Origin of the sequence: Bartonella birtlesii IBS 325 (genome assembly GCF_000273375.1) — a bacterium.
In the GTDB taxonomy this organism is placed as follows: domain Bacteria; phylum Pseudomonadota; class Alphaproteobacteria; order Rhizobiales; family Rhizobiaceae; genus Bartonella; species Bartonella birtlesii.
This window is the reverse complement of record NZ_CM001557.1, coordinates 569,993-627,663: the sequence shown is the minus strand read 5'-3', so window position 1 is coordinate 627,663 and position 57,671 is coordinate 569,993. Positions and strand designations below refer to the sequence as shown.

Sequence of the window (57,671 nt, the reverse complement as noted above, 5' to 3'; positions counted from 1 at the left end):
TATGTTGTCACAGAAGCAGGTTTTGGAGCAGATCTTGGAGCAGAGAAATTTTTTGATATTAAATGTCGACAAACAGGTATTGTACCAAGCGCGACGGTGATTGTCGCAACAATTCGCGCATTAAAAATGAATGGTGGTGTGGACAAAAAGAATCTAACAGAGGAAAATATCACTGCTTTAAAAGAAGGAGCAGCCAACCTTTTACGACATATAAAAAACATGGAGCACTACGGTATCCCTTGTATTGTCGCACTTAATCATTTTGATACCGATAGCGATGCTGAAATCAGCATGTTACAAAAAATAGTTGCAACAACTGGGCACAAAGCCGTTGTTTGCAAACATTGGAAACAAGGTGGAAAAGGTGCTATAGAACTTGCACAAGAACTTGTTACCCTAATTGAAGAAAAAGATTGCCATTTTAAAGTTCTGTATCAAGATTCACTGCCACTTGTTCAAAAAATTAATGCTATTATAAAAAATCTCTATGGTGGTCGTGGAGCTATAATCGCTGATCCTATTCTCAAACAGCTTGAATGTTGGGAAAAGGAAGGTTATGGCACATACCCTATTTGTATGGCAAAAACACCTTATTCCTTTTCTGCTGATCCCACTCTATACGGTGCTCCTGTTGATTTTGAAATTCCTGTACGTGAAGTTCGTCTCTTGGCAGGTGCAGGTTTTATTGTTGTCATTTGCGGAGATATCATGACTATGCCTGGCTTACCCCATTACCCTATCGCTGAAAAAATTCATCTTGACGAAAATGATCATATACAAGGGCTCTCATAAGCTTATATCTGTAAACTCAATCATTCATTAACGAATAGCAGCTCATAGCAAAAAGATAAGAATTTTAAAAAGCGATGTAGACAAACACCTTCTTTATGTGATATGCATTCTGTAGTATATGTTGCTTTTAGATGCTATTTAAAAGCAATTAGGTTTTTTCCTATTACTTATAACACCAAAAAAAAGCAGGATAGATAGTGCAAGTACTCGTTCGTGATAATAATGTTGATCAAGCGCTACGCGCATTGAAAAAGAAGATGCAACGTGAAGGTATTTTCCGTGAAATGAAAATGCGTGGTTATTATGAAAAACCATCGGAAAAGCGTGCTCGTGAAAAGGCTGAAGCTGTTCGTCGTACACGTAAGCTTGCTCGTAAACGTGCACAAAGAGAAGGTTTTGTGAGTAACGGTCGGGCTTCTGCAGTAAGATAATGTATTTTTTCTGCTATCTTAGAAAATCAAATTAGTAGTTACAATGGATATAGTATTTAGCCGGGTTGTTTGATGTGGCGAAGGTAGTTTTTTGTCATTTTTGGCTTTGTTTATTTTTTTCGTGCCCTTTTAAATTGTAGCAGTGATTTTTTCTCTATGCATCTACCCTGTAGGAGTTTTCTTAGTTTTTAGGTAACACATTGATTTATAACGGTAATACTTGTTCCGTATACTGAATGAGACCTCCAAATATTGTCAAAATTCTTTCATTTCACTCCCCCTTATCTTAAATCAATTAAAATCATCTCCTTGCATATCATAAATGCAACTGACGTATAAATATAAAAACTGTAAGAAAAGAATACAATGTCTCTTATAAAAGTTCTCAAGTGCCAAGGGCTTTTGCAGTATTGAGGGCTGGTAAATAATAAGAGTGTTCACTTGCTTCTTCATAAGTATAAAAATGGTAGAACACAATGATCTTAAGCATTCAGTCTCTTTCAAATTCCCCTCACCAAATCAAATTACGAAATATAAGCTAGCTATCATAATATACAATTGTGTTCATAAAGAATATAATACCAAACATACAATCTTTTTTCTCAATATTCATTAATGAAACAATAAATTGCATAACTTTTGGTATTTCATAACAATCTGGAATTAATAGACACTCATATAGCTCCTATGTTTATTTACCGCAATATTGTATGATCAATAAATCAGGGAGTGCTACTTTATAACCAAACTGAAAAGTTAAAAATATAAATCCCCAAAATCACCTTGTGTTTGTGAAATTATAAATTAATTCCTCCTATATTGGCTTACCCTCAATATTGCGTGCTCTTGCATTTGAATGATTCACTAATATATGTTTCATCCATTCTAAAGTTGTTTTTCGAGTTATATGCAAATCTCTTTATTGATCTGTCATTGAATATTTTTTTAATGATAATACCAATATAGCTGTGTCAGTGTTTGAAAAATAAAGCAAATATTAAGAATGTTTGAATTTTTATCTTAACTTATTCTATGAATTCTGTAATAATTTCCGTATTGTTCAGATCTCTTTAACTAGCAATATGCATAGCTTCCTTAATCAGTTCTCAATTTTTCCAGATCTTAGATTTCCAAAACGAAAAGATAAAAGGTTTAAGTGTGCGATATTATCATTGGTTCCGATTTTTAGTACTTACATCATATATCTCCACAGCGGGAGTCTTTGTACTCGGTTTCCCTAATTTTCTGCAAGCACAAACACTCAATACAAATTCTGGGCAAAATTTAGGACCAAGTGGTTTACCACTTCCACGATTTGCTTCCATTAAACCTACCCGTGTGAATGTGCGCATCGGACCGGGAAGCAATTATTCTATCATCTTTACCTATAAAAAACAGGGGCTACCTATTGAAATCATCCAAGAATATGATCAATGGCGTAAAATTCGTGATGCCGAAGGTGATGAAGGGTGGGTATACCAATCACTTCTATCGGGAAAACGAACCGCTATAACGATCCCATGGCAAAAAGATAAAACAAAAAGACTGATGCTACGCAAAAATCCTGCAGAAAATGCAAAACTTGTAGCAGAAGTAGAACCTAATGTTATTGGAAACATTCGCCAATGCAATGGACATTGGTGCGAATTAAACATCAATAATATCCGGGGCTGGCTTCATCAAGCTCAGTTATGGGGAATCTATCCTGATGAAAAAATAGAAAAATAAAAAGTTTGTAAATCTTTAAATTAAGCAAGTTTAATTTTTATTTCTTATTATTTCCTCCCATTCACTGTCTTCTCGCTCTAAAAGCAAAGAAATTCCTACCAGTACTAATCCATATACAATCGGGTTTCTCAGCATGAATTCTACGTGACTTGATCACCTATATGGTTCAATTTATAAAGTTCTATAGACAAACTCTATCCTGAATATTCGCCGCACTATTTCGAGAAAATTACACCCCTCATGCAAAATAGGACACCACAGAGTGTCGTTGTATTGACAATTCATATGCTTTTAAAAGAGGCATGTCCCAATGCTTATAACCCCATTTCACAACAATACCCATAAATGGTATAATAATACAATCATTATGCGCACCATCTTTATGCTTATAAGATGTAAGGTAATATTATCATACAATGCCAATCCTCAATATTGTTACACCCCTTGACATCTGAAAATGTTCATAAGAAGTATTTTATTATTTTCTTAAATGCTATCTCCACCCCAGCTTTGCTTATCGCGTGCAAGAATGTGATTTTAATTGTTTCAAGTTTAAAAATGATAATTTATTATAGCAAATCAATGTGCTATAATAAAAAATACTACATGTATAAAGCTTTGCCTGCCTCACATCACAATCCTAACCGATAGTATTTTACGAAGTAACTCTATTATCAGATCAGCGCTTCGGTTTTAATCGAACTATCAAATCAACATGCGAGATTTCCATACCTTCTGGTGGTTTAGGCAAATTTCCAATGATGGGAGATTCTTCTAAGTTACAAGGAATATCAAGAATGCGATTTTCACCCTCTATATAAAAATGATAATGGTCAGACGTATTGGTATCAAACCAAGTTTTCGAACCTTCTACGGCAATAATCCGTAATAATCCCGCTTCTGTAAATTGATGAAGCGTATTATAAACCGTTGCTAAAGACACAGGTACACCAGCCTTTACCGCTTCTTCATAAAGCTCCTCGGCAGCAATATGACGGTTACCTTGAGAAAAAATCATATTAGCAAGCTCTAACCGCTGACGTGTTGGTCGCAGACCATTCTGGCGTAAATGTTTCTCTAACACAGAAGTAGAATAATAACCTATAATCTGTCCACAATCTTTTGCGTCCTGTTGCTCTTCATTCAAACAAAAACTGTCTGCGCTCACTGACATATTAAAAACCACAATATATTTATATTTCTGTTCAAATTAGGTTACAATACAAGAAATAGGAACGATATGATATAATTTTATTCCATTTTTAAATCACTACTTATGTAGAATACATAAAAAACGGCTTTTGTCATTAAAAATGACATAAAATCATTTCCCTCTCCTTCAAATTTGCTCTAAAAGTAGGTTGAGGAAAAGCGCAGAAGTTTAAATATACATAAATAAATGGAGTAACAATGGCTGAACAAAAGTCTCGCTACACTTATGAAGAGCTTCTAAGCTGCTCTCGCAGCGAAATGTTTGGTAAAGGTAATGCACAATTACCAGCACCACCAATGTTGATGATTCATCGAATCACTCAAATCAGTGAAACTGGTGGTGAATATGATAAAGGAATGGTTCGAGCTGAATTTGACATTACTCCAGACCTATGGTTCTTTGATTGTCACTTTATTGGAGATCCAGTTATGCCAGGATGTCTTGGTTTAGATGGTATGTGGCAATTAACAGGTTTTTTTCTCGGTTGGTTAGGTGAAGCAGGAAAAGGGAGAGCTATTTCAACAGGTGAAGTAAAATTATCCGGTATGGTAACTCCGCAAACCAAACTTCTTGAATATGGAATAGATTTTAAACGTATTCGGCGTGGAAATTTAGTCCTAGGTATAGCTGATGGGTGGGTAAAAGCAGATGGAGAAGCTATCTATAAAGCAAGTGATTTACGTGTTGCTTTATTTAAAGAAGACTAAAGTCCTTTCCACGAAAGGGAACATTTTGTTATTCTGTATGGAACAAGGAGGTATGGATGCGTCGAGTTGTTGTAACTGGAATGGGAATTGTCTCCGCAATTGGAAATAATCCAGAGGCTGTTTTAACCAGTTTGTATGAAGCAAAATCCGGAATTTCTTATGCACCCCAATATGCTGAATTAGGTTTTCGTAGCAGGGTTTATGGTAAACCTGATGTTAATATAGAAGAATTGGTTGATCGACGTGCCTTGCGTTTTCATGGACGTGGAACTGCTTGGAATCATATCGCTATGGATCAAGCAATCGCTGATGCAGGTTTAGAACCTAATGAAATATCAAATGAACGCACAGGCATTATTATGGGCTCTGGAGGGGCTTCAACGCAATCAATTGTTGAAGCTGCTGATATTACGCGTCAAAAAGGTCCAAAACGTGTTGGTCCTTTTGTTGTACCTAAAGCAATGAGTTCTACAGCATCTGCGACGCTTGCGACTTTTTTTAAAATTAAAGGCGTGAACTATTCAATTTCCTCGGCTTGCGCTACCTCTAATCATTGTATTGGCAATGCTTATGAATTAATACAATATGGCAGGCAGGATCGTGTTTTTGCTGGTGGTTGCGAAGATCTGGATTGGACGTTATCCGTACTCTTTGATGCTATGGGTGCTATGTCCAGCAAATATAATGACACTCCAAAAAAGGCTTCACGTGCCTATGATGCCAATCGTGATGGATTTGTTATTGCTGGTGGAGCAGGTGTTTTAGTTCTTGAAGAACTCGAGCTTGCTAAAGCACGCGGTGCAAAAATCTATGGGGAAATTGTTGGATATGGTGCTACATCCGATGGGTATGATATGGTTGCTCCATCTGGTGAGGGCGCAGAACGTTGCATGCGCATGGCACTTGCAACTGTAAATAATAAAATTGACTATATTAACCCCCATGCAACAGCAACACCTGTTGGTGATCCCCCTGAAATAGAAGCTATCCGTCGTATCTTTGGAGCAGGTGATCAATGTCCACAAATTTCTGCTACAAAATCTCTGACGGGGCATTCTTTGGGTGCAGCGGGTGTTCACGAGGCAATCTATACACTGTTAATGATGAATCATGATTTTATTTGCGAAAGCGCTCATATTGAAGAACTTGATCCGGCCTTTGCCGATATGCCCATTGTTCGTGAACGTCAGGATCATCAACAACTTAATACTGTATTGTCAAATACATTTGGTTTTGGCGGTACCAATGCAACGCTCATTTTTCAACGCTATGCATAAACAGGAGTTCTTAGCTGGTTGAAAAAAGCACGGTCTTACGGAGAATAATATGAAGGGTTTGATGGAGGGCAAACGTGGCCTTATTATGGGGGTTGCGAATGACCATTCGATTGCATGGGGCATTGCATGCCAGTTAGCACAAGCAGGAGCTGAATTGGCATTTACCTACCAAGGCGATGCTTTCGGAAAGCGGGTCAAACCTCTAGCAGAACAGCTCGGTTGTAAATTGTTGCTCGAATGTGATGTTGAAAAAATTGAAAATGTTGATCGTGTTTTTGAATATCTTGAAAAAGAATGGGAAACTATTGATTTTGTTGTGCATGCCATTGGTTTTTCAGATAAAAATCAATTAAAAGGGCGCTACGTTGATGTTACAACACGTGAAAATTTTAAACGCACAATGGTTATTTCGGCTTACTCTTTTACTGAAATTGCTCAGCGGGCTGGTAGGCTTATGCCTAATGGAGGTGCGCTTTTAACACTCACCTACGGAGCGTCACAACAAGTTGTTCCTAATTACAATATCATGGGTATCGCTAAAGCTGCTTTAGAAGCTATGGTACGTTATTTAGCAGCAGATTTTGGTCCCCAAAATATTCGCGTCAATGCAATTTCAGCTGGACCTGTGAGAACTTTAGCGGGTAATGGCATTGCAGCTGCACGTGCAATTTTTTCATATCAACGCCGTAATGCCCCATTGCGCCGCACTGTAAATATTCATGAAATTGGTAAATCTGCTCTTTACCTCCTCTCTGATTTATCATCAGGTGTTACTGGTGAAATTCATTATGTTGATTCAGGCTATAATATTATGTCTATGCCAACACTTGATGAGTTAAGACAAAGCGAGGAAACACGAGGAGAATAGCTCCTTGCACTTTTAAAAGTGCAAAAATAATTTATTTTAAAAAATATGGCTTAGACAGCGGCCAAGTTTTTCATATTTAAGTTATATTGCGTAAAAAATGGGCCTCTCTTACTTTCTAATTTTGCTAGATTTTTATGCTTTATCTCATGGTTTGCATCATATACTGCAAAGTATTCTATTATATGATCACTATATCTTTTTAAACAATTTAAAAGCATACCGTATCATGTATCTCATCTTTGAGTGCTCGACCTAATAATGTATCAGCTGCTTCAACTACACTCTTATTGCAAAATAAGACTTGATAGATTTGTTCTGTAATTGGCATTTCTACCTTGATACGCCGTGCTAATCTATATACTTCTTCGGTATTTAAATAACCTTCAACAACTTGACCAACCTGTTTTTCTGCCTCTTTTATATTCATTCCTTGACCAAGCAGCATACCAAAACGGCGATTGCGCGACTGATTATCAGTACATGTCAAAACCAAATCACCTAAACCTGTCATGCCCATAAATGTGGAACGCTCAGCACCCATAGCAACACCCAAACGACTGATTTCCGCTAATCCTCGTGTGATAAGTGCTATTCGAGCATTTGACCCAAAACCCATACCGTCTGATATTCCTGCACCAATAGCAATAACATTCTTGACTGCTCCGCCTAATTGAATACCTATCATATCAGAATTTTTATAAACTCTAAAACTTTTATCACAATGAAAAAGTTTCTGTAGCTCTTCACTAAATTCAGTATCAGAAGCCGCTACCGTAATTGCTGTAGGCAAGCCATTAGCAAGCTCCTTGGCAAAAGTTGGTCCAGAAAGAACAGCTAAAGGGATTTCATCACCTAAAATTTCACGAACAACTTCTTGTAGTAAGCGTCCTGTACCATGCTCCAAACCTTTCGTTGCCCAAATAATACGTGAATGTTGATCTAAATAAGGTTGGATATTGTATAATACTTGATGAAATACATGGCTTGGAACAGCAATTAATATATCATGGCTTGCTGTTATTGCAGTTTTAAGCGAAGCCTCAGGCACTAGATTTTCAGGAAATAGAATATCGGGTAAAAATTTCTGATTGCAACGATATTTTTGTAATGCTTTAATGTGTTGAGGATTATGCCCCCAAAGTAAAACGTGATAGCCGTTACGGGCAAGAGCGATAGCTAATGCCGTGCCAAAAGAACCGGCACCAATAATTGTCGTTGAAACGGTTTTCATTAAATTTTTTAATTATTCTCTAAATTTTTTAATCTCTTATGGCTTTATTCTAACATAACAGGAAACCTTGTCAAAATTCTTATGTTCCCTTATTTTGAATTGTATAAAAATCATTTCTTATACAGTTTACAAATAGCTACTTATCTCAAGCCTCAATGAAGATTTAACTCAACTTATCTATGAACTTTTTGCTTAAAATAAAAAGCACACCTAAAATGATTCCCTTTGAATGATTATTTCCTATCCCCCTATTTATCAACTACCTTACATCCCGTAAACTTGTTTGTAATAAACACTCATAAAAAAAAGCCAATGCACTTGGCATTGGCTCTATAGATATCTTTATTCTTGGTAATTTTACTGTATAGGTGCCTGCTCTACGGAGCCCTGTGCACCTGGTACTTGTCCCACCGGCATTTCTACCCCTGGTGCTTGCTCTACAGAGCCCTGTACACCTGGTACCTGTCCTACCGGCATTTCTACCCCTGGTGCCTGCTCTACAGAGCCCTGTGCACCTGGTACTTGTCCCACCGGCATTTCTACCCCTGGTGCCTGCTCTACAGAGCCCTGTACACCTGGTACCTGTCCTACCGGCATTTCTACTCCTGGTGTCTGTTCTACGGAAGATTGTGTATTTGGTTCTTGTTCTTTGGATAGCTGAGAGTCTAATAAATGCCCTACCGGCTTTTGTGTATCTGATAATTTTTCTGTCGATACAGCGCTATCTCCACTATCTCCTTGTATCCTTTCCGGCTCAATAATACGCCCTGAACCACCCATCATATTATAATTCAAATGGGCGATAGCCCACCAAGTACCTCCAATAATAATCACAGCACAAATAACTGCAAACCATAGAGCGCTTAAATTCCATTTAGCATCTGGACCAGAATTCAAGTGTAAAAAGAAAACAATCTGCACAATAATCTGAATAATTGCCATCCCAATAAGATATGCAACCTTTGTGCTAATTGCCCAGCTCTCCATCATTCCATACATCACAGGAATAAAAGAACCTAAAGTGAAGAATACAGCTAGAATAAAGCCAATTAAATAGGAACCAGTACTGGGACTATGTGTTTCATTATGCATGCTCATTACAACGCTCCTAACAAATAAACCATGGTGAAAACACCAACCCACACAATGTCAAGTAAATGCCAGAAAATTGAAAGACATGTTAGACGTGTTTTATTATCCCGATCTAAACCGCTCCGACGTAGATGAAAAAACATCACCACCATCCAGAGAAGTCCAACACTCACATGAAGACCATGGGTACCAACCAACGCGAAAAATGCTGACCAATAAGCAGATAAAACTTCTTTTCCAAAAAGTTGTAAACCTGTTGCAGGATCAATACCAGCATAAGCACGAGGATCGTAATAAAACACCTCGCTTAAAAGCTTATGGAATTCGTAAATTTCCATTCCAATAAAGCAGCCTCCAAGCACAAAGGTAATAGCCATCCATAAACGCACACCACTGAGATTACCTTTATGTGCTTGTACCATCACAAACCCATAAGTAATTGATGACAACAATAAAATAGCAGTTTCAATCAAAACAAACTTTAAATCAATAAATTCATTGCCAGCTTTCCCTCCACCATAAGAGGCAGAAAAAACAGCAAAACTTGAAAAAAGTGTCGAAAAGAGGATCAAATCCGAAAGAATATAGACCCAAAACCCAAACGTCATTACCGAACTATTGTCGTGATGATGCTCATCAATGCAAGCATTATTCATTGCCACTGCACTCATACTGTTACTCCTTGTTCTTTAAGAACAGCTGTAAAAGTATCTTCTGTTTTTTGCACTTCTTCAGCTGAAATGTAGTAGCCATGATGATCACCTGTTAACGAGTGACACACAAGCGTTGTAACAAAACCAATCAATCCGACTGCTGCAAGCCACCAAATATGCCAAACAAGTGCAAAACCAACAACTAATGAGAAGAATCCCGCAATAATTCCAGCTGATGTATTTGACGGCATATGAATTTTTGTAAATCCACTTGTCGGACGCTGATAACCATTCTTTTTCATATTCCAATAAGCATCATCAGACCCTACCTTTGGAAGTATTGCAAAATTGTACGCAGGAGGCGGTGAAGAGGCCAACCATTCAAGAGTCCGCCCATCACCCCAAGAATCATTTACTGTTACTGGCAAGCGCCCCTTATGCTTAATACCATACCAAATTGCCAAAACAACTTGTAGTACAAAACAGAGAATACCAAGCAAAATAATACAAGCACCCACTGCAGCAATTATAAACATTGGTTGCCAACTAGGTTCCGTATAATGTTGAAGACGACGTGTCGCTCCCATTAGCCCAAGCCCATAGACAGGGAAAAAAGCAAGATAAAAACCAACAAACCAACACCAAAAAGATGCAATGCCTAGTAAGCGGTTTGGTTTATAACCAAAAACTTTTGGAAACCAAAAAGCAAGTCCGGCTAAATAAGCGAAAACAACGCCTCCAATAATCGTATGGTGGAAATGCGCTATCAAAAATAGCGAATTATGAAACTGCCAATCAGCAGGCACAATGGATAATAGAACACCCGTTAATCCACCACCAACAAAAGTAAAGATCATCCCCATGCACCAAAGCATAGGAGGTTCAAAGCGAATCCGACCTTTATACATCGTTAGCAGCCAATTAAAGACTTTTACACCTGTTGGAACTGCGATGATCATCGTAGCAATACTAAAGAAAGTATTTACAGCTTCACCCCCACCCATTGTGAAGAAATGATGCCCCCAAACAAGAAGCGATAGAATTAAAATAACCAACATTGCCCATACCATTGAAGTATAACCAAAGAGGCGTTTTGAAGAAAAAGTTGAAACAACTTCAGACACAATGCCAAAAGCAGGGACAACCAAAACATACACTTCAGGATGGCCAAAAACCCAAACATAGTTAATCCACACCATTGGATTTCCGCCACCAACATTGGTAAAGAAATTCATATCTAAATAACGATCACATGCCAAGAGTGCAAATGTTACAGTCAAAACAGGATAAATAACTACAATAAGAACATTGCTGACAAAAGCACTCCAACAAAAAACAGGCATTCTCATCATTGTCATTCCAGGAGCACGCATTTTAATTATCGTTGCAATAAAATTCACTGCTCCCATTGTTGTTGCAATACCAGAAAGCTGAAGTGACCATAAATAATAATCTACTCCTGTATCTGGACTCGTTTGCAACTCTGTGAAAGGTGGATACATCAACCAACCACCACGACCAAAATTTCCAATACCGAGTGATATGTTAATCAGTACGGCTCCCGCAGCTGTAATCCAAAAACCCAAATTATTTGCAAAAGGAAAAGCAACATCACGAGCACCAATTTGAAGTGGTATAAGATAATTGAAAAGACCAAATAAAATCGGCGTAGCCATGAAGAAAATCATTATGGTGCCATGGGCCGAAAAAATCTGATCAAAATGCTCAGGAGGTAAATAACCCGCTGTCTCGCCTCCAAGAGCTAAAGCCTGATGCGTTCGCATCATAATTGCATCCGCGAAACCGCGAACGAGCATAATAATACCAAGAACGATGTACATAATGCCAATGCGCTTATGGTCAACTGTTGTAATCCAATTTCGCCATAAAACTCCCCACCATCCAAGTACTGTCAAAGCAAGAACAGCAATTAAACCACCAACTACAATCGCAATACATGTGTACAAAACGATCGGTTCATGTGCAAGTGCATGAAAAGCACCAGCAGTAGGATCTGTAAGTCTTCCAAACATTTCTTAACCCGTATCAGATAAATTTCATTTCAAAGAGACCTTATATTTAAGGTCTCTTTCTCACTTGATGCCCTAAATAACATCAGGATCAAAAACAGAACAAAGTGCACCCCAAAGCGTCTGAGCAGCAGCACGCTTCATTAAGTCTTCATTACACACCGTATTCTCATCAACGCATCGATTAACAATCCGGTAGTAGAGGCGCTTCTCAACGGGTGCAAAATAACGTACCTCTGCATCCTTTTCCTTCGCAGCAATATCGCCCATACGAGGCGCAATAGAAAGCTGACGATAAGATGCACGATCAAGAACTTGACCCTGAGCTCGAGCTTTAGCAATCCAATTATCAAAATCCTGCAAAGATACAGAATGCCATTGAAACCGCATCCCTGCAAAGCCATCACCACTGTAATTTGCCGAGGTTCCTTTGAATACTCCCTGCTTATCAGCTACCAAATGCAATTTAGCATTCATCTGCGGCATAGCGTAAAGAACTGTACCCAGTTTTGGTACCCAAAAAGCATTAAGAGAACTCTCTGACGTTATCTGCAATAAAACCTGACGACCTTTAGGCGCGTAAATTTCATTGATTGATGCAATATTGTATTCAGGATAAATAAAGAGCCATTTCCAATCAACAGCCACAACATCCACTTGCAATGGTTTTTCTTCACCAACGACTTCTATTGGAAGTGGATTTTCTGGTTCAAGCTTATAGGTGTAATAGGATGTCAACGCACCCAAAACCATCACGATAACAATTGGAATACTCCACATAAATGCTTCAATTTTATTTGAATGCCCCCACTCAGGTAAATACTCAGCTGTATTCGATGCACGATATTTAATAGCTAAAAATACCACACTCACCATCACTGGAATCACAACACAAAGCATAACAGCAACACAAATCACAATTAAAATAAGCTGTTGCCGCGCAACATATCCTGCCGGGTGAAGAACGTCCCACTTACAACCAGATAAAAGCAACACCACCCCGAAAATTACGAGCATCTTTATTTGTTTAACAAAGTTTCTCATTTCACCTGCCCCATCATACTTACCAGAGATTGCCACTGAAAAATGACAAAATCTTAATAATATGCTTACCTATTTAAAAAGAATTATCAAGTAAATTCAAATATCCTCATCAATATTATACAAGTTTTGTTCCGTCTATACCAAATTTAAGCTTTTTAGCGATATATTCAAGCGCAAGCCAATATCCATCACCTCCACAACCGACAATAGCTGCATCTACAGCTGTTAATGTATAAGAATGGTGACGAAAAACTTCACGCTGATAAATATGAGATAAATGAACCTCTACTTTTATCCCTGTAAACATTTTTAAAGCATCAAGAATTGCAACAGATGTGTGACCATAAGCAGCGGGATTGATAATCAACCCCGCACTCACTCCAATCGCTTCCTGTATCCACTCTACCAATTGCCCCTCATAGTTACTTTGATGAAAATGCACTATTATACCAGCTCTTGTTGCCCATTTTTTGCAAAGTTTTTCAATATCTTTTAGAGTTTCAGTTCCGTAAATTTTTGGCTCACGTTTTCCGAGAAAATTTAAATTAGGACCATTTAAGACCGTTATAATTGTAGACATAATAAGCCTCTTCTTCTCGACTATCATTTAAAAAATTTAGCAAATTTTTACTGCAATAAAGCCCCATCCTTAATCTCAAAAAACTCCGCACGTCCTTTTAAAGCGTCAAATAAAATGCGATCTGTTCCTGTCATAAATGTTTGCCCCCCCAAATCATCAAGAATATCAAATAAAGCAGCACGCCGATAAGAATCAAGATGCGCTGCCATTTCATCAAGAAGAAGAATAGGAGCTCTCTCTGACATCATGCCTGTTAAACGCGCATGACACAAAACCAAACCTGTCAAAAGTGCCTTCTGCTCACCCGTTGAACAAGATGTTGCAGCCATATTTTTATCAGCATAAAAAACTTGCAAATCTGTGCGATGCGGTCCTTCTAATGTCCGCCCAGCAGCACGATCTATTATACGGTTATGCCGTAACCGGTGAAAAAACTGTTCTTCAACCTCAACCGCTGACAGTTTACTTAGAGCTGTTTCTAAACAACCATCAATTTGCAAAAAAGCCCGTGGAAAAACTATCTGAGACGACATTTGTGCAGACATATCATTTAGGAGTCGAATTATATCAATACGTGCCGCAGCAATAGCTGTTGCCAACTCTGCCATCTGCTTTTCTAAAGCATCAAACCAAGCATAATCTTCATTTCCATCCAAAAATAAACGGTTACGCGCACGCATAGCCCTATCATAATCAGCTATGCGACGACTATGTGAAGAATCAATCGCCAAAACCATACGGTCTAAAAAACGGCGACGCTCAAGTGAAGGACCTGTAAAAAGCCCATCCATAGAAGGAGTCAGAATACTCATATGACAGTAATCTGTTAAGCCATCACCTGTCTCATTCACACCATTAATGTGTATTTTGCGGCTGTTATCACCAATTTCTAAAGCTGTACCAATATTCACTTCGCCATAAAGAGCACATTCAAGACGTGCAAAGACAACAAACCCTTCACCTCTACCACCTGCAAAGCTAATATCAGAATAAGCCACTCGCCTTAAACCACGACCAGGAGAAAGAAAAGATAGCGCCTCTAAAAGATTTGTCTTACCAGCACCATTGTGACCAGTAAAAACAACATGCTGACCCGAAAAATGAATTTTTAAGGAAGAATAATTACGATAACGTAAAAGCCCCAGCTGTCTCACTGCCACTTTGTGCACATGACCAGCCATGCATTGCAAAATACCTACCCCTAAACGCGAACGGGCATCAGTACATAAAGCACCTCTGCGTTATTATTATCACGAATGAGAGCTGGTGCTACAGCATCTGACAACATAAAAACCATCTCATCACTTGAAAGTTGCCCAGCGATATCCAAAAGATAACGTGAATTAAACCCTATTTCAAGTGGTTCTGATGTATAAGTTGCCGCTAATTGATCCTCCGCACTACCCGAATCAGGATTATTCACGACAAGCTTTAATTGCCCATGCTCAATTGTCAATTTTACCGCACGCCCACGGTCATTCGAAATTGTTGAAACACGGTCAACAGCAGAAGAAAAATCCTGTCTATTGACAATCAATTTTCTATCATTTCCAAGGGGAATAACGCGTTGATAATCTGGAAATGTTCCATCAACTAACTTTGATGTAAAAACCACTGAACCTAAAGAAAAACGAATCTTTGTCTCTGAGAGTTCGATACATACATCACCATCAATTTCTTCTGAAAGAAGCTTTTGCAACTCCCCTACAGCCTTACGAGGAATAATAACACCTGGCATGCCATCAACACCTGAGGGGGCCTCCATATCAACCTGTGCCAAACGGTGGCCATCAGTTGCAACCAAACGCAATTTTAAAACATCGTCATGCACAATATGAAAATAAATGCCATTAAGATAATAACGTGTTTCTTCAGTAGAGATAGCAAATTGCGTACAATCAAGCAAATGCTTTAACTTCGATGCCGATAGAAAAAAACGGCAACCAAACTGACCAGGAAGAGACTCTGGAAAATCTATTTTCGGAAGACATTGAAGCTGAAAATGTGTACAACCTGAAACAATAGACATAGCACTTGCTTGATTCTCATCAACTGACAAGACAATCTCACTACCATCAGGAAGTTTTCGAACTATATCATACAATAAATATGCTGGAACAGTTATTGCCCCTGCTTTTTCAATATTGACTGTAAAAGATTCTGTAACTTCTAAATCAAGATCCGTTGCTTTTAATTGCACACTCCCATTTTCTGCATCAATTAATACATTAGATAAAATAGGAACGGTATTTCGTCGTTCCACCACACGGTGAACACGACCAAGAGATTTAAAAAACTGACTGCGATCAACGGTAATACGCATAAAATCTCCGTTATAATTTACAAAAAACTATAGAAATAACCTATCCCCTTAAGAATCATCTACCGGATTCTATTTAAGCTCTTTTAAAATGGCAAGTGACTCTCTATAAAAAAGAACGCTCTTATCTCTTCCCCTACAATACTTCTCTCAAAATCAAAAAAAGACTGTAAATACTATGCAGCCTGTTCGCCAATCAACCGCTTAAGTAACTCAAGCTCTTTGGCCAATGTCTGATCACCACAAATTAAATCTTCAATTTTACGGACAGCATGTAAAACTGTCGTATGATCACGACCACCAAAACGACGCCCAATTTCTGGCAGTGAGCGAGGTGTTAACATTTTTGCTAAATACATAGCAACTTGTCGCGGCTTTACAACTGTACGGGTCCGGCGATTAGACAACAAATCCTGTTTAGAAACATTATAATGGCGCGCAACTGTGCGTTGAATTTCTTCGATCCGAATACGCTTAGGCTCCCCAGAGCGTGTCAAATGACCTAATAACTCATCAATTCGCTCTAGAGATAAATCTGATTCAAATGATTGGCGGAACAAGAGTTGATTGAATGCCCCTTCAATATCACGTCCCGACCCTAAAACTGTTCTAGCAATATACTCCAGAATATCATCAGAAATTGAAAGCATGCTATCATCTTGTTGTGCAACCTTCAATCGCTGCTGCAACATTTTCAAACGCATTTCATAATCTGGTGCTTCAATTTCAAGAGCAACCCCTCCTTGAAGACGCGACCGAACGCGAAGATCAAGTGATTCTAATTCTGCTGGTGGACGATCTGCAGCAACAACAACTTGTTTGGCACTATCAAGCAACATATTAAGTAAATGACAAAATTCGTGCTGAATCGACTTGCCCTGCAAAAACTGCATATCATCAATAATGAGAAGATCGATATCACGAAGCTGCTCTTTAAAAGAAAGAGCATCATTATCACGAATAGCTGTTGCAAAGCGCCACATAAAATATTCAGCAGTCAAATAAATAACCCGTGCAGGTGTTAAACGTTTCAACGCTGCAGCTGCAATAGCTTGCAGTAAATGTGTTTTCCCTAAACCAACAGATGCATGAACAAAAAGAGGATTAAATCTTAAGGCACTTTTATGCCCTTCTGCAATCGAACGTGCAGCCGCTAAAGCAACACGATTAGAAGAACCCTCTACAAAATTTTCAAAATTATAGCGAGAATCAAGTGGTGAACCAAAAACTCCTGTTTGAACACTCTTGACAGGATTCTCTGTATAACTCTCAACAAAGGATGGAGTTGTTTGCTCCTCCAGAACCATAGGTGCTGTATTTGTTTTACAGACAACCCCTCCAGAAACACGTTTCATACCACGAACAATAACCTCAACGCGAAGAATAGCTGAATTCTCTTGTTTCCATAAATTTGTTAAAAGAGAACCATAGTGATTATTAATCCATGAGCGTAAAAACGCTGTAGGAACAGAGAGCTTTACAAGATTACGGCTATATTCGGCAAGCTTTACACGACCAAACCAACTCGTATAAGCCTCAATACCAACCTGCACCTTTAACTGTGCCATCACGCGCACAAAAGCTGCTTCACCCTCCTCCTGTGAAATGATAGGAGACTCTCCAGAACCATTTTTACTCACTGCTCCACCACTATCCGTCATCTTTATTATTTTTTCTGCCGACAGGATATTTACCGAAACCCTTTTAAAGGAATTAGCTTTAGAGTTCAATTTATCCACCATCTTTCATCCTGATAAAAATAAAAATCCGTTATGCCAAACAACTAAAAATCAACTTAGAAAAGGCAAAACACCCTACCCCAAACAAGATTACTTATCCTCCCCTAGGATAGTCTCATTACAACCCCACCAACAAAGATGACCAATAAGATTTACTTGCACTGATGACATGCTCCATTCTTCTAAAATGGAAAACATACCACCTGAGAAAACTAAAAAAACTGTTAGAAAATCTATCCAACATGAGAGCCCATAACAGCCTAAACAAAAGCATCTTACACTCAATGTAACACAGGATAACAAACTGATGTGAACCCTGCCTTCTTTTAGTTTCTGCGAGAACCATACAAAACAGCAGAGGTAAAATGCAAGAGGTCAAAATAAAATCAAAAGTGCCTATAAACCCGTTTATATAAATGAGAAATGAGAAAAATAATTGATTCAATTCATTTTTTTTCTCTAAATTTACTCATAATTATAAAATCCTTTTGGATTAAAAAAAAAAATAAATGTGCTTGACAAAAAAGACTCTGTAAAAATCCACAAAGCTTGTGGATAACCATACAAACTCTATAAACCTTCTTCTCTTTGTTATGAAAGGAATCACCGCTGATTCCCTTGCTTAAAAAGTAGAATCTTTATGAAAAAGAAAAAACCAGCACCTACGGATGCTGGTTTAATTTTTAATAAAATGGGAAAAATTTAAACGCTAAGCTCTTTCAAACGCTTTGCCAAACGCGAAACTTTTCGCGCAGCAGCATTTTTATGAAAAACCCCCTTGGAAACAGCACGCATAATTTCAGGTTCAAAATTCTTAAATGCCATTTCCGCAGATGCCTTATCACCACCAGCTAAAGCATCATCAAATTTACGCATAAAAGTACGAACGCGCGAACGACGAGCCTTGTTAACCTGCGTACGCGCTACAACTTTGCGCACCGCTTTTCGAGCGGAAGGTGTATTTGCCATAAATATCTCTCTCTTTCAACGCATCGGATAGGGGCAGCCTCAATAATACTACCAATCCAAATAAATCCAATTTAAGCAATACTATAAAGCTGCTAATAACTGGTCGTTCTATAACGCAATCCTTAATCCCACGTCAATCAAATTTTCAAAGGTGAGCATAAAAAACGAAGCTTAATACTTTAATCGTTTAAAGACTCTCTTCAACGCATAAATACAATTCAAATTGCCAAATTACGCAAAACATATTGCAAAATTCCACCGTGACGTAAATAATCTAGCTCATCTTCAGTATCAACACGGCACAATAATGAAACAGTTTTTACCTTTCCATCAGAAAAAGTAATTGTGGCAATCGTATTTTGGCGAGGTTTCAAATTATGAATTCCTTCAATTGTTACCTTTTCATTTCCCTTTAAGCCTAAAGATTTCCAACTCGTCCCCTCTTCAAACACAAAAGGAACAATTCCCATACCAACAAGATTAGAACGATGAATCCGCTCAAAAGATTGAGCAATCACCGCTCTTACACCAAGAAGACTGGTGCCCTTAGCTGCCCAATCACGGGATGACCCATTACCGTATTCAATACCGGCAAAAACAACAAGCGGAACACCTTCTCTTTTATACGCCATTGCTGCATCATAAATTGCTTGCTCTACTCCTGACGGATAATGAATTGTATAGCCTCCTTCACGACCGTTTTCCCCTAACATGAAATTACGAATACGAATATTGGCAAAGGTTCCACGCATCATTACTTCATGATTCCCACGACGCGTTCCATATTGGTTAAAATCAACCACTTTAACTCCATGATCTGTTAAATATTTACCAGCAGGAGAATCAATCTTAATGGAACCAGCAGGAGAAATATGATCCGTCGTGATTTTATCACCAAACAAACCTAAAATCCGTGCATCCTTAATATCTGGTAAAATATCAGGGACTTTTCGCATATCCTCAAAATATGGTGGATTCCGTACATATGTCGATTGTTCATCCCAAGAATAAGTAGCCCCTGTTGGAACTTGGACTTCTTGCCAATTTTCGTCTCCTTTAAATACATCGGCATATTTTGCGGCAAAAATCTTACGCGTCACATTTTTTTCGATAAATGCCTGTATTTCTTGAGAAGTTGGCCAAATGTCTTTCAAGTAGACTGGTTGACCGTCTGAATCTTCTCCAAGGGGTTCTTTCGTTAAATCTTTACGCACCGTTCCTGCTAACGCATGTGCAACAACCAATGGTGGTGAAGCTAAATAATTCGCCTGTACATCAGGTGATACACGCCCTTCAAAATTACGATTTCCTGAAAGAACCGCAGCAGCGATTAAACTATTATCATTAATCGTTTTGGAAATAGCAGGCAATAAAGGACCAGAATTTCCAATACATGTCGTGCAACCAAATCCTACTAAATTAAATCCTAGGGCATTCAAATCTTTCTGCAGACCGGAATTGATAAGGTAAGCTTCAACAACTTGCGAGCCAGGAGCAAGAGAAGTCTTAACCCACGGTTTGCTCTTAAGACCTTTCGCTATAGCATTACGCGCCAAAAGACCTGCAGCAATCAGAACACTTGGATTGGATGTATTCGTACAAGAAGTAATTGCAGCAATCACCACATCGCCATGACCAAGATCATATCTCTCACCCTCAACTTGATAACGTTCATCTTGCTCTGAAGTTTTCTTATAGTCCTCACTCAAAGCCTTTTCAAAACCTTGCCCAACACTTTCCAATGCAATACGCCCTTCCGGACGTTTAGGCCCTGCCATAGAAGGCACAACAGTTCCCATATCTAATTCTATTGTATCAGTAAAAATAGGATCGACGATCATTTCGTCATGCCACATCCCTTGTGCTTTGGAATAAGTTTCTACTAGAGCAATTCGACTTTCATCACGCCCTGTCATGTTGAGATAGCGCACGGTTTCCTTATCAATTGGGAAAAAACCACATGTTGCACCATATTCGGGTGCCATATTCGCAATCGTCGCCCGATCGGCAAGCGTCATGTGCTCCAGACCTGGACCAAAAAACTCAACAAACTTACCAACAACACCCTTCTTGCGTAGAATTTGTGTTACTGTCAACACTAAATCAGTAGCCGTCACGCCTTCTTTAAGTTTCCCTGTTAAACGGAAACCAATCACTTCAGGTAACAACATAGAAACAGGCTGCCCTAACATTGCCGCTTCAGCTTCAATACCGCCAACACCCCAACCTAAAACGCCTAAACCATTCACCATAGTCGTATGTGAATCAGTTCCCACACAGGTATCAGGATAAACCGTCTGATACCCCCCTTCATCCTTTAGCCACACACATTGCGCTAAATATTCTAGATTAACCTGATGGCAAATTCCCGTCCCCGGAGGCACAACACGAAAATTTTGAAATGCTTGCTGCCCCCATTTCAGAAAACGATAGCGTTCACTATTACGTTCATATTCATGCTCAACATTTTCCTTGAAAGCCATAGGATTGCCAAAATGATCAACGATAATTGAATGATCAATGATAAGATCAACGGGAATAAGAGGGTTGATTTTTTCAGCATTTCCTCCGAGATTGACCATAGCGTCGCGCATTGCAGAAAGATCAACAACGGCGGGGACTCCTGTGAAGTCTTGCATAAGGATGCGTGCGGGGCGATAAGCGATTTCTGCACCGGCACTGCCTTTATTGTTTAGCCATTTGGCAACATTTAAAATGTCCTCTTTTTTAACCGTACGACCATCTTCAAAGCGCAATAAGTTCTCGAGAATCACTTTCATTGAAAATGGTAAACGAGAAATACCGTTTAGTCCGTTTTTTTCCGCTTCGATCAAGCTATAATAAATGTACTCTTTGTCACAAATATTTAAAGTTCTGCGACAATTAAAACTGTCAATCTGAGTCATGACTGTCCACCCTCATACTACAAACCACCCAATTCCCTGGAATGAACAACACAAACTACGAGTCAAGGTCGTAGCTTGAGTGCAGACGCAATCACCTCCGCCATCCATTTCCCCCTTTACCTTTTCATCGGTAAATTCAGAAATCGGCGCCAAAAACCGTTCTCCACCAGATCTTGATGTAACAGATGCTTTATAAAACTATTTCTAGAACTATTCTAGGTACAATTACATAAAAAACATGTTTTTTTATCTTATCATGTAATAAAAGTGGCGAAAATAAAAGCAAAATGGATAAACACATGGTATTATCAGGCACAGATTTAGCAGCACACAGAAACGAAGAGATTCTGTTTCAAGGTCTTTCTTTTTGTATACTCCCACAGCAACTTATGACAATCATTGGGCCAAATGGAATTGGGAAATCTACATTACTACGAATCATTGTTGGGCTTCTTAAAGCTACAGAGGGTAATGTTGTACTTAAAAATCAAGAACAAACATACCCTGTAGCAACTGCATGCCATTATCTTGGTCCCCAAAATGCTATGAAACCTCACTTATCTGTCATCGATAATCTACAATTTTGGTCAGCATTTTATGGACAACATTTATACCATCCTCATGAAGCTCTTGCCGACGTAGGTCTTTCTAATCTTGAACACTTACCCTTCAATATTCTGTCAACTGGACAAAAAAGACGTGTAGCCATTGCCCGCCTTTTGCTCTCTTATCGTCCTATCTGGATTTTAGATGAACCACTATTAGGGGTTGATAGCCATGCTCAAATCCTTCTTTCTCATATTTTTCAGCGCCATCTAAACCAAGGTGGTATGATTATTGCTGCAACCCATAATCCCCTTGGTATTCCAGAAAATCATAAAATTATTCTGCAAAAATTCTTACCTCCCTTGGAGATCAGCAAATGAAAGCACTGTTTTTGCGGGACTTCAAATTAACCTTAGCACCACAAGCCTCTTCATTAACAGGGCTTTTATTTTTTATCGCTGTTATTATGATAACGCCCTTTGCCATTGGACCAAATCCTAAAATTCTTGCACAAATAGGTCCTGGTATATTGTGGTTTGGAGCTCTTCTCGCAGGGCTTCTCAATCTCAATAAGCTCTTTCAAGTTGATCATGATGATGGAAATCTTGATCAATTCATTCTTTTTGGACAAAGGAAAAGTTTTACGCTGATTATATTGATCAAATGCTTAGCTCATTGGGTGGGAACCATGCTTCCTCTTATTGCTGCTACTCCAATTTTAGCATTCATGCTCCATTTAGATGCAGTGACAATTTTTACAACAATACTTACCCTTCTCTGTGGAACACCTGCTATTATTTTCATTGGCGCTATAGGAGCAGCCCTTGCAACGTCATTGTCACACAGCACTCTTCTTGTTTTTATCATCATCTTACCATGGATCATTCCAATCATGATTTTTGGTGTTTCAGCTGCTACAGCACCAACAAATCCAAATGTTTCTTTTTTTACTTCCCTGACTCTTCTTATTGCCTTTTCACTTCTTTTGAGTCTTTTTAGTTCTTTTGTTGCCGCTATAACCCTCAAGCTTTTATCAGAGGAGTAAAAGATGATTGCCGTACAGCAAAACTCTGCTTATTATAAATTTCATGAATGAAATATCTTGTATACATAAAATGAAGTTACTCCCCGTCAGTTTAACCCGTTTTATGGAAATCAGTCGCATCGTTTTGCCTTGGTTAACTGGTATGATATTGTGCCTTCTTATCTTAGGATTTATTCTGATTATGCATTCTCCTGATGACTATCAGCAAGGCATCACTGTTAAGATTATGTATATTCATGTACCTTTTGCATGGCTTTCCACATTTTGTTATATCATCATAAGTGTCGCTGCTTTAGGAAGTCTGATCAGGAGGTATCATCTTGCTGATGTAGCACTGAAATGTGGGGCACCCATTGGAGCAACCTTTACAGCCTTGGCACTGGTGACAGGTGCCCTTTGGGGGCGACCCACATGGGGAACATGGTGGGTATGGGATGCTCGATTAACATCGGTTTTGATCCTGTTTTTTATCTATCTTGCTATTATTATGCTTGCTCGTGCTTTTCATAATCAAGCAAAAGCTGCGCGTGCCACAGCAATTCTTACACTTGTTGGGTTGATAAATATCCCTATTATCAAATTTTCCGTTAATTGGTGGAATACACTCCATCAATCCGCATCGCTTTTACGTTTAGGAGGACCAACAATCGAGCGTGCCATGTTATGGCCTCTTATAACGATGATATTTTGTTTTAGTTTTATGTTTATTTGGCTTTATTTGATGGCTATGCGCAACGAAATCAATAGTCGTTATATCCAAATACTTCAGATAAAAAAAGCCCGTCGTGCGCAACATTAGGAATCTTCATCATGCTCGAGCACAATAGCATTTACAGCGGATTTTTAGGAAATCTCTCTCAGCAAATTGATTGGCTCCTTGGTATTCTTCACCACGAGCAAATTGTTGTTTTGAGCTATATACTTTCCGCAATCGTTCTTTTATGTCTTATTGGACACACTCTTTGCAAAGCTCTATATCAAAAAAAGATCCTACAACAGTTGAACAAAAAAGAGCTGTTTCGGGAAGAAAAATAGAATGAAAAACACTCCTCAAAAATTTAAAAAAAACATCTTTATATACCGTACTTTGTCTTTCTGGACCATTTGTGTTTTTTCTTCTTCTCACGCTGCTTTTCTTTCACTTTACGATGAACAAACACTCCAATGATATTTTCCTGCTGCAAAACACATTCGCTGAAAAACCTGCCCCCCAAATAAATCTTCCTCTTCTTGGTAATGAACATCATCTCCTCCATTCAGAACAATTTAAAGGGCGTGTCACACTAATTAATTTTTGGGGATCCTGGTGCTTATCTTGTCGCAAAGAACATTCATTTTTGATGAAAATTGCACAAGATAAACGTTTTGATCTTATTGGCATTAATTATAAAGATAACAAAGAAAATGCTCAACGCTTTTTGAACAATTTCGGTAACCCTTTTAAAATTATTGGCTTTGATGCTTCAGGGCATACAGCCATTAACTGGGGCGTATATGGACCACCAGAAACATTTCTTTTGAATAAAAAAGGCATTATTATTGCCAAACATACTGGCCCTTTAACATGGCAAATTTATCAGAAAAAAATCCTGCCAAAAATCGAACAAGCTATTATGACAGAAAAAACATCAAACTACAATGCATTCATTCGTAAAAACAATTCATCATTTTCCCACATTGAATGAAAACACAGTGAAATTTTCTCACTTCAAAGCGTCTTATGATGAAGCCCCCAAAATGACTACTTGCATGTCACAACAAAAAGCAATGTGTAGTTAAAAATCATTTGAGGAAAAAATTAATATATCTCTTATTAATACAAAAGCAAGCACAACATCGAAAGCTAATAAATAGTAGATGATACTAGTCTATACCTTTATAAGCGTAGAAATGTTAGTACTCACGGATCTTGCATTATCCCATTCTTACAACCGATGAGATTGAAAGCAAGGAGAAAGATCTCTTTAAAACAAACGCGTAAATAAATGGACAACAGTTTGCACCTTTACAGCACATAATCACCAACAATACTGGAATAAGCATCTTTGCAGAAAGAGTTTCTTACATTCATTAAACCCCTCATCTTTGCAAATTTCTCTCTCTCGTAGAAAATTATGTATTTAATGGTAAAGCAGAATAGAAGGCAATATGAGATTACATTGCAAACATTTATACTCTTATCCGCCGTCTTTCAGATATTGGTTGAAACGCTATTTTAGCATGAAAAGCACAATAAGGACTATTTTCATCGGAATCAGCACCACAAAAATGAAAATCTGATGATAAAGGATCTCCAACAGGCCATCTACATGTATTCTCATTCAACTGCAAAAGATTGAGATGGCGTGATATAGGCACAACGACACTTTGCTTCTCAGGTGTACTGGACTCTTTTATATCTTCGGCTACAAATTCCATCTTTAAAGCCGTTACTCCAACACTGCAAGACGTAGTATTCGTTGGCAATACCGTCGATGGTGTGCGACGCGTGCGCGTAGATGATGGGCTAGTAGGTGTCTTTTGTGCACGCGCCCCTCCTTGTGCTGTTTTGCCACGCCCTGGTAACTTTAACCGATGTACTTTACCGATTACTGCATTCCTACTGACTCCCCCTAATTGAGCTGCAATCTGACTTGCACTTAGCCCCTCATTCCAGAACTTCTTAAGAAGTTCAACGCGTTCATCTGTCCAACCCATATCAGCACTCCATTCTTATCACCTCATTAAGACGCCCCCTTTGCATCTCCAAAGGTTTAAATAATTTTTCCAATAAGCCGAATGAAAAATTTTACCCCCTACCCCAAGCACAAAAATTTCACTCAACCTATGGAATTAAAAAATCTAAACACAACGTTGCTTGCTGATTTAAACTACAATATGCACCAACTCCCTGACAAGAGCCTTTCCCTCTTGAAGAGCTTATTTAGAATGTTTTCCCCAACTTGAAAATCAAGTATAAACCAAACTATCGTATTTGCTTAAAATCTTTTTTATAAATGCTTATTGTAGAACCTTTATTAACTTTTTACCACTCAGTGTAATTATCATGACACTGTAGCTAAAGACAGAGCATTACTTTATCTGCAGCAGTGTTTTGTTTATTGTATGGCGAAGTTTAAACATAAAGGAAATAATGATGCATACTACTGCTATACAACCGCTTTATAAGTGTTTTGCGCGACGTAATTTGCGTTTTAAACAAGGTAGTGGTGTCTGGCTTATTTCTGATAAAGGAGAGCGTTATCTTGATTTAACATCTGGTATTGCTGTGAATGCATTAGGATATGCACATCCAAAATTGGTTGATACTCTCAAAAAACAAACTGAAAAACTTTGGCATATTTCCAATCTTTTTCAATCACCCGAACAAGAGGCTTTTGCAAAACGACTTTGTGAAAATAGCTTCGCTGATAAAGTTTTCTTCTGTAATTCTGGGGCTGAAGCATTAGAATGCGCGTTCAAAACTGCTCGCCACTATCATTATGCATCTGGTCATCCAACGCGTGTTGAAATTATTACTTTTGAAGGCGCATTTCATGGACGCACACTTGCAACACTTGCCGCTACTGGGCATGAAAAATATCTTGAAGGTTTTGGACCCAAAGCTGGTGGATTTATTCAAGCTCCTTTTTGTAATGAAAGAGCTGTACGAAATGCACTCAATAAAAATACTGCTGCCATCCTTATTGAGCCCATTCAAGGTGAAGGAGGAATCCGAACAGTTTCTCATGATTATTTAAGATTTTTGCGCAAAATATGCGATGATCATAACTTGCTCTTAATTTTAGATGAAGTCCAAACCGGAATTGGACGAACAGGAAAGCTTTTTGCTTATGAATGGAGTGATATCACACCTGATATTCTTACCCTTGCAAAAGGACTAGGTGGCGGATTTCCGTTGGGAGCTTGTCTTGCAACAGATAAAGCTGCAAAAAGTATGACACCAGGAACACATGGCTCGACATTTGGCGGTAATCTTCTTGGGATGGCTGTAGGCAATAGTGTTCTTGATATCATATTAGAACCAGGCTTTCTCCACCATGTTCAACATATGGGGAATAAGCTAAAAAGTGGACTTTCGAGCATTCTCAATGCCTATCCTGATATTATCTGTGCAATTCAGGGTGTGGGCCTTATGGTAGGCATTCAGTGTGTCGTTCCCTCAGATGTTGTCGTCAGTGCTCTAGAAAATGAATATGTTCTAAGCGTTAGTGCTAACAACAATGTGGTGCGCTTATTGCCTCCTCTTATTATCAAGGAAGAAGAAATAGATGAAAGTTTGCATCGTATCGAAAAAGCAATTGCTTATCTTTCGCAAACAAATAAAAAAAGGCAAGTATTATAAACATGACAAATGTTCTTCGCCACTTTACCGACTTATCTGTTTTAACCCCACCGATAGCACGCGCACTTATCGATTATGCTAAAACCCTCAAAGCATCTTTCAAAACAGAGAAAAGTTCAAAACCTTTCGTTGGCAAAACACTCGCGATGATTTTTGAAAAACCATCTACACGAACCCGTGTTTCATTTGATATCAGCATGCGTCAGCTTGGTGGACACACGATCATGTTAACAGGTTCAGAAATGCAGCTCGGTTATAGCGAAACTATCGCCGATACAGCGCGTGTATTATCACGTTTTGTGGATATCATCATAATACGCACAACTGCACATCATCGGATGCTCGAATTGGCACAATATGCCCAGGTTCCTATTATTAATGCCCTCACAGATGATACACATCCTTGCCAAATTCTAGCGGATGTCCTAACCTATGAAGAACATCGTGGACCAATCGCTGGCAAAATATTTGCTTGGATGGGAGATGGTAATAATGTTCTCCATTCTTTGATCGAAGCGACAGCTCTCTTTAATTTTCATTTACGCCTTGCTACACCAAAAGGCAATGAACCACAAGAAAAGTACGTTAACTGGGCATGTGAGCGCGGAGCTAATATTGTGCTCACAAACAATCCTCAAGAGGCAGCTAAAGATGCCGATTGCATCATAACCGACACATGGTTTTCCATGGGGCAAGAATTTCGCGCCCGTAGTCATTCTATTTTCCAGCCTTACCAAGTTAATGAGGATTTAATGAAATTAGCTAAACCCGATGCTCTTTTCATGCATTGTCTGCCTGCTCATCGTGGTGAAGAAGTCGTAGATTCCGTGATCGATGGACCGCAATCTGTTGTTTTCGACGAAGCTGAAAATCGTCTTCATGTTCAAAAAGCAATTCTTTCTTGGTGTTTACAAGATGCGTTTTTCTCTCCACAATAGCCTGCCAAAATAAATCATATAAAAGGCAAAGATATGAGTGAAGAAAGCAAACAAACTAAAAATGAAGACTCTCTCAATAATATCTGCTGGGGTGCAGATGATACCGTTATTCCCTTTCAAGTCGAAGAACTTGATATCCGTGGACGCGCCGTACAACTTGGAGAAACTTTAAACTCTATTCTCACAAGACACCAATATCCTGAACCAGTTTCTTACCTTCTAGCAGAGGCTTTAGTTTTAACTGTTCTGCTTGGAACCTCCCTAAAACTTAAGGGAAAATTTATTTTACAAACCCATTCTAATGGGCCAGTTAATATGTTAGTGTGCGATTTCTCCCCTCCTTCCAGTCTACGCGGTTATGCTCGTTTTGATAAAGAACTGCTTAAACAAGCGATCGCTAACAATCAAACGTCTTCGGAAGCTTTGCTGGGAAAAGGCACTCTAGCCTTTACCATTAACCAAGGTCCCCATACGCAACCCTATCAGGGGATAGTTGCATTAGAGGGAGAAAATTTACAAGAAGCTTCCCGTACTTATTTTGATCAATCAGAGCAAATTCCTACCGATATTTGTTTGGCAGTCGCTATATTAATTAACCGAAATCAACAAGGAAAAACACAAAAACACTGGCGTGCAGGCGGACTTTTGACGCAATTCTTGCCCAAAGCATCCTCTCATCATGAAATATATGACCCCAATCAAAAACAGGAAAAAACGAAAATCCCCGCACAATTTGAAGACCAATGGCAAGAAGCTAAAGCACTGATGGCAACTATTGAGAGTGCAGAATTGACAGATCCCCAAGTTGGCAATAAGCGGTTATTATTTCGTCTTTTCCATGAATACAGTGTTAGAGTTTTTAATCCTTTTTCTCTTGTTGATCAATGCTCTTGTTCGCGTGAAAAAATCAAAGGAATACTGGAAACCTTTCCCAGTGATGAACGGAATGAAATGGTTAAAAATAAATATATTTCTGTTACATGCGAATTTTGCTCAACAACTTATCGTTTTGAACTACAAGAATTTTCTGAAGAAAAAACATAACAAAGATTTATAACAAACAAGAAGAAACTTATTTTATAATTAAAAACACTTTAATTACACAACTAATCCTTAGGGATAACGAAAGAAAATCTTTAAAATATTTTGTATTTCTTGCTCTCTGAGAGCTAACCGCTTTTTTAGTGCTTACACAGTCATAAAATTTTTCAAAGTAGTACACAACCTCTATGCTTCTGGCAAAAAAACTTCAAAATATGCTTCGTTTTTTGAATCTTTTTTCATTTAATTAGTATATCGATTTTAATCATAAATTATATTTTTTAGTTTCAATCAACGCATTGCGTATAAATAATATTTTCCTTTTTTAATCTTCTTATAAACAATCAAAAATACTTACTTTCTTGAAGCGAAACGGCGCAGCCAAATATAAAGCGCACCATCTCCTCCATGCTGGCGAGCTGCTTGTTCAAATGCATGAACATAGTACCGGAAAGTTGGTGTTGATAACCAACGAGGAACAAACTTATACAGAGCACCATCACTTCCAGGTGAACGGCCTTTTCCTGTGATCACAAGTACATAACGCAATCCATTCTGCTGAGATGTTTGTAAAAATTCTTTTAAGAAAAAATAAGCTTCTTCCTGCATACAACCATGAAGATCAAGACGCGCCTCTATAGGATAATGACCTTTGGCAATTTTACGATGCGCAACGCGATCAAAAAAATGGATTTTATGTGCTTGTGCACTTGCTTTCTTTTCTGTTTTTACGACTGTTTGTTTCTGTTGATTTTCTTGAGACAATAGAAAGATTGGAATTACATGCTGTTTTTTATTGTCAATATTCTCAGCATCTTTTGTAAGCGAAGAATGGAGCTTATCATGAAGGGGGGTTACTGTACGACAAACCCTCTCCCATAAAAGACGATCACGTGAAGTTAAGCTTCCACTTTTTTGTCTCCATTCACCCATGGACATTTCAATCTTCAATTTTTTATAAAACTTGCTTTATATAATCTTATGGAAAAAAGAGAGCTTAATTTTCATCTTCTGTTGCAAAAAGTTTCCAGTTTGGATCCGAAGATAAGCTATTGCGAACAAAGGTCCAAACATCTCTAACTTCTACAATAACATCAGGATCACCGTCTATGCGCTCTCCCTGCTCGTTATAGGTTACAGAAATCATTTCACTGATAATCCGCACAGTTATAAATTCATCCTTGTCTTGTACTGCTGCTGAAACAAACTCTATCTTATTAATTCCAACAAAAGTAAACTGAATTCTTTCATTATTGTTTTCGCGTTCCTCAATGGCAGCACAAAAGCTTTCAAAAACATCTTGAGAAAGCAATTTTTTAAGTTTATCACGATCACCTCTAGCAAAAGCCGTTACAATGATTTCATAAGCAGCCCGTGCACCTTTTATAAAAAATTGAGGAGAAAAATGAGAATCAATCTTGCAAAGCGCCCGTAAACCTTCATTGAGCACACTTCCTGCTGGTGAAATTGCATCTATTTCGCTAAAATTGCTTTTTTGCGAATTACCCTGATGAGGGAACGAAACGATATCTTCTGCTGTTTCTGTCTCAGCTTGCTTTTTATAACAACGTGAATAAGGATCAAAGGGAGGCTTCTCAAAGCCAATCCGTTTTCCTAATACATTACGGAGTTGCACAAAAACGATAACCATAATAACGAGAGCTATGATAAGTATAACGTCAAATTCCATGGGTGCTGTTAATCTCCAAACCTAAGATGATCTGTAATAAACATTGCAGTCAATATCATTTATTAATAAATATGTAAAATGAGGAATCTACTATTTAAATGTTTTTATAGCTTCTCTGTGTTTTTATAATTTTTCTTCATATATGTTTACCTATATGCTTTTAAAAATGACTCTTAATAATCTTTCACCTTAAACTCTTCAGAAGGGAATTTTCATGTGATAAAGTCTTACCCTATAAATTCTCGCTTTTTTATCATTATCCTTCTTACCGTTCTTTTGATTGAAATCGCTGGTTTTATCTTTGTTGGTAAAGAAATTGGAATTCTAGCAACGTTGAGTTTGGTGATTCTTACAACAATAGCTGGGAGTGTTTTGTTGCGAATTCAAGGGGTTAACCTTTTAAAAAATATACAACGTGAAATTATTCAAGGTCGTAGATTAGAAAACAATCTTATGAATGATGCTTTCATCATGGGTGGCGCGATTTTGCTTATTTTGCCAGGATTTGTAAGCGATATTTTGGGAATATTACTTCTTATTAAGCCAATTCGCTCTCTTATCTGGCATTTCTTCTCATCATTTAGAAATAAAATCGGTCCTCATACTAAAAATAAAACCAATGATCAAAAAGACTCTGAAAAAACAATTGATCTTAAAGCAGAAGACTACAAAGTTTATGATGTTACAGAATCTCCATGGCGTAAAAATGATGATAATCACTGAAATATTGAAATACTGAAATTCTGTAACGAACTTAAAAAATAAGCAAGATTAAGAGGAGCATTTCTTGCAACCTTTTGCAAGGCATGATAACCAACTAGATCTATAGATTTAAAATAGAAATATACAATTAATAATAGTGAGAAGGTTTGTACTATGGCCGAAGGTGAAATGAATAACAGTGGTGGAGAGCCAGTTTTTGCTGTATTATCTCAATATTTAAAAGATTTTTCATTCGAGAACCCTAATGCTCCTCGTTCACTACGTCCACGTGAAAAGGCACCTCAAATCGACATCAACATTAATGTTAATGCTAATCCAATTGGTGATGACAATTATGACGTCGTTTTGTCCCTCTCCGTCAAAGCCAATAATGACGCCGAAACGCTATTTCATGTAGAACTGATTTATGGTGGTGTTTTCCATATTAAAAACATTCCACAAGAACATGTTATGCCTCTTGTTTTTATTGAATGTCCTCGCCTTTTGTTTCCATTTGCGCGGCAAATCATCTCTGATGCTACCCAAAATGGTGGTTTTCCGCCTTTATGGCTTGACCCTATTGATTTTGCAGCATTGTTTCAAAAACGTCTTGCTGAAGAGCAAAACGACAATCAACGCCAAACACAACCATCTTAAAAATTTGTTTTTTATTATTAATAAAGGCCCTAAAATATCAAAGGCCTTTATTTTTTACAACTTTTTGGCATGGTAAGCTGCAAGCATTGCAATATTAACAATATCGGTGTCGTTTCCACTAAATGGAACAATTTGAACAGATTTCTCCAATCCAATTAGAATAGGTCCAATAATGGTTGCATCACCAAGCTCTTGCAACATTTTACTTGCGATAGAAGAAGCATGATATCCAGGCATTACTAAAATATTCGCTGGTTCCGTCAAGCCCATAAAGGGATATTGCTGCATTAATTTCAAATTAAGTGCCACATCAGCACTCATTTCTCCATCAAATTCAAAATCAACTTTGCGTTCATGCAACATGTTAACAGCATCCTGAATTTGCTGGGTAACTTGTCCTTTTGTATAACCAAAAGTAGAAAACGCTACAAATGCTACCCTTGGTTGATAGCCAAACCCATGAACAAAAGAGGCTGTTTGTTCCGCTATATCAGCAAGTTCTTCGGCATTAGGATCTTCGTAAACAGCAGTATCCGCAATAAATACAGTTCGCCCACGGTAAATGGCCATTGAAATACCAATCAACCGTTCTTTTGGTTTTTCATCAATTACTCGGCGTATATCAATTAACGCTGTTTCATAATTGCGTGTTACCCCTGTAACCATCGCATCAGCATCCCCTAGTGCTACCATACAAGCAGCAAAATAATTGCGATCATTATTGATACGACGGTGACAATCGCGCAACAGCCAACCTTGGCGTTGCATCTTTTTATAAAGATAATTTGCATAAGCATCCGTGCGACAAGAGAGCTTAGCATTCATGATAGAAATACCTTCACGTTCAAGATCAATACCAGCAATAGCAGCAGTTTCTCTCACTTGTTCTTCACGACCAATCAAAACCGCTTGTCCTAGTTTTTGATGAACATAAGAAACAGCTGCCCGCATTACCTGCTCTTCTTCACCTTCTGCAAAGACAATTTGTTTCGGCGCTTGACGAACATGATTATAAACTCCACGCATCATAGAAGAAATGGGATCACGTCTTGCCCTCAAATCACGTTCATAAGCCTCTAAATCATCAATATGTTTTTGCGCAACACGGCTTTCCATTGCCGCTTTTGCCACCGCCATTGAAACAACCGTGAACAAACGCGGATCAAAAGGAACGGGGATGATATAATTTGGACCAAATTTTAACCGCTTCCCACGATAAGCTTCCGCAACACTGTCAGGCACTTCTTCATGAGCCAGGCCTGCAAGAGCCCTTGCTGCAGCAATCTTCATATCTTCATTGATGACCGTCGCACGTACATCAAGCGCACCACGAAATATATAAGGAAAACAAAGAACATTATTAATCTGGTTTGGATAATCTGAACGGCCTGTTGCTACAATGGCATCATCGCGCACTTGCATAACTTCTTCTGGCGTAATTTCTGGATCAGGATTGGCCATAGCAAAAATGATCGGTTGTGGTGCCATCGATTTTACCATTTCAGGAGTAATGGCACCTTTAGCAGAAACCCCGAAAAACATGTCAGCGCCTTCCATTGCCTCAGCAAGCGTACGCTTATCTGTTCGAATGGCATGAGCAGATTTCCACTGATTCATTCCCTCTTCACGTCCTTCATAGACAACACCCTTCGTATCACATAAAATAATATTCTCAGGTCGAAATCCCATCGCCTTAATCAGTTCAATACAAGCAATCCCAGCAGAACCAGCGCCATTACAGACTAACCGAGTATTTTGCATATCGCGCCCCGTTAAAGATAAGGCATTGAGCACACCGGCAGCCACAATAATCGCTGTACCGTGTTGATCATCATGAAAAACAGGGATATTCATAATCTCGCGTAAGCGACTTTCAATCATAAAACACTCTGGTGCTTTAATGTCTTCAAGATTGATACCACCAAAAGAGGGCTCCAAATGACGTACTAAATTGATAAAGCTCTCTGGATCATTGGTATCAACTTCCAGATCAATAGAATCAATATCTGCAAAGCGTTTAAAAAGTACTGCTTTGCCTTCCATCACCGGCTTAGATGCAAGCGCCCCTAAATTGCCTAAACCCAAGATAGCTGTTCCATTTGAGATAACAGCAACAAGATTGCCCTTTGCCGTATAGTCATAAGCTAACGCTGGATTTTGCGCAATTGCCTTAACCGGAACAGCAACACCTGGCGAATAAGCAAGTGCTAAATCATGCTGCGTTGCCATAGACTTTGTTGCAACAATTTCAAGCTTTCCAGGCCGACCACGACTATGAAAATCAAGGGCTTCTCGCTCACTGGCGCTATAAACCTTTTGAGGTATTTTCTGTTCTTGCTCACTTTTTTTCATCTCACTTAATTTTCTCCCAAAACAGTGTAAATTCTGCTTGATAATACATGTCATTATTCGATTTTAAAATTTGATTCATATCCTAGAAATCGTTATGCTTGCTTTAACGAACCTGTTCATGCGTTCAATCCAGAAATAATGAAGATAAACATTGAAGTAAACAAAAATAGGGCGTCAAAGCCTCACTTGAAAAAACGAGCGCGTAAAATGGATAAGAAAACTAACCATAAAAACGATTTAATCCCACAACCTGCGCCTTCATCTGCTCCCCAACAAGAACGTCTCACACCTATGATGGAGCAATATATAGAAATCAAAGCAGTTAATAGCGATTCCCTGCTCTTTTACAGGATGGGTGATTTTTATGAATTATTTTTTAATGATGCAGTTGAAGCGGCTCAAGCTTTAGGAATCACACTCACAACACGTGGCAAACACTTGGGTGAAGATATTCCTATGTGCGGTGTTCCCGTTCACGCTGCAGATGATTACTTGCAAAAATTGATCGCCTGCGGTTATCGTGTTGCTGTTTGTGAACAAACAGAAGATCCCGCAGAGGCAAAAAAACGTGGTTCAAAATCGGTTGTTCAACGCGATGTTGTACGCCTTGTCACCCCTGGAACCATAACAGAAGAAAAACTTCTTGATCCAACGCGTGCAAATTATCTGATGACACTTTCCCGCATTAAGACTAGCGACGGAGAAGATTTTGCTCTTTCTTGGATTGATATTTCAACAGGCATATTTCGTGTAACAGAAAGCCGCCATGAAAAACTTTTGGCAGACATTATGCGTGTGGATCCACAAGAAATCATTGTCGCAGACTCTTTTTTTTATGATAAATCCCACAAGCCGCTTTTTAATGTTCTCGATCGCGTTGTTTCACCTCAACCCGCTAGTCTCTTTGATCCAATCACCGCTGAACGTGATATTTGCAATTATTTTAAACTCTCAACCCTTGAAGGTGTTGCCAATTATTCACGCACCGAACTCTCCGCTATTGCCGCTGCCATTCGTTATATCGAAAAAACGCAAATCACGCATCGCCCTCCTCTTATGCGCCCTGAACGCCAAAATGAAAGCGCTACGCTTTTCATTGATGCAGCAACCAGACTGAGCCTTGAGCTTGTTCGGACCACATCAGGACAACGCGATGGAAGCTTACTAAAAGCTATTGATCGTACCGTAACAGGAGGTGGATCACGCCTTCTTGTTGATCGTCTCATCGCACCCCTCACTACACCTTCAGCTATTGATCATCGTCTCGATTCGATTGCCTTTTTTCTACGCAATACATCCCTTGCAGAAGCTATAAAGCTCATTTTAAAAGGGGGGCCAGATATGCCACGCGCAGTTTCTCGGTTAGCTCTTGGACGGGGGGGGCCCCGTGATATGGCCGCAATCCAACGCGGCTTTGAAATCATTCGCGAACTTCATCAGCTTCTTAACGATGCGTTACTTCCTCAAGAAATAAGTGATGTACAGCAGATTTTCTCACACTTACCTACTACTTTGCACTTTCATTTAGAACAAGCACTAGCCGATGATCTCCCATTGCTTAAACGTGATGGTGGTTTTATTCGTCCTCAGTATCATAAAGAACTGGATGAAATGCGTGCTCTACGTGATGAATCTCGTCGTGTCATTGCTGAACTTCAAGCACAATATGCCCAAGAAACAGATATTAAAACGCTTAAAATCAAACATAATAATATTCTAGGCTACTTCATTGAAGTAACTAGTTTGCAAGCACCCGCACTTACAAATAGTTCACAAGCAAAAGCTCGTTTTATCCATCGGCAAACGATGGCAAATGCTATGCGTTTTACCACAACAGAACTCGCTGACCTCGAAAGTCGTATTTCTCATGCCGCAAACCACGCATTGACACTTGAATTGGAAATCTTTGATACTCTTGTCAATGAAATTATTGAACAGGTTGATTTCATCCGTAAAGCTGCTGAAGCTCTTGCGATTTTGGATGTATCCGTGGCGTTAGCGCATCTCGCTGAAGAACAAGGATATTGTCGTCCTATAATTGATCATTCACTTACCTTTCGTATTACCGCAGGACGCCATCCTGTCGTAGAGCAAGCACTACGAAAGCAAGCAGCAGAACCTTTTGTTGCCAACAATTGTGATCTCTCTGCACAGGAAAATCATCAATATGCAGCAATTTGGCTTTTGACAGGTCCTAATATGGGAGGAAAATCAACATTTTTACGGCAAAATGCTCTTATCGCTATTATGGCGCAAATGGGTTCCTTTGTCCCTGCAACTTCAGCCCATATTGGCGTTGTTGACCGCTTGTTTAGTCGTGTTGGTGCTTCTGATGATCTTGCACGGGGGCGCTCAACTTTTATGATGGAAATGGTTGAAACAGCAACGATTCTTAATCATGCGAGTCATCATTCCCTTGTTATTCTTGATGAAATCGGACGAGGTACATCAACTTTTGATGGCCTTTCCATTGCTTGGGCAGCTGTTGAATATCTTCATGAAGTTAACCACTGTCGTGCTATTCTCGCCACACATTTTCATGAAATGACAGCACTCACCCAAAAACTTAATCGTCTTCATAACGTAACCATGAAAGTCAAAAATTGGGATGGTGATGTGGTTTTTCTTCACGAAGTTGCGCCAGGAGCTGCTGATCGATCCTACGGCGTACAAGTTGCAAAACTTGCTGGACTGCCCGCGACAGTTATTACCCGTGCTACAGATGTTCTGCACCAACTAGAACAAGGCGAAATGGCTGGAAAAGGACATAAATTAATTGATGATCTACCGCTGTTTTCCCTTAAAATAGCATCTCCCATAAATGAAGAAACACACAAACATTGCATACTTCATGAAGCTTTAGAGAATATTCATCCCGATGAACTTTCCCCTAAGCAAGCTTTAGAAGCACTTTATCGCCTTAAACAACTTGAAAAAAATATCTCCCTATAGGCTAATTAAACAAAGTGTCTCTTCATGGTTATTCTTCACGCGTAGCAACCATGCACGCTATTATCATTTCTTTTTATACCAAATGCATCTTGATAAACATAATGCATAGAGAGTAAAAGCCTATACATAATATTTCTTAAGATGAATTCTTTATTCTCATATGAAAAAAATGAAAACTACAGAAACCCTAAAATTATACTCGCAATGATTCAAAATATCCTGTTAAGAACATTGAAAAACCCGCTTGAAGTGCAAAAATCTCTAGAAAACCTGTCTTTCATAAGATGAACCTTCATCTCATTAAACATTACGAACAGCTCCCTTAGCAGCAGAGGTTGTCATAGCTGCATATACCTTGAGAGCCTTTGAAATTTTACGCTTACGCTCCTCAACCGGTTGCCAAGCTGCTTTTTCTTTTGCTTCCATTTTGCCATGACGATGCATCATCTCAATGTCATCGACTATCATATGAATGGTACGATTAGGAATATCTATTTCTATAATATCTCCCTCTTCTACCAAAGCAATTGCTCCTCCTTCAGCAGCTTCTGGTGAAACATGCCCTATCGAGAGCCCTGAAGTTCCTCCTGAAAAACGACCATCCGTTATAAGCGCACAAACTTTTCCTAATCCTTTAGATTTGAGATAGCTCGTGGGATAGAGCATTTCTTGCATTCCAGGCCCACCACGTGGACCTTCATAACGGATTACAACAATATCACCTGATTTAATTTTATTATTCAAAATCGCTGAAACAGCTGAATCTTGACTTTCAAAAATTCTTGCTGGTCCTTTAAAAGTTAAAATTGATTGATCAACACCTGCTGTTTTCACAATACAGCCATCTTTTGCAAGATTTCCATAAAGAACTGCCAATCCTCCATCTTGCGAATATGCATGTCCGTTATCGCGAATCACACCTTTTTCACGATCAAGATCTAGAGTCTCATAGCGACAAGATTGACTAAAAGCTGTCTGTGTTGGAATACCTCCCGGGGCGGCACGATAAAATTCATGGATTATTGGTTCATGGGTTTGTTTCACATCCCAATGACTAAGAGCTTCTTTCATCGTTTTTGCGTGCACCGTATAAGCGGATGTATCAATAAGCCCAGCCGCATCTAATTCTCCTAAAAGTCCCATAATACCACCAGCGCGGTGTACATCTTCCATATGGACATTCGCTACAGAAGGTGCAACCTTGCATAAAACAGGAACACGACGCGAAAGACGATCAATATCCGTCATAGTAAAGTCCACCGCACCTTCTTGCGCTGCAGCTAAAATATGCAAAACAGTATTGGTTGACCCTCCCATAGCGATATCCACAGTCATTGCATTTTCAAAAGCCTTGCGCGAAGCAATAGAACGCGGCAAAACTGTTTCATCGCCTTTTTCATAATAACGCTTGGCTAATGTAACAATTTGTCGTCCAGCTTCTTCAAAAAGCATCTGACGATCTGCATGTGTTGCTAGCATCGTTCCATTGCCTGGAAGAGAAAGCCCTAATGCTTCAGTCAGACAATTCATAGAATTAGCAGTAAACATTCCTGAACAAGAACCACATGTAGGACAAGCAGCACGTTCCATTTCAGCAACTTCTTTTTCCGAATTATGCTCTGAAGCCGCCGCAATCATAGCATCAACTAAGTCAACTGTAAGATCTTGATTTTTCCATTTAATCTTACCCGCTTCCATAGGGCCACCTGAAACAAAAATTGTTGGAATATTTAGGCGTAAAGAAGCCATTAACATGCCAGGCGTAATCTTGTCACAATTGGAAATACAGACAAGTGCATCAGCACAATGGGCATTGACCATATATTCAACAGAATCAGCAATAATTTCACGGGAAGGCAAAGAATAAAGCATTCCATCATGCCCCATGGCAATTCCATCATCTACAGCAATTGTGTTAAATTCCTTCGCGACACCACCAGCAACAGCTATCTCTTGTGCCACCAGTTGCCCAAGATCTTTTAAATGGACATGCCCTGGTACAAATTGTGTAAAAGAATTCGCAATCGCAATAATGGGTTTACCAAAATCTGTCTCTTTCATCCCTGTTGCACGCCAAAGACCGCGAGCCCCCGCCATATTGCGCCCATGAGTCGATATTCTTGAACGGTAAGAAGGCATTATTTTTTTCCCCTCAAATAATTCCATTTTCTCTGTTGTGCTGCAAACTAGTCTTAAAGACAAGAACTCTCGCGTGAAAAAGAGAAAAATGCTTCTATTGAGACATTTAAATCACAAAATTAAAGCTACGCATAGGCCCGTTTGAGAGCCATTGTTCATAATACAATAAGGCCCTCCAATAATATTGTTTTTAAGAAAAATGATCTTTATCATTTGTAGAATTGCAAATAGCTATCTCTTGACTGCATAAACCTTTAAGATTGAGGCAATTTTGAAACAAGTGTTTGCCTCGTTATGGGAATAATTGGTCTATCATATAACACAACCTTCATCAGTGATAACTTTCTAACCTAGAAGCCTTTTATTTTCTATATTTTCATCACAAATGATAAACAGCTTGCGTTTTTTTATACAGCAGAATCCTATGAATACTATAAATGAACAAACATGGTGAATAATTCTGAAGAAGCGCCTTATAAAATCATTTAAAAATACAAGACAAAGTTACATTGAAGCAATTTCTATGGAAAACACCGTGCTTCTCGATCAGTGTATAAAGTATTTTTATAAATTCTACTGCTTTATTAAGTAAATGTTTCACCTTTTTGGTGGAGCTAAGCGGGATCGAACCGCTGACCTCTTGCATGCCATGCAAGCGCTCTCCCAGCTGAGCTATAGCCCCACATAAAGACGGATTCTTCCCTAAAAGAACAAGTAAACAATCTTAGAGGAATTTTTTAGAACGATAAAAATCGAAGATCAAGAAGAATTTGCATTCAATGAAAAAAATGCCCTCTCGCTCTTTTTAAGAATCATCATCGTTAGAAACACCACCTCCGAGAATATCAGCAACGTCATCATCCTCATCGTCTTCGTCGTGAGACAAAAACGTATCATCGTCATCACCGAGATCCACATCACTATCCTCCAAATCAGGAAGATCATCATCTTTAGAGTCGTCACCATCCTCTTCAAGAAGCATAAAAGCAGATTTTTCAAGTGCTGTATCAAGCTCTTCCGTATCAACTTCTTCTTCACTATTTGCCTCAGCTGCTGCAACCTCAAAATAAGAACGCGGATAAGAAATCCCTGTATAAGGCGACACAATAGGGTCGCGATTAAGATCATAAAATTTCTTTCCCGTTTCTGGATCAACACGCTTAGTTCCAAGATCCTGTTTTGCCATGAACCATGCCTCTTTGCTTAACTATAATTCCATTAAAAGATAAATTTCATGGTGCTTAATCAAAAAATAATGTCTTTGTCAAAGATAAAAACGTAGTGCTACATGGATTTTCTCATGACGCCTTCCAAAGCATGTGCTAAAGGGAGCGTAATTTAACAAAATGCAAATAGAGATTAAATAGAACTTCTATGCAAAAAGCAATATCCATAACCGCCTACAAATCTACCAACCTTTCTGGTAAAATTAAAATACCAGGAGATAAATCAATCTCCCATCGGTCTCTTATATTGGGAGGGTTAGCCAGTGGTGAAACACATATTCACGGACTTCTTGAAAGTGATGACGTTCTCAATACAGCAGCTGCTATACAAGCCTTAGGTGCTTGTATTATTAGAAAAAACGGTCTCTGGATTATTCGTGGAACAGGAAATGGTTGCCTTTTAGCAGCACAAAGCCCTTTGGATTTCGGTAATTCTGGAACGGGCGCACGCCTCGTTATGGGAATGGTTGGTCCTTATCATATGAAAACAACTTTTGTCGGTGATACCTCTCTCTCCAAACGCCCTATGGGACGTATTCTCGATCCACTGCGTTTAATGGGCGTTGAAATTGAAGCAACACATGACGACCGTCTTCCTTTAACACTTTATGGACCGAAAACAGCTAGCCCGATTCGCTATCGTTTACCAATAGCTTCCGCCCAAGTTAAATCAGCAATCCTCCTTGCTGGACTCAATACCGCAGGCACTACAACTGTTATTGAGCCCATTCTCACACGAGATCATACAGAAAAAATGTTAAAAGCGTTTGGTGCTGAACTTGAGATAGAAACAGATGCTGAAGGTACGCGTTTTATTCATCTTAATGGCCAACCACACCTTACTGGACAAACTCTTGATATCCCAGGCGACCCCTCTTCTGCAGCTTTTCCGCTTATTGCCGCCCTTCTTGTAGAAGACTCCGATATCACTATTGAAAATGTTCTTATCAACAATTCTCGAATGGGGCTTGTCAAAACATTGTGGGAAATGGGAGCTCAAATTGAGCTTTTGAATCAACGCCAAACAGGTGGAGAGGATGTTGCAGATCTGCGCGTTCGATCATCAATGCTAAAAGGCGTAACGGTGCCTAAAGAACACGCTCCATCAATGATTGATGAATATCCTGCTTTGGCGGTAGCAGCAGCTTTTGCTGAAGGCAAAACAGTTATGCTAGGAATTGAAGAATTGCGCGTTAAAGAATCAGATCGACTGTCTGCACTTGCTCAAGGGCTAAAAATAAATCACGTAGAGTGCGAAGAAGGGAAAGATTTTCTCATTGTTCATGGAAAAAACTCTGCAAAAGGACTAGGTGGTGGATACGTCAACACACATCTCGACCACAGAATTGCTATGTGTTTTCTTGTCTTTGGATTGGCATCAGAAAAACCCGTTACTATTGACGATAAACAGATGATCGCTACCAGCTTTCCAGAATTTATCCCTTTCATAAAACGGCTTGGGGGAAAAATCGCTTGAAACCTTTTATTATTGCAATTGATGGACCAGCAGCCTCAGGAAAAGGAACATTAGCAAGAAAAATTGCTACACATTATCGTCTTCGTCATCTCGATACTGGTCTTACTTATCGCGGTGTTGCCCAAGCACTTCTAAAACAAAAATTAGCTCTCGATGATGAAAAAAGTGCTCTTGCTTGTGCTAAAGAGCTTGATTTTAATACTTTAAATCTAGCCCTTCTCTCTTCTCATGAACTTGGTGAAGCCGCTTCAAAAATAGCACTCATCCCTACTGTACGGGAAATTCTTGTTGCCAAACAGCGTAACTTTGCTAAAATTTTGCCTGGCAGTGTGCTTGATGGACGTGATATCGGCACTGTCGTCTGCCCCGATGCAGATATTAAGCTTTATGTTCTAGCCAATGTTCAAACGCGTGCAAAACGTCGCTATCAGGAGATTTTAAAAATAGGAGCCAAAGCAGATTATCATGAAATCTTGGCACAACTTGAACAGCGTGATAGACGTGATATAACCCGTAAGCACAGCCCGCTCAAACCAGCAAAAAACGCCCACTTGCTTGATACGTCAGAATTGAGTATAGAAGCAACATTTGCAATTGCATGCACTTTTATTGATCCAATCATAAAAGCGCGTATAATTGGATGAAATCGTTAAGGTGATTTCCGGCCGTGCGCTAATTTTTCTTCCTGTTATTGAGGGAAAAGGCAGGAAGTTACATCGTGTTAACACTAACCTAGCGCTTATACCTTTTGCAATTAAGGTATGTATCAGGAGTTCTTATGTCACAATACAATCCCACAACAGCGGATTTCGAAGCTCTTTTAATGGAATCTTTTCAAACTAATGATCTTAATGAAGGATCCGTTGTTAAAGGCCGTGTCATTGCAATCGAAAAAGATATGGCTATTATTGATGCTGGACTTAAAGTCGAAGGACGTATTCCACTCAAAGAATTTGGAGCTAAAGGAAAAGATGGTTCCTTGCAAATTGGCGATGAAGTTGAAGTTTATATTGAACGCATTGAAAATGCGATGGGTGAAGCTGTTCTATCGCGTGAAAAAGCACGTCGCGAAGAAAGCTGGATTCGTTTAGAAGAAAAATTCAATGCGGGTGTACGCGTTGACGGTGTTATCTTTAGTCAAGTAAAAGGTGGTTTTACAGTTGATCTTGATGGTGCTGTTGCTTTCTTGCCCCGCAGCCAAGTTGATATTCGCCCCATTCGTGATGTTTCACCTCTCATGCATAATTCGCAATCCTTTGAAATTTTAAAAATGGATCGTCGTCGTGGTAACATTGTTGTCTCACGTCGTACCGTTTTAGAGGAAAGCCGAGCCGAGCAACGTTCAGAAATTGTTCAAAATCTTGAAGAAAACCAAATTGTTGAAGGTGTTGTTAAAAATATTACCGATTATGGTGCCTTTGTTGATCTTGGTGGGATTGATGGTCTCTTACACGTCACCGATATGGCATGGCGTCGTGTTAACCATCCCTCTGAAGTTCTTACAATTGGTCAAACGATTAAAGTCCAAATTATTCGCATCAATCAAGATACACACCGTATTTCTCTTGGTATGAAACAGCTTGAAAGTGATCCTTGGGAAAGCATCAGCGCTCGATATCCGGTTGGTAAAAAAATTACCGGTGCTGTTACCAACATTACTGATTATGGTGGTTTTGTTGAAATCGAGCCAGGAATCGAAGGGCTAATTCATGTTTCCGAAATGAGTTGGACAAAGAAAAATGTTCACCCTGGAAAAATTTTATCTACATCACAAGAAGTGGAAGTGGTTGTCCTTGAAATTGATCCTTCTAAACGACGTATTTCCCTTGGCTTAAAGCAAACATTTGAAAATCCATGGGAAGCTTTTGCTAATAAATTCCCTGTCAATTCACAAATCGAAGGAGAGGTCAAAAATAAAACAGAATTTGGTCTCTTCATTGGTCTTGAAGGCGATGTTGACGGTATGGTTCATCTCTCTGATCTTGATTGGAATCGTCCTGGTGAACAAGTCATTGATACGTACAATAAAGGTGATATCGTTAAAGCTGTGGTCCTTGATGTTGATATTGAAAAGGAACGTATCTCTCTTGGAATTAAACAACTTTCCAGCGATAAAGTTGGAGAAGCTGCTGCTTCTGGCGAACTTCGTAAAGGTGCTGTAGTGACATGTGAAGTTACTGCAGTTAATGATAATGGCATTGATGTAAAATTGATTGACCACAATCTTGAAACAACCATTCGTCGTGCTGACTTAGCTCGTGATCGTGATGAGCAGCGCCCTGAACGTTTCGCAATTGGTCAGAGATTTGATGCCCGCATTACCGCGTTCGATAAAAAAACACGTAAGCTTTCAGTTTCTATCAAAGCTTTAGAAATTGCAGAAGAAAAGGAAGCTGTTGCTCAATATGGGTCAACAGATTCAGGTGCTTCTCTTGGTGATATTCTTGGCGCAGCTTTGAAAAAACAAGAACAAGATTAATTATTAAAACATTTAAACAGTTGTTAAAATTGAGGTCGCCTGTTTTTGGCGACCTTTTTTTAAAAAAATTGTCTGTTTATTTCTTAAACTATAGGGATAAAAAATGGCAAATACTTTCAAAGAAAAGCAAAAAGTTCATTTTTTCCTTTGAACTGCTCATTATTAAGATAAAGTGTTCACAACCTATTGAACATAAAGAAACCGCGTAATTGAATAACAAAGAATATTATGGCACGCAGAATACCTTTCATAAAGTGTTTTTTTTCTCAACAAACTGAACACCTCTATCTTACTGAAACCAACTTCCCTATTCGCTCAACTTATAAGCTACAGAATGAACTCTATAAATTAGGCCATGATATAGCTTCGAAAAGAGAAATCCCACTTCCTGAATATAAAGGAGAACATAATTTTCACAAAAGGTTGAGGGAAAATGCCAAACTTATTCTCCACGCCTTTCAGAACAGCGATGTTGCCGCTCACAATGATGAAACTATCGCACCCTCTGCTCAATGGCTCATTGATAATCATTATACCATTGACAAAACTATACAACAACTACGCCGTGACTTATCTAAGTCCTTCATCAAGCAACTTCCTCTTTATAAACAAAAAACAGGCATACCACGTATTTTTGCTTTAGCTTGGCTTTATATTGCTCACACAGATAGCGAATTTTCACAAGAAACACTCACAGCTACAATCAATGGATTTCAAAAAGTTTGCGCCCTTGAGATTGGTGAGTTATGGGCGCTCTCTTCTATCATACAAATGCTGTTGATTGAAAATGTCCGTCGTCTTTCATTACGTATTGAGAAAACACGGTATATGCGTCATCTCGCTCATAAAGTAGCTGATAAAATTTCTCTCGCAGACAATGAAACAAAATTACACACCCTTTTTACGCAGTATAAACCATTCACTGCCGACTCAACCTTTTCAGCGCATTTATTCTATCGTCTACGTGGTGCATCTATCGATTCCACAACAGCACTCACTTGGCTTGAAAAGCAATTACAGAGCCAAAACAGTAGCTTAGAAATTGCGACAGCCGATGAACATACTCGACAAGCTTCAGATGGTGTAACCATGGGCAATATTGTCCGTTCCCTTAAAGCCATTGATGATACTGATTGGACAATATGGTTTGAAACAGTGAGTTCTGTAGACTCTCTTTTGCATAAAAACAGTGATTTTTCTGAAATTGATTCTCACTCACGCAATATCTATCGGCAAGTGATTGAAAAAATTGCACGCCTTTCACCTCTCAATGAGCTGGAAGTTGCACGAAAAGCTGTAGAAATAGCATCCTCTTCCTCTAGAGAGTCCTCTCATCGTAATAATCCCTCTGTTGGCTGGTATCTCGTTGATGAGGGACGACATATTCTTGAAAAGGCTTGTGGATACACTCCACCCCTTTTCATAAAATGGATCCAAGCCCTTTATTGTTCAAAAATAAGAATTATTGCAATTCCTATTTCTCTTTTAACCCTTGCTCTTTTACTTGCTGTCTACGCTTTCTTAGAGATATCTGGAACAACACCAAGGGTAACCTTTCTCTTTATCGCATTGGCGCTTTTTCCAGCTATGAATGCAGCTGTTGCTTTCTTTAACATTGTTGTTTCATGGTTTATTCCATCAAAACAGCTCATTGGTTATGAATATAAAGAAGGTATCCCCCCAAATGCACGTACAATGGTTGTCGTTCCTACTCTCATCACATCACGCAATTATATTGATGAACAAGTGCGCAATCTTGAAATACACTACCTTTCTAATCCCAAAGGCGCCATTCATTTTGCCCTCATTACGGATTGGGATGACTCTCCCTTTGAACAAACACAAGATGATCTTGATCTATTGCATTATGCGCAAAGGAGTATTGATAAACTCAATCATCGTTATCATCGTTATGACATTCCCCTCTTTTTCCTTTTACACCGTCGGCGCCTTTATAATGCTAGCGAAAAATGCTGGATGGGATGGGAACGCAAACGTGGTAAACTTTATGAACTTAATCTGCTATTAAGAGGCGATAAAAACACAAGCTTTTATCCCCCCAATCCACACCTTCCCATGGATTGTCGTTTTGTGATGACTCTAGATTCAGATACACGTCTTACCCCTGAAAGTGTTACAAAACTCGTTGGAAAACTTAACTATCCGCTCAACCATCCCATTTTTGATCCACACAATGGAAAAGTTGTAAAAGGTTATAGCATTTTGCAACCGCGTATTACACCTTCTCTTACAACAGGAAAAGTAACATCAATTCTGCAACGTTTTTTTTCCACCAATCGCGGCATTGATCCGTATGTTTTTGCTGTTTCTGACACTTATCAAGACCTTTTGGGAGAAGGAACTTTCATAGGAAAAGGTCTTTATAATATTGATGTATTTCAACAAGCACTTAAAGGTAAAATTAAAGAAAATACTGTTCTTAGTCATGATCTCTTGGAAGGAGGATATGCACGCACTGCATTAGTAAGTAATGTAGAAGTGATTGAAGATTATCCAACAGCTTATAATGTTGATGTTGCGCGTCATCACCGTTGGATTCGTGGTGATTGGCAACTCTTGCCTTATCTCTTTTCTCCTCATAAAATTGGCTCCATTACGCGTTGGAAAATGCAAGATAATCTACGCCGTTCTCTCACACCACTTATGTGGTTGATCGCAGCAATCACAGGATGGTCTCTTTTGCCGTTAAAAAGTGCAATCATTTGGCAAGCATTCTTGCTGATCAGCCTCTTTGTCTCACCAATTTTAGGCGTATTAAAAACTTTTGTTCCCTCCAATATTGATTATTCTTTACGTGGCTATCTTCAATTAATCTTGAACAAAAGTATCTTTACGCTAACAAATATATTTCTTAAAACCACGTTTATTGCTCATTCTGCTTATTTTATGACTGATGCAATTGTTCGCACACTCTATCGTATGGGGATTTCAAAACAGCACCTTCTTGAATGGAAAACCTCCACCTCAACAAAAACAATGCCTAATAGTTTGGGTTTCTATATCCTTACAATGTGGCCAGCATCGCTCATTGGTATTCTTGCCGTAGCACTGCCTTTCTCTTTGCATAGTCTTACAAGCTTTCTTGCTTTGCCCTTTGGACTCGCATGGTTTTTTTCACCCTTAATTGCGTGGATTGTCAGCCAACCCTCAACATTTGAAGCTACTCTTCACATATCTTCAGGGGATAACAAAACACTGCGATGCATTGCACGAAGGACATGGCTCTATTATGCAACCTTTGTTAATGCGCAAAACAATTATTTACCACCCGATAATTTTCAAGAAGATCCAGAACCTCTTGTTGCCCAACGGACATCCCCTACAAATATTGGAGTTTATCTGCTTTCCATTATCGCTGCTCGTGATTTTGGTTGGATTAGTTTTGCAGAGGCTATTACACGCGTTGAATGTACATTACGCTCTCTTGAAAAAATGGAAAAGTTCCGTGGTCATCTCTACAATTGGTATGAAACGGATACACTCAAGCCTCTCTTACCAACTTATATATCAACGGTTGATTCAGGAAATCTTGCTGGCCATTTGGTGACGCTCTCTTCAGCCTTAAGTGAATGGGCAGAAAAACCTCATGTTTTTTTTCAAAGTGATCGAGCAGGTTTACGTGATGTTAATGCTATTCTTGAAGAAACTGTCAAAGAGATTCCAGATAATCAATATATTCCACATCCCCTACGTCAACAAATCGAACAACATATCACCAATTTTCACCACTCCATCAGTGTTTTCATCAAAAAACCAGATACAACCACTTTTTACACCACTAACCTTTCTCTTGCAGCCTGTGATATTTTATACTTAATAGAAGAGCTCAATCAAAAAATCCAAACAACAGAATCCGCTCGTGCACTCTCTTGGGCCAAATGTCTTGTAGAAACCTGTGAAGCCCATCATCATGACGCTACTAGCGATTACGACAGCGAAAAACTACATAAAAAATTAAAAACTTTAGCTGTAAAGGCACGACAAATAGCCTTTGATATGAAATTTGACTTTTTAGAACAACCTAAAAGGCATCTTTTGTCCATTGGATATCGTGTTCAAGAAAACAAACTCGATGAAAGCTGTTATGACCTACTGGCTTCAGAAGCCCGCCTCGCAAGTCTTTTTGCCATTGCAAAAGGCGATATAAAAATTAAACATTGGTTCCATCTTGGCCGACTCCTCGTCCCCATTGGTTGGAAGGGCGCACTCTTATCATGGTCTGGTTCCATGTTCGAATATCTCATGCCATCTCTCGTTACGCGCGAACCTTTAGGGTCTCTTTTAGATCAAACCAATAGGCTTATTATCCGTCATCAAATACAATACGCCCATAAACGGAGATTACCTTGGGGTATTTCAGAAGCGGCATTTAACGCTCGTGATCACTTAATGAATTACCAATACGCTAATTTTGGTGCACCAAAACTCGGACTTCAACGTGGTCTCTCACGCAATGCTGTTATTGCTCCCTATGCCTGTCTTCTAGCAGCGCAATACGTACCTACCCAAGCTGTAACTAATTTAAAACGGCTGCGTGATCTTGGTGCTTTAGGCACATATGGCTATTATGACTCTATTGACTTCACCTCTTCGCGCCTGCCAACAGGAAAAAAATACGCTGTTGTGCGTAATTATTATGCGCACCATCATGGTATGTCCATTCTTGCCATTAACAATGTTATTTTTCAAGGGCGGATGCGCGATCGTTTTCACCGTGATCCAATCATTGAAACTGTACAATTATTATTACAGGAAAGAGCTCCACATCAAATTCCCATTATTCATACCAAAGTTATGAATCAAATGCGCAATAACCCTCGAGAATTTGATGATGCCCCTTTGCGCATTATTACTAACCCGCTTCTTAAACCACGTGCAACTTTACTCTTATCCAATGGTTTTTACTCTGTAATGTTAACCGCTAATGGCTCTGGTTATAGCCGTTGGCATAATTATGCGATTACACGCTTTCTTCCTGATACGACAGAAGACCAACAAGGTACTTTATTCTTCCTCCGTGATACGCATAGTGGACGCTGGTGGTCTGTTACCGGTGAACCGACACGCGTTGTCGAAGAAGAAGCGATCTGCATTTTTACAGATGAAAAAGCTGAATATACGAAAATGGTTGATGGCATTAAATCAACACTTGAATGTCTCATTACATCTGAAGGATGCGGTGAAGGTCGACGTATTCAACTTATAAATATAACAAACAAAGAGCGCCTCATTGAAGTGACCTCTTATGGCGAACTAGCACTTGCAACAATGGATACGGATTGCGCTCATCCTGTTTTTTCTCGGATGTTTATAGAAACAGAAATTACTGAGGAAAGAAGAACGATTTTTGCCAAAAGGCGTAAACGTTCACCTAGTGACCCTGAGATTCATATTGCCCATTTTGTTACAGATACAACAGATACTCTCCAAGAGGTAGAAGCTGAAACTGATCGCTCCCTGTTTATTGGACGGGGTCGATCTATTCATCGACCTGCGGCATTTGATCAAAATTCTCGTTTTAACAATAGTCAAGGTTGTGTTCTTGATCCGATCATCTCTCTCCGATGCCGTATAAAAATCCCAGCACATGAAAAAGCAGAACTTATTTTTTGGACTTTTGCTGCCAATACAAAAGAAACACTGCAAAATCATATTAATCATTATCGACAACCTAATATATTCCAGCAAGAATTTTCAATGGCGTGGACACGTTCGCAGGTCTTGCTATATCAGAGTGGCATCAACCTTAAAGAAGCTATTACGTATCAAAAATATGCAACACCGCTTATTTATCCCGACCGAAAATGGAGTCTTTCTCCAAAAATATTAGCAAAAACTCTCGGTAAACAATCTGATCTTTGGCCCATGTCTCTTTCAGGAGACTACCCTATCTGTCTTCTTAGATTAGATAATAAAGGAGACATAGCTGTTTTATGCGAACTGCTTAAAGCACATGAATATTGGCGCATGCGCGGGCTCATTGTTGACCTAGTCATTCTCAATGAACAAGCATGTTCTTATATACAAGATACGCAACGTGCTATTGAATGGGTATGCGAATCTTATCGCCACCACACTCATGACACGAATGAACGCCAACATATTTTCACGCTTCAACGTGATCAAATAAATGACCAAAGCCTTAAGACACTTCTTGCATCAGCACGCATCATTCTTGATGCCCAAAATGGCTCTTTGTTTGAACAGCTCAAACGACTTGATGAGAGTGATTTTGATCTCGCAATCAATAGTCATCAAGAATCTCATTATCAATTAAACTACAAAAAGTGCAACGAGAGAAGACAAGTTACGACACAAACGAAACAAAGTCTTTTTGCTTCCATTGGTCTTATCAGTCATCAAAAAGATTCTATTCTTCCTGTTGATGGACAAGGCCTAGAATATTGGAATGGTTATGGTGGGTTTAACCAGCATAACTATTATGTGACACGTCTTCATGGACACACCACCACACCACATCCATGGATTAACGTCATTGCTAATCATAATTTTGGTTTCCATGTTTCTGCTGAAGGTGCACTTTTTACTTGGGCAAACAATAGCCGCGATTATCAATTAACCCCTTGGAGTAATGATCCCATTTCTAACCGTCCAGGGGAAGCACTTTACCTAGTAGATCGCTTATCTTTAAAACGTTTTTCGCCTGTTTCTGCCGTTGAATGTGATGAAAATGTTATCTATGAAGCTTGCCATGGTTTTGGATTCTCAACCTTTAAATCTACTCATTCAGAGATCACATTAGAACTTACCCATACGCTCGATAGAGAAAAATCAATTCGCCTTTCACGTCTCATCCTTAAAAATGACGGAAAAACACCGCGATACTTACGTCTTTACAATTATGTTGAATGGGTGTTAGGAAACATTCGTACAAAATATGCACCTTTTATACTTGCCTCTTATGATCCCAAACGTGGTGCACATTTTATTAAAAATCCCTATCATATCGAAAAATCTCAACACGTAGCATTTTTATCCGCATCCCAAATACCATCTAGCACCACCACCAATCGCACTGAGTTTATTGGGCCAACCGGAACAGTTACACATCCTCACGCAATCCGTAAAGCCGGCGCCCTTTCAAATACGGTTGAAACAGGATGTGATCCTTGTTCAGCATTAGCCTATGATATTGATCTTCTCCCAGGACAAACACAAGAAATCGTTTTCTATCTTGGTAGTGCTGAAAATATACAAGAGGCTGAAAAATTATTAGACCAAGTACGTGCAAGTGATTTTGAAATTCTTCTCACACAACAAAAACAACAATGGAGTCATTTCGTTTCCCCCCTCCAAGTAAAAACACCTGATCCCTCTTTTGATATTATGGTCAATCATTGGCTTCCTTATCAAGTCTATGCTTGTCGCATGATGGCGCGCGCAGCTTTTTATCAAGCGAGTGGTGCATTTGGTTTTCGCGACCAATTGCAAGACAGCTTATCTTTGTTATTGCTAGAACCGAAATTGGCGCGTGAGCAATTGTTAAATGCTGTAGCGCATCAATTTCCTGAAGGTGATGTACAGCACTGGTGGCTCCCTCATACCAATGCTGGTGTTCGCACACATATTTCTGATGATATCGTCTGGCTTGCTTATGGAACAGCTCTTTATGTCAACACGACTGGCGACTACGCATTTCTCGATACTCCAATAGCTTTCATTGAAGGAGCTACTCTCAACAATGGACAACACGATGCTTATTTTCAACCCACACAATCTTCAAAAATTGCTACGATTTATGAACATTGTGCTTTAGCTTTAGACCTTGCCATAAAGCGCTGTGGACAACACGGACTTCCACTTATTCTTGGTGGTGATTGGAATGATGGCATGAATTTGGTAGGTATTGAAGGGAAAGGCGAAAGCACTTGGTTAGGGTGGTTTCTTGGAACCACGCTAAAAGCATTCATCCCCCTTGCTCAAAGCCGTGGCGATAACAGCCATATGCAAGCATGGAGTGCACATCTTAAACGTTTGACGAATGCTCTAGAAGACCACTGTTGGGATGGTGCTTGGTATCGACGAGGGTATTTTGATGATGGAACCCCTCTCGGCTCTAAAATAAATGATGAATGCCAAATTGATACTATTGCTCAATCTTGGGCTGTCATTTCTCAAATGGCATCTCTTGAGCGTCAAAAACAAGCAATGGCATCCATGCTTGAACATCTGTGTGATGAAGATGGCGGACTTATACGTCTATTCTGGCCACCTTTTGATAAAACTATTCTCGAACCTGGTTATATTAAAGGCTATCCTCCTGGAATACGAGAAAATGGTGGTCAATACACGCACGGTGCTATTTGGAGCATCTTAGCGCTTGCTGAAATGGGTGAAAGGGACAAAGCCTATAGTTTGTTTTCTATGATCAATCCCATTACCCATGGGCAAAATCCTGAAACTTATCGTGTTGAACCTTATGTTATGTCCGCAGATATTTACGCTACCCAACCACGTTGTGGACAAGGTGGTTGGACATGGTATACAGGTTCAGCAGGCTGGTTCTACCGTGCCGCAACCCAAAACATTCTTGGAATTAATCGTCAAGCTAATCAATTATTTTTACGTCCAAATTTGCCTTCCTTATGGCCAGAATACGAAGCAAAAATGAAGTTTCATGATGCTGTTTATACCATTAAAGTGAAATGGGGATCTGAAAATACGCTCAGTATTAATGGTAAAAAATATGCCAAGGTTCACACAGGAATAAAGTTAAAAAAACGGGAAAATATGAAATCATACGTATTGTTAAATCTTAAAAATAGAAAAATGAAACGGATTTTTTATTCTTGCCCAAAACCATAGAGTTGTTATCGTCCCTGTATTCCCTATATTGATCGTGTTGGTGTACAGTAATTTTAGATTCCACAAGACTGAAAGAAAAAGGGTTATGAATCATCCAGATATTGCGAGACGTGTTTATAATCATACTTGGAAACTTGATCCTATTATTCGTTCACTTTTGGATACGGATTTTTATAAACTTCTTATGGTACAAATGATTTGGGGGCTTTATCCAAATGTTAATGTTACTTTCTCCCTCATAAACCGTACCAAAACAATACGTCTTGCCGATGATATTGATGAAGCCGAATTGCGTGCTCAACTTGATCACGCCCTCAGTTTGCGCTTTACAAAAAAAGAAATGATCTGGCTTGCTGGTAATACATTTTATGGACGCAAACAAATTTTCGAACCAGATTTTCTTCAGTGGCTCGAGAACTTTCAACTGCCAGAATATGAACTCACCCGCAAAGATGGCCAATATATCCTCCATTTTCATGGTTCGTGGTCCCATAGCTCGATGTGGGAAATCCCAGCCCTTGCTATTATCAGTGAATTACGTTCACGTGCTGCTATGAAAAAATTAGATCGTTTTGCTCTTGACGTGCTTTATGCACGTGCTAAAGCGAAAATGTGGAGTAAAGTTGAGCGTCTTAAAAAATTGCCTGATATTAAAATATCTGATTTTGGTACAAGACGTCGTCATTCTTTTTTATGGCAACGCTGGTGCGTTGAAGCATTAAAAGAAGGTATTGGCGATTCTTTTACTGGGACTTCCAACGTTCTTCTCGCCATGGATACAGATTTAGAAGCTCTTGGAACCAATGCACATGAATTGCCCATGGTCATTGCTGCTCTTGCTCATAACGATAACGAATTGTACAAAGCTCCTTATAAAGTTTTGCAAGATTGGAGCCGTTATTATGGTGGAAATCTTCTTATTGTTTTACCTGATACTTTTGGCACAGAAGCGTTTTTACGCAATGCACCAGATTGGGTGGCTGATTGGACAGGTTTCAGACCTGACAGCGCTCCACCTATTGAAGGTGGCGAACGCATTATCCAATGGTGGAAAGAAAAAGGAAAAGATCCACGCGAAAAATTATTGATTTTTTCTGATGCCCTTGATGTCAATACTATTGAAAAAACTTATCATCATTTCCACGGAAGAGTGCGCATGAGTTTCGGATGGGGGACAGATCTTACCAATGATTTTTTAGGCTGTGCGCCCCAAGAAATTGCAACTTTTGATGCTCTTTCTCTTGTTTGTAAAGCCACTCATGCCAATGGTCGACCAGCTGTAAAACTCTCGGATAATCCTGAAAAAACCATTGGTAATCCGCAAGAAATAGAACGTTATCTCAATTTTTTTGGTAATCAAAAACGTGTTGCTACACCAATAAAAATTTAAACCATAAGTTCATTTGTATAAAATTAAAGACAAACAACTATAAAATACGTTATTGGTGGGCACTCTTAGCCATATGTCCATTTTCTTTCACATTAACAGAAATAGCGTTCCTCTATAAAAGTAATCTATCATTGCGCATCAAAGTGACTTGATCAGTTTCTAACTAAAGTGTTCATATATAATCCTCTTTGCTCATAAAATTATTTTACGGATATATCACTCTACCCAATAAATCGCTCTAATGAATCTGCCAAAACAAAAAACTATTTGACTCATCAAGCTTCTTTTTTCTTTCATTATGGAGATGGACGCGTCACTATATAAATAGTAATAAATAGCAAAATAGCGGCAACTAATAAAGTAAGCCACAAAACAGGATGGACTATTACTAAAAAAGATAAAAAACCACCTGCCATACTTACAACCGCCAAAACTTTAACAAATGCAGAAATAGCCTTTTTTTCTTCCCATTGCTTAATAGGTGGACCGAAAATGTGGTGATTAATCAACCAATGATGAAAACGTGGTGATGAACGCGCAAAACACCATGAAGCCACTAATAAAAACGGCATAGTTGGCATGACAGGCAATACTATACCAATAACCGCCAATACAACCATTGCCCAACCTGCTACATAATAGCAAATACGCAAAGGGTGAGATATTTTAAAATCTTTTTTCATCCCCTCGTGCTATTTCTTTCCATGCAAGATAACTCCACATATTTTTTTGCTTTTCATAAGTTTTAATGTACAATCACTCACATATATTACATTACTCATAACTGTATTTTCTGTGATAATTTCTTCTAAAGCACAAAACAGTTTACGCAATATGATGATCATTTTAAAATTTTCAAGAAATAAGAATAAATTTTTAGGAAAAAAGGAAATAAAAAGGCTGCAGAATAAATCAATGCAGCCTCTCAATTACAAATGCAGTATTGGGGGAGAAATACACACTGCATTCATCCACTAGATGTTAGGAGGAAAATAATCTAGCGGTGCGCTTTTTATTCAAAACAAACATGAGAAACAATACATAAAAATGCATGGCTGATATGCATAAACTTTGGCAAACTCAAATTTCTTGGACCGTTGTTCGACGAAAAAAAACCGACATGAAAATAGCAATAAAAATCAGTGTCAAAATCAATACAATTGTGGAAGCAGAATCAGAACCGATAAATAAACTTAGATAAATTCCTAAAAAACCAGAACAAGCTGCAACACATATAGCGATCACCAACATGAAAGAAAACCGCTTTGTAATAAGATAAGCAATTGCTCCTGGTGCTATTAATAAAGAAATAACGAGAACAATACCAACCGCTTTCAAAGCTGCAACGATCGTGAGAGAAATCATTGTTAGAAGAGTATAGTGGAGTACTGATATTCGCAATCCCATTGCGCGACCTTGAACTGAATCAAAAATATACAGCATAAAATCGCGCCATTTTGCCCCTAGAATAAAAGTAACAATGGTAGAAATGATCGCCGTCTGCGTAATATCAAGCCAGTTAACGCCCAAGAGATTACCAAATAGAATATGATTTAAATCTAAGCTACTATAAATAGATGTTGCTAAAACAAGCCCTAAACCAAACATCGATGAAAAAACAACACCCATCACTGTATCCTGTTTGATACGGCTATTGCTTCCCAAAAAACCCGTTGTAAGTGCACAAACCATACCCGCAACAAAAGCACCGCAAGTAATCAAAGTCATTGTAACATTCTCTGGGCGCACTTGCTGAAACCAAACAAATGGCAGAGAAGTCAAAACTGTTATCACCCACGGTGTTGCCATATAACCAAGCACAACACCAGGAAAAACCGCATGGGAAATGGCATCGCCTAAAAGCGCCCATCCTTTCAAAATAAGAAAACAGGAAAGCATCGCCATTGGAACAGAAAGGATCATAACAATAAGCATGCCTTTCAGCATAAAAGAAAACTGAAAAGGAAGTAGTAATTGATCAATCATGATAACATCACACCTTTTTTTGCTGCATTTATACGTAAACGCGCAGCAATAAAACCATGTTTAGGAGCAAAAATAAAAGCTAACATAAATAGAAATGCTTGAAAAAGTACAACAACACCACCGGTTTGTGCATTCAAAAAATAACTCACATAAACACCTAATACGCTTGTAAATGTCCCAATTATAACTGCAATGATCAAAACATTCACAAAACGATCACTTAAAAAATAAGCAGTTGCCCCAGGCGTCACAACCAAACAAATAACCAAAAACGCTCCA

General features: G+C 38.9%; 41 protein-coding genes, 1 tRNA gene and 2 pseudogenes (2 of these 44 running past the window's edge). 22 read left to right on the top strand and 22 right to left on the bottom strand.

From position 1 onward, the window contains the following. From QWU_RS03170 to QWU_RS03155, 3 genes are all read left to right on the top strand, one after another. A protein-coding gene (locus tag QWU_RS03170) for a formate--tetrahydrofolate ligase (RefSeq protein ID WP_006590086.1) crosses the window boundary here: on the top strand, positions 1 to 792 show its 3' end. The gene continues 882 nt to the left of window position 1, outside the view; only the last 792 of its 1,674 coding nucleotides appear in the window; its start codon lies beyond the left edge, outside the window; it ends in the stop codon at positions 790 to 792. 197 nt (positions 793 to 989) lie between these two features. After that, positions 990 to 1,223 (top strand): 30S ribosomal protein S21, encoded by a 234-nt coding sequence (rpsU, locus tag QWU_RS03165; protein WP_006590085.1) that lies wholly within the window; start codon positions 990 to 992, stop codon positions 1,221 to 1,223. 1,158 nt (positions 1,224 to 2,381) lie between these two features. Beyond that, positions 2,382 to 2,951, top strand: coding sequence for an SH3 domain-containing protein (locus QWU_RS03155; protein WP_006590083.1), 570 nt, complete (start codon positions 2,382 to 2,384; stop codon positions 2,949 to 2,951). 679 nt (positions 2,952 to 3,630) lie between these two features. On the opposite strand, the gene irrA is transcribed toward QWU_RS03155, so the two are convergent. Continuing rightward, positions 3,631 to 4,125, bottom strand: coding sequence for an iron response transcriptional regulator IrrA (gene irrA, locus QWU_RS03150; RefSeq protein ID WP_006590082.1), 495 nt, complete (start codon positions 4,123 to 4,125; stop codon positions 3,631 to 3,633). 236 nt (positions 4,126 to 4,361) lie between these two features. On the opposite strand from irrA, the gene fabA reads away from it, so the two are divergent. Genes fabA through fabI form a run of 3 tightly spaced genes read left to right on the top strand, consistent with a single transcriptional unit; the run spans position 4,362 to position 7,016 of the window. Then, on the top strand, positions 4,362 to 4,871 hold the full coding sequence (gene fabA, locus QWU_RS03145; RefSeq protein WP_006590081.1) for a 3-hydroxyacyl-[acyl-carrier-protein] dehydratase FabA: 510 nt from the start codon (positions 4,362 to 4,364) through the stop codon (positions 4,869 to 4,871). Positions 4,872 to 4,927: 56 nt separating this feature from the next. Continuing rightward, positions 4,928 to 6,148: a beta-ketoacyl-ACP synthase I gene (fabB, locus tag QWU_RS03140; protein WP_006590080.1), complete on the top strand. Its 1,221-nt coding sequence runs from the start codon at positions 4,928 to 4,930 to the stop codon at positions 6,146 to 6,148. 49 nt (positions 6,149 to 6,197) lie between these two features. Continuing rightward, entirely contained in the window at positions 6,198 to 7,016 is an 819-nt protein-coding gene (fabI, locus tag QWU_RS03135; RefSeq protein WP_006590079.1) for an enoyl-ACP reductase FabI, read from the top strand. 208 nt (positions 7,017 to 7,224) lie between these two features. On the opposite strand, the gene gpsA is transcribed toward fabI, so the two are convergent. The 11 genes from gpsA to acnA form a co-directional block, all read right to left on the bottom strand. Continuing rightward, on the bottom strand, positions 7,225 to 8,247 hold the full coding sequence (gene gpsA / locus QWU_RS03125) for an NAD(P)H-dependent glycerol-3-phosphate dehydrogenase (protein ID WP_017196174.1): 1,023 nt from the start codon (positions 8,245 to 8,247) through the stop codon (positions 7,225 to 7,227). Positions 8,248 to 8,604: 357 nt separating this feature from the next. Continuing rightward, on the bottom strand, positions 8,605 to 9,345 hold the full coding sequence (cyoD, locus tag QWU_RS03120) for a cytochrome o ubiquinol oxidase subunit IV (protein WP_017196173.1): 741 nt from the start codon (positions 9,343 to 9,345) through the stop codon (positions 8,605 to 8,607). Beyond that, a complete protein-coding gene (locus QWU_RS03115) occupies positions 9,345 to 10,010 on the bottom strand; it encodes a cytochrome (ubi)quinol oxidase subunit III (RefSeq protein ID WP_006590076.1) in 666 nt (221 codons plus the stop codon). The genes cyoD and QWU_RS03115 overlap by 1 nt, the downstream gene beginning before the upstream one ends. Then, positions 10,007 to 12,025 carry a cytochrome o ubiquinol oxidase subunit I gene (gene cyoB, locus QWU_RS03110; protein WP_006590075.1) on the bottom strand — a complete coding sequence of 673 codons (2,019 nt, stop codon included), beginning with the start codon at positions 12,023 to 12,025 and terminating at the stop codon, positions 10,007 to 10,009. The genes QWU_RS03115 and cyoB overlap by 4 nt, the downstream gene beginning before the upstream one ends. Before the next feature lie 72 nt (positions 12,026 to 12,097). Then, the gene (gene cyoA, locus QWU_RS03105; RefSeq protein ID WP_017196172.1) at positions 12,098 to 13,066 is read right to left on the bottom strand and encodes a ubiquinol oxidase subunit II; all 969 of its coding nucleotides are present in this window, start codon (positions 13,064 to 13,066) and stop codon (positions 12,098 to 12,100) included. A 115-nt stretch (positions 13,067 to 13,181) separates the two neighbouring features. Continuing rightward, complete coding sequence (gene aroQ / locus QWU_RS03100) at positions 13,182 to 13,646, bottom strand: type II 3-dehydroquinate dehydratase (RefSeq protein WP_006590073.1); 465 nt, start codon at positions 13,644 to 13,646, stop codon at positions 13,182 to 13,184. Positions 13,647 to 13,693: 47 nt separating this feature from the next. Then, positions 13,694 to 14,827, bottom strand: a complete 1,134-nt coding sequence (gene recF, locus QWU_RS03095; protein WP_006590072.1) for a DNA replication/repair protein RecF — start codon at positions 14,825 to 14,827, stop codon at positions 13,694 to 13,696. A 20-nt stretch (positions 14,828 to 14,847) separates the two neighbouring features. After that, the gene (gene dnaN / locus QWU_RS03090) at positions 14,848 to 15,969 is read right to left on the bottom strand and encodes a DNA polymerase III subunit beta (RefSeq protein WP_006590071.1); all 1,122 of its coding nucleotides are present in this window, start codon (positions 15,967 to 15,969) and stop codon (positions 14,848 to 14,850) included. A 173-nt stretch (positions 15,970 to 16,142) separates the two neighbouring features. Then, positions 16,143 to 17,708, bottom strand: coding sequence for a chromosomal replication initiator protein DnaA (gene dnaA / locus QWU_RS03085; protein WP_006590070.1), 1,566 nt, complete (start codon positions 17,706 to 17,708; stop codon positions 16,143 to 16,145). 699 nt (positions 17,709 to 18,407) lie between these two features. Then, positions 18,408 to 18,674: a 30S ribosomal protein S20 gene (rpsT, locus tag QWU_RS03075; protein WP_006590069.1), complete on the bottom strand. Its 267-nt coding sequence runs from the start codon at positions 18,672 to 18,674 to the stop codon at positions 18,408 to 18,410. A 218-nt stretch (positions 18,675 to 18,892) separates the two neighbouring features. Then, positions 18,893 to 21,580 carry an aconitate hydratase AcnA gene (gene acnA / locus QWU_RS03070; protein WP_006590068.1) on the bottom strand — a complete coding sequence of 896 codons (2,688 nt, stop codon included), beginning with the start codon at positions 21,578 to 21,580 and terminating at the stop codon, positions 18,893 to 18,895. A gap of 299 nt (positions 21,581 to 21,879) precedes the next feature. Here acnA and ccmA point away from each other — a divergent pair, with 299 nt between their 5' ends. From ccmA to QWU_RS08975, 5 genes and pseudogenes are all read left to right on the top strand, one after another. Continuing rightward, complete coding sequence (ccmA, locus tag QWU_RS03065) at positions 21,880 to 22,506, top strand: heme ABC exporter ATP-binding protein CcmA (protein WP_006590067.1); 627 nt, start codon at positions 21,880 to 21,882, stop codon at positions 22,504 to 22,506. Continuing rightward, on the top strand, positions 22,503 to 23,171 hold the full coding sequence (gene ccmB / locus QWU_RS03060; protein ID WP_006590066.1) for a heme exporter protein CcmB: 669 nt from the start codon (positions 22,503 to 22,505) through the stop codon (positions 23,169 to 23,171). Before ccmA ends, ccmB begins: the two co-directional genes overlap by 4 nt. Before the next feature lie 43 nt (positions 23,172 to 23,214). After that, positions 23,215 to 23,970, top strand: a complete 756-nt coding sequence (locus tag QWU_RS03055; RefSeq protein WP_081486162.1) for a heme ABC transporter permease — start codon at positions 23,215 to 23,217, stop codon at positions 23,968 to 23,970. Positions 23,971 to 23,981: 11 nt separating this feature from the next. After that, a complete protein-coding gene (locus tag QWU_RS10285; protein WP_006590064.1) occupies positions 23,982 to 24,206 on the top strand; it encodes a heme exporter protein CcmD in 225 nt (74 codons plus the stop codon). 1 nt (position 24,207) lies between these two features. Further along, positions 24,208 to 24,856: pseudogene (locus tag QWU_RS08975) on the top strand (DsbE family thiol:disulfide interchange protein). 484 nt (positions 24,857 to 25,340) lie between these two features. Here the strand turns inward: QWU_RS08975 and QWU_RS03040 are convergent. After that, entirely contained in the window at positions 25,341 to 25,868 is a 528-nt protein-coding gene (locus tag QWU_RS03040) for a GcrA family cell cycle regulator (RefSeq protein ID WP_006590062.1), read from the bottom strand. Between the two features lie 439 nt (positions 25,869 to 26,307). On the opposite strand from QWU_RS03040, the gene QWU_RS03035 reads away from it, so the two are divergent. The 3 genes from QWU_RS03035 to QWU_RS03025 are packed head-to-tail and all read left to right on the top strand — an operon-like array spanning position 26,308 to position 29,498. After that, a complete protein-coding gene (locus QWU_RS03035) occupies positions 26,308 to 27,516 on the top strand; it encodes an aspartate aminotransferase family protein (protein WP_017196164.1) in 1,209 nt (402 codons plus the stop codon). A 2-nt stretch (positions 27,517 to 27,518) separates the two neighbouring features. After that, entirely contained in the window at positions 27,519 to 28,454 is a 936-nt protein-coding gene (gene argF / locus QWU_RS03030) for an ornithine carbamoyltransferase (protein WP_006590060.1), read from the top strand. A gap of 33 nt (positions 28,455 to 28,487) precedes the next feature. Then, positions 28,488 to 29,498, top strand: coding sequence for an Hsp33 family molecular chaperone (locus QWU_RS03025; RefSeq protein ID WP_006590059.1), 1,011 nt, complete (start codon positions 28,488 to 28,490; stop codon positions 29,496 to 29,498). A gap of 351 nt (positions 29,499 to 29,849) precedes the next feature. Here the strand turns inward: QWU_RS03025 and QWU_RS03020 are convergent, their stop codons facing one another. Together QWU_RS03020 and QWU_RS03015 are read right to left on the bottom strand one after the other, a co-directional pair. Beyond that, on the bottom strand, positions 29,850 to 30,434 hold the full coding sequence (locus tag QWU_RS03020) for a Smr/MutS family protein (protein WP_026017280.1): 585 nt from the start codon (positions 30,432 to 30,434) through the stop codon (positions 29,850 to 29,852). A gap of 58 nt (positions 30,435 to 30,492) precedes the next feature. After that, positions 30,493 to 31,185 carry a Tim44/TimA family putative adaptor protein gene (locus QWU_RS03015; RefSeq protein ID WP_006590057.1) on the bottom strand — a complete coding sequence of 231 codons (693 nt, stop codon included), beginning with the start codon at positions 31,183 to 31,185 and terminating at the stop codon, positions 30,493 to 30,495. Positions 31,186 to 31,401: 216 nt separating this feature from the next. Between QWU_RS03015 and QWU_RS03010 the strand changes: the two genes are divergently transcribed. Together QWU_RS03010 and secB are read left to right on the top strand one after the other, a co-directional pair. After that, on the top strand, positions 31,402 to 31,908 hold the full coding sequence (locus tag QWU_RS03010) for an FxsA family protein (protein WP_006590056.1): 507 nt from the start codon (positions 31,402 to 31,404) through the stop codon (positions 31,906 to 31,908). A 153-nt stretch (positions 31,909 to 32,061) separates the two neighbouring features. Continuing rightward, a complete protein-coding gene (gene secB / locus QWU_RS03005) occupies positions 32,062 to 32,544 on the top strand; it encodes a protein-export chaperone SecB (RefSeq protein ID WP_006590055.1) in 483 nt (160 codons plus the stop codon). A 54-nt stretch (positions 32,545 to 32,598) separates the two neighbouring features. On the opposite strand, the gene QWU_RS03000 is transcribed toward secB, so the two are convergent. Continuing rightward, positions 32,599 to 34,896: an NADP-dependent malic enzyme gene (locus QWU_RS03000; protein WP_006590054.1), complete on the bottom strand. Its 2,298-nt coding sequence runs from the start codon at positions 34,894 to 34,896 to the stop codon at positions 32,599 to 32,601. A 207-nt stretch (positions 34,897 to 35,103) separates the two neighbouring features. On the opposite strand from QWU_RS03000, the gene mutS reads away from it, so the two are divergent. Then, positions 35,104 to 37,848, top strand: a complete 2,745-nt coding sequence (mutS, locus tag QWU_RS02995; protein ID WP_026017279.1) for a DNA mismatch repair protein MutS — start codon at positions 35,104 to 35,106, stop codon at positions 37,846 to 37,848. 300 nt (positions 37,849 to 38,148) lie between these two features. Here the strand turns inward: mutS and ilvD are convergent, their stop codons facing one another. The 3 genes from ilvD to QWU_RS02980 all read right to left on the bottom strand — a co-directional run bounded on the left by ilvD (position 38,149) and on the right by QWU_RS02980 (position 41,173). Beyond that, entirely contained in the window at positions 38,149 to 39,987 is a 1,839-nt protein-coding gene (gene ilvD, locus QWU_RS02990) for a dihydroxy-acid dehydratase (RefSeq protein ID WP_017196161.1), read from the bottom strand. 606 nt (positions 39,988 to 40,593) lie between these two features. Further along, positions 40,594 to 40,669, bottom strand: a tRNA-Ala gene (locus QWU_RS02985). A gap of 123 nt (positions 40,670 to 40,792) precedes the next feature. Beyond that, the gene (locus QWU_RS02980) at positions 40,793 to 41,173 is read right to left on the bottom strand and encodes a TIGR02300 family protein (RefSeq protein ID WP_004858276.1); all 381 of its coding nucleotides are present in this window, start codon (positions 41,171 to 41,173) and stop codon (positions 40,793 to 40,795) included. A 188-nt stretch (positions 41,174 to 41,361) separates the two neighbouring features. Here QWU_RS02980 and aroA point away from each other — a divergent pair, with 188 nt between their 5' ends. The 5 genes and pseudogenes from aroA to pncB all read left to right on the top strand — a co-directional run bounded on the left by aroA (position 41,362) and on the right by pncB (position 55,406). Then, positions 41,362 to 42,690: a 3-phosphoshikimate 1-carboxyvinyltransferase gene (gene aroA / locus QWU_RS02975; protein WP_006590051.1), complete on the top strand. Its 1,329-nt coding sequence runs from the start codon at positions 41,362 to 41,364 to the stop codon at positions 42,688 to 42,690. Continuing rightward, on the top strand, positions 42,687 to 43,334 hold the full coding sequence (cmk, locus tag QWU_RS02970) for a (d)CMP kinase (protein ID WP_006590050.1): 648 nt from the start codon (positions 42,687 to 42,689) through the stop codon (positions 43,332 to 43,334). The genes aroA and cmk overlap by 4 nt, the downstream gene beginning before the upstream one ends. Positions 43,335 to 43,468: 134 nt before the next feature. Continuing rightward, on the top strand, positions 43,469 to 45,169 hold the full coding sequence (gene rpsA, locus QWU_RS02965) for a 30S ribosomal protein S1 (protein WP_006590049.1): 1,701 nt from the start codon (positions 43,469 to 43,471) through the stop codon (positions 45,167 to 45,169). A gap of 228 nt (positions 45,170 to 45,397) precedes the next feature. Beyond that, positions 45,398 to 53,970, top strand: a pseudogene (locus tag QWU_RS08970) (glycoside hydrolase family 94 protein). A 131-nt stretch (positions 53,971 to 54,101) separates the two neighbouring features. Then, the gene (pncB, locus tag QWU_RS02955) at positions 54,102 to 55,406 is read left to right on the top strand and encodes a nicotinate phosphoribosyltransferase (protein WP_006590047.1); all 1,305 of its coding nucleotides are present in this window, start codon (positions 54,102 to 54,104) and stop codon (positions 55,404 to 55,406) included. A 296-nt stretch (positions 55,407 to 55,702) separates the two neighbouring features. Here the strand turns inward: pncB and QWU_RS02950 are convergent, their stop codons facing one another. The 3 genes from QWU_RS02950 to QWU_RS02935 form a co-directional block, all read right to left on the bottom strand. After that, positions 55,703 to 56,089, bottom strand: coding sequence for a YbaN family protein (locus QWU_RS02950; RefSeq protein WP_017196160.1), 387 nt, complete (start codon positions 56,087 to 56,089; stop codon positions 55,703 to 55,705). Between the two features lie 397 nt (positions 56,090 to 56,486). Beyond that, complete coding sequence (locus QWU_RS02940; protein WP_006590045.1) at positions 56,487 to 57,392, bottom strand: metal ABC transporter permease; 906 nt, start codon at positions 57,390 to 57,392, stop codon at positions 56,487 to 56,489. Continuing rightward, on the bottom strand, positions 57,389 to 57,671 hold the end of the coding sequence (locus QWU_RS02935) for a metal ABC transporter permease (protein WP_006590044.1). It continues 584 nt past the right edge of the window; the window shows 283 of its 867 coding nt (coding positions 585-867); the start codon falls outside the window, past its right edge; it ends in the stop codon at positions 57,389 to 57,391. Before QWU_RS02935 ends, QWU_RS02940 begins: the two co-directional genes overlap by 4 nt.

Coding starts and splice junctions, on each gene's coding strand:
- irrA (WP_006590082.1), bottom strand. CDS start 4,125: ATGTCAGTGAGCGCAGACAGTTTTTGTTTGAATGAAGAGCAACAGGAC.
- fabA (WP_006590081.1), top strand. CDS start 4,362: ATGGCTGAACAAAAGTCTCGCTACACTTATGAAGAGCTTCTAAGCTGC.
- fabB (WP_006590080.1), top strand. CDS start 4,928: ATGCGTCGAGTTGTTGTAACTGGAATGGGAATTGTCTCCGCAATTGGA.
- fabI (WP_006590079.1), top strand. CDS start 6,198: ATGAAGGGTTTGATGGAGGGCAAACGTGGCCTTATTATGGGGGTTGCG.
- gpsA (WP_017196174.1), bottom strand. CDS start 8,247: ATGAAAACCGTTTCAACGACAATTATTGGTGCCGGTTCTTTTGGCACG.
- cyoD (WP_017196173.1), bottom strand. CDS start 9,345: ATGAGCATGCATAATGAAACACATAGTCCCAGTACTGGTTCCTATTTA.
- QWU_RS03115 (WP_006590076.1), bottom strand. CDS start 10,010: ATGAGTGCAGTGGCAATGAATAATGCTTGCATTGATGAGCATCATCAC.
- cyoB (WP_006590075.1), bottom strand. CDS start 12,025: ATGTTTGGAAGACTTACAGATCCTACTGCTGGTGCTTTTCATGCACTT.
- cyoA (WP_017196172.1), bottom strand. CDS start 13,066: ATGAGAAACTTTGTTAAACAAATAAAGATGCTCGTAATTTTCGGGGTG.
- aroQ (WP_006590073.1), bottom strand. CDS start 13,646: ATGTCTACAATTATAACGGTCTTAAATGGTCCTAATTTAAATTTTCTC.
- recF (WP_006590072.1), bottom strand. CDS start 14,827: ATGGCTGGTCATGTGCACAAAGTGGCAGTGAGACAGCTGGGGCTTTTA.
- dnaN (WP_006590071.1), bottom strand. CDS start 15,969: ATGCGTATTACCGTTGATCGCAGTCAGTTTTTTAAATCTCTTGGTCGT.
- dnaA (WP_006590070.1), bottom strand. CDS start 17,708: ATGGTGGATAAATTGAACTCTAAAGCTAATTCCTTTAAAAGGGTTTCG.
- rpsT (WP_006590069.1), bottom strand. CDS start 18,674: ATGGCAAATACACCTTCCGCTCGAAAAGCGGTGCGCAAAGTTGTAGCG.
- acnA (WP_006590068.1), bottom strand. CDS start 21,580: ATGACTCAGATTGACAGTTTTAATTGTCGCAGAACTTTAAATATTTGT.
- ccmA (WP_006590067.1), top strand. CDS start 21,880: ATGGTATTATCAGGCACAGATTTAGCAGCACACAGAAACGAAGAGATT.
- ccmB (WP_006590066.1), top strand. CDS start 22,503: ATGAAAGCACTGTTTTTGCGGGACTTCAAATTAACCTTAGCACCACAA.
- QWU_RS03055 (WP_081486162.1), top strand. CDS start 23,215: ATGAATGAAATATCTTGTATACATAAAATGAAGTTACTCCCCGTCAGT.
- QWU_RS10285 (WP_006590064.1), top strand. CDS start 23,982: ATGCTCGAGCACAATAGCATTTACAGCGGATTTTTAGGAAATCTCTCT.
- QWU_RS03040 (WP_006590062.1), bottom strand. CDS start 25,868: ATGGGTTGGACAGATGAACGCGTTGAACTTCTTAAGAAGTTCTGGAAT.
- QWU_RS03035 (WP_017196164.1), top strand. CDS start 26,308: ATGCATACTACTGCTATACAACCGCTTTATAAGTGTTTTGCGCGACGT.
- argF (WP_006590060.1), top strand. CDS start 27,519: ATGACAAATGTTCTTCGCCACTTTACCGACTTATCTGTTTTAACCCCA.
- QWU_RS03025 (WP_006590059.1), top strand. CDS start 28,488: ATGAGTGAAGAAAGCAAACAAACTAAAAATGAAGACTCTCTCAATAAT.
- QWU_RS03020 (WP_026017280.1), bottom strand. CDS start 30,434: ATGTCCATGGGTGAATGGAGACAAAAAAGTGGAAGCTTAACTTCACGT.
- QWU_RS03015 (WP_006590057.1), bottom strand. CDS start 31,185: ATGGAATTTGACGTTATACTTATCATAGCTCTCGTTATTATGGTTATC.
- secB (WP_006590055.1), top strand. CDS start 32,062: ATGGCCGAAGGTGAAATGAATAACAGTGGTGGAGAGCCAGTTTTTGCT.
- QWU_RS03000 (WP_006590054.1), bottom strand. CDS start 34,896: ATGAAAAAAAGTGAGCAAGAACAGAAAATACCTCAAAAGGTTTATAGC.
- mutS (WP_026017279.1), top strand. CDS start 35,104: ATGGATAAGAAAACTAACCATAAAAACGATTTAATCCCACAACCTGCG.
- ilvD (WP_017196161.1), bottom strand. CDS start 39,987: ATGCCTTCTTACCGTTCAAGAATATCGACTCATGGGCGCAATATGGCG.
- QWU_RS02980 (WP_004858276.1), bottom strand. CDS start 41,173: ATGGCAAAACAGGATCTTGGAACTAAGCGTGTTGATCCAGAAACGGGA.
- aroA (WP_006590051.1), top strand. CDS start 41,362: ATGCAAAAAGCAATATCCATAACCGCCTACAAATCTACCAACCTTTCT.
- rpsA (WP_006590049.1), top strand. CDS start 43,469: ATGTCACAATACAATCCCACAACAGCGGATTTCGAAGCTCTTTTAATG.
- pncB (WP_006590047.1), top strand. CDS start 54,102: ATGAATCATCCAGATATTGCGAGACGTGTTTATAATCATACTTGGAAA.
- QWU_RS02950 (WP_017196160.1), bottom strand. CDS start 56,089: ATGAAAAAAGATTTTAAAATATCTCACCCTTTGCGTATTTGCTATTAT.
- QWU_RS02940 (WP_006590045.1), bottom strand. CDS start 57,392: ATGATTGATCAATTACTACTTCCTTTTCAGTTTTCTTTTATGCTGAAA.